The sequence below is a fragment of the Streptomyces pallidus (ex Mingjun et al. 2026) genome, assembly GCF_051550185.1.
GTDB lineage: Bacteria > Actinomycetota > Actinomycetes > Streptomycetales > Streptomycetaceae > Streptomyces.
The window spans coordinates 461,374-517,567 of record NZ_CP196182.1; the positions used below are offsets into that span (position 1 = coordinate 461,374).

Sequence of the window (56,194 nt, forward strand, 5' to 3'; positions counted from 1 at the left end):
CGGGCCTTCGACCTCGCGGGCAAGCCGCGGTGGGAACCGGTGCCCAACGTGTCCGACCCGTCAGGGGCGTACTTGGCCGGCGACCCCGCCGCCGTCGCCGACGGCCTCCTGTTCGTCATGTCCCGCGCGGGCGCCGCCCACCAGGGCCGGGTCCTGCACGCCCTGGACCTCGCCACCGGCAAGGAGGCGTGGCGCATCGCAGCCAGGCAGGACCTGTGGATCCGGTGGGCCTGGATCCCCGGCGTCCTCGACGGCGTGGTCTACGTCAGCGGCTCCACCATGCCGTACGGGGACCTCGACGCAGCGCTCAAGGGCGGCTCGGCGGGCGCCCCCGGGTCGAAGGCCTTCGTCTGGGCCGTCGACCCGGCCGCACGCGCGATCCGCTGGCAGGTCGAAGTCGACGACCGCTCCGCCGGGCAGAGCAGGCTCAAGGTGCCCTCGTCCGGCAACCGCCTGCTGTGGGTGACGGCCAATGCCGACGGGAGCGCCCCGCGGATGACCGCCCTGGCCACCGCGGAGGGCGGGAAGACCCTGTGGGAGCAGCCCACCCCGGGCGGCACCGGCAACTCCCTGTCCACTTACTTCGCCGGTCTGGTCCCGTCCTGGAACGACGGGCCGCACTCCTCCGCCGGCGACCGCTTCCTCCTCCTGTCCGACCACCTGTACGCCGTCGACGCCGCCAACGGGCAGGTGGCGTGGGCCTCGCAGGGGAAGACCCTCTTCTACACCGCGGCGGCGAGCCCCGACGGCCGCACCGTCTACGGCGTGGCCGCCGGCGGCGTGGGCACCTCCGTCGTCCATGCCTTCGGTGCCCGCGACGGCACGGTCCGCTGGGCGGGGACGCTGCCCATGGCGAGCGTGGGACCCGTCGCGGTCCAAGCCACGTCCGACACCGTGTACGTATGGCTCCGGGGCAGGCTGTGGGCCCTGGCCGCGGACACCGGCCTGGCCCGCTGGAGCCACGAGCTGGGCGGCGCCGGAACCACGCCCGGTGCCGCCCAGATCGCCCTGTGGGCCCACGGCGACCGCGTCTACGGCGCCGGCCACCAGGGCGTGACGGCCCTTTCCACCGCGGGCCGCTGACGACCCGTCCGCTCACCTCGCCGCCCGGCCGGAGGGCGCGGGCGGTGACGGTGCGGACGGGGGCGCTACTTGATGCGGTACAGGCAGCCCTTGGGGTTCTTCCCACCGTCGTTGTCGGCGACCTGCTTACCGTCGACCTTGATCACGCAAGGGGCCTGCTGCAGCGCCCCGTCGGCCCCCTGGACCGAGCCGGGGACGACCGTCAACAGGCGGCCCGACTTCTGTTCCGCTCCGATGAGCTTGATGGTCTCCGTCTTCGTCCACGGCAGGGTCTGCTGCTCGAAGCCGCTCGTCTCGGCGTTGTACATGACCGCGGTCCTGCCCTGGCCGGACACTTCCAACGTCACCTCGTGCGTGGCGCTGTCGCCGCCCGTCCTGGCGTCCGGCGTCTTGGCCGCCGGTGCGACCTCCTGGGACGTCGCCGCCCCCTTGGCGCCGGCGTCGCCCGCCTTCGCGCCGCTCTCCTTTCCGCTGTCGCTTCCGCAGCCGGTCAGCAGCGCTGCCGCAGCGAGCAGTGCCAGCCCCGTAACCGTCTTGCGCATGTTCCCCGTTCTCCGTTTCTTGGCATGCCTGTTCGCGCGTCCCCTTGACGAAGGGGACGACGTCCCATGATCCAATCACGCCCTGTGTTGGTGACTCGCCACCGGGGGGTGCCGAAGCGGGGGCAAGCGGACATCTTGTCTCGCTGGGAGTAAGGTTCACCTACTCTCGGTAACGGATGGGGATGGCGCGTGCCTTGCGGGAGCGGTCAGGCCCCGACGGCAGCGACCAGAGGACCGGTTCCGGATCGGGGGACGGCGCCTGCGCGGCGGACGGACCGTCAGCGGCGTTCGGTGCCGGGGACGTCGAAGCTGCGCCGCTCCCGCGAGGGCGGCTTCGGCCGGGTGGACGGCTGGGGACGCGGCGGTTCGACCGGCCTCTTCTGCGGCGGAGGCGTCCTCGGCGGGTACGACGGCGGCAGCTTCGGGCCCCTGCCCTCCACGACGACGCTCATGCGGCCACGCTACGCCCGGACCGGGGACGCCGGTGGGGAGAACGGCGGACTCGACACTCCCGGGCTACGTCCTCGCGCCCCTGCGCCCCGGGGTCCCCTGCCCTGCGGCCGACGGACCGGCCGACCGGTGGACCCGGGTTCCGTGCGGGGGGCGGGGGTGAGCGGGGCCCCGTTCAGCTCGGTCCTGCCGGGTACGGTCCACCACAGCTCGCCCTTCGCTGTGAGGTAGGGCACGTCCCCGTCCACCACACCGCCGTGGTCGAGCGCGTCGGCCACCGCGGTCAGGTACACGGCCAGCGACGGCCAGCCGTCGTCGAAGCAACCGACGTCGTCGTGCGCCGCATTGCCCAGGCGGCCGCGGCCGGGGCCCTCGCGCATGTCGATGATCTGGGAGTCGCCGTCGCTCTGCGCCCAGGGGATCCACTGCGGGTGCCACCACGGCTCCCGTTCCCCGGCGGGTTCGGTCGGGTCGGCGTCTTCGGCCTCTTCGGCGTCTTCTTCGGCGATCTCGACGCACATCCGCCAGTGGTCGACGATCCCCGCGACGGACGAGGGCGGCTGGTCGGGCACCAGGTTGGCCCAGGCGGTGATCCCGTCGTGGCAGGCCAGCGATTCCAGCAGGTCGGCGGGGAAGCGGACCCCCATCGCCTCCTGCGCCGCCTCGACCTCGGCGGGGTCCGCCGGCGGCGCGAGGAGCGCGTACGAAGCGGGGGCGTGCCGCTGCATCCACGCGTCGATCCTGGCCCAGGAGCGGGCCACCGGCTGTGGTGCCGGGAAGGTGAGCACCTTGCGCAGGCCCTGCAGGCTCCACAGCCAGTGGGGGTACCGGTCGGTCTCCACCCACAGTTCCCGCAACCCGGACCGCTCGGCCACGACCTGGTCCAGCGCGCGGACGGCCAGGTCCCGCAGGTCCGCCGGGAGTAGGGGGACGGGTAGCTCCGGCCCGTACCCGCTGGTCGCGGGTCGGCCGCCGGGGCACCGGGCGGCGACGAGGGCTGCCGCCGCCACCGCTTCGACCGCCAGGTGCTGGTCGAGGGGGCCGTCGTCGGCGTCGAGGACACGGGCCAGCGCGTCCCGTACGAGGCGGGGCCGGTCGTGCGCGGCGGCCTCGTCGAGGGAGGCGCAGAAGCCCGCGGCGGTGTCGTTGTCGAAGGGTCCGACGTCCCAGGTGCCCATGGGTATCCTTCCGGGTTCTGTTGCGCGGATCGTCGCATCCACCACCGACAGTGGCTCGTGCCGAGCACCGTGCGCCCGTTTCGGGACGGCCGTCCGCAAACCCCGTCCGCAAACCCCGGTTCGCACCCCGGTCCGTCACCTGCCGTGCAGGAAGAAGCGGGCCGGGACGAAGAGTTCGTGGCCGGTCAGGAAGCGGACGCGCACCCCGGACTCCGTCCACGTGGTGGATTCGACGCCCTTCGAGCCGAGAGCGGTGTCCACGTCCACCCAGTGGCCGTACGAGAGGCCGGAATCCCTGCCGATCATCATCTTGTAGGAGTCCCGACCGGACAGGCTGTGGCGGTGCACCAGCCCGAGGAAGTGTGGCGACCCGTCCTCGTAGACCAGGGACGAGGGAGCACTGCTGCGGTACGTCACGTCCGTCCGCGGCCACCACAGAACGGTCATGAGCGCCGCGGTCAGCAGGACACCCGCCACGCCGCCCAGCAGGAACCTGCCGGTTCCGGTCGTCCGGCGGGGGTGTTCGGTCCGGGCGGGTCGGTCCGGGGGTGACGTCTCGATGATGCCCTCCAGGGTCGGCGTCGCTCCGTGCCGTCGGCCGGAGTCGGGTCTGCTGCGAAGGACGTGGAACCGGGCCGATCGGTTGTCATGCCCAGCGCCCGTGGAGCAGGGCTCCGCGCGGCCCGGTGGCTCACCGGGGCAGGACGATCTCGGCGGTGACCATGCCGGACTCGGCCGGGCGCAGCGCCTCGGCGGTGCGCGCGAGGGGGAGTCGGGCGGTGACGCGCGGGGTGACTTCGCTGCGACCGGCGGCGAAGACCTCGGTGAGGTCGGCCCGCAGGCGGGCGCCGAAGGCGTCCTTGTTCAGGGCGCGGCCGGCCCGGACGGTGCGGAGGAGGCCCGGCGGCCGTGGGTCAGGTGGGGGACCAGGGTGCCGCCGCCCGCGCCCAGCAGCTTCCAGGAGTCGGTCACGCTGCGGCCGCCGAGGTGGTCGAAGACCGCGTCCAGGCCGCCCGGCGCGAGCTGACGGACCCGTTCCGCGACGTTTTCCGCCGCGGTAGTCGACCGGGAGGACGCCCAGCTCCCGCAGGGCGCCGTGATGCCGGCCGGAGGCGTCGTGCCGATCACCGTCGCGCCCGCTGCGACGGCCGGCTGGGCCAGACCCGAGCCCACGCCGCCGCTCGCGCCGTGCACCAGGACGGTCTGACCGGCGCGCACCCGGGCGCTGCGGTGGGGCATCTGCCGGGCGGCGATGCCGTTGACGACCAGGGTCTCCGCCTCGGCCGCGGTGCGGTGGTCCGGCACGGGTACGACGTCCTCGGCGTCGACGCCACGTGGCTGGCCCAGCCGCCGACCTTCACCGGCGCGGCGACCCGCTGCCCGACCAGGCCGGGTCGGTGCCCTCCCCGGCCGTCACGACCGTGCCCATCAGGTCGTACCCCGGCACGAACGGGAACGGCGGCTGGTCGTAGTACCGTGCGCGGCGCATCTGCTGCCCGGCGAACGCCGCCGGACCTCGACCTCCCCGGCCCCGCCCTACACCGCCGAGACGGAAGGCCTCCTCCGAGCCGACGACGCCTGACGGGAGCGGACGGTGTCGTAGCGTGCGACGAGCGCGGTCGCGTCATCGGCGTCGATGCCGATCCCGAACTCCTCGGTCAGCAGCGTCGGCAGCTCCTCGGCCGGCACCCGGCGGGTCTCCGCCGTGAAGTCCGGCAGGAGCGTGGTGAGTTCCGTGTCGTGCAGGACGAGCCGCCGGTCCGCCGCGGGCCTCTGCACCAGCAGCGTGTCCTGGAAGGGCGAGCGCGGATGCGTGTAGGTGAAATGGCTGGTCATGAGGTAGTCGATCGGGAAGCGCGGCTCCGTCCCGATGGCGTACAGGTCGTACCAGCCGTGCTGCCGCAGCCGCCGCAGCACCAGGGGCCCGGGCATGCCCGCCGTCGGGCCCTCCTCGCGGACCAGCCCGTACGTCCATCCGCCCTGCCGCACCACCTCGCCGTCCCGCAGCCGTAGCGGGGCGAGGAGGCCTTCGGCGCCGAAGCCCACGTCCGTGAACCACTCCTCGCCGTCCAGCTCCACCCGCAACGACGCGTGCGTGGCCGGGAGCGTGGGCCCCTCGTGCACGCGCACGCGCGACGCCGTCGCGGTGAAGGCGAAGCCGATCGCCTCCAGGGCCGCCGCGTAGAGGAGCGTGTGCTCGCTACAGGTGCCCCCGCGCTGCCGCCGGACCATCTTCGCCTGGAGGGACTCCAGATCGAGCCGGACGGCCCGACCCAGGACGGCCTCCAGGTTCTCGAAGCCGATCGACGCGACGTGGGCGGCGTGCAGCGCACGCAGCACCTCCAGCGTCGGCTCGCGCGCGCCCTCGTACCCGATGCGCGCCAGATAGGCGTCGAGGTCCAGCCGCTCCGCGCCCCAAGCGCAACCGCCCGGCCCGCCCATGTGATCCTCCGTCACGTCGTTCGTCGTCCGTCGTCCGTGGTTCCGACCCGCGCCGGTTCGCCGCGGCGGCTCGGCATGCGACCACCACGCTGCCAGGCCGCCGCACGGGTCCGGGACGCCGGCGCCGACCCGGAGGGGCGGCCACCCGCCCCCGCACCGCTGCCCAGCTCGGAGCACGGCCTCCGACCCCCGTGACGCACTGTCACCCGTACGGGGGCACGCCGAGGCGGGTGCGCGCCGGTCGGCCGCTCGCCGGACTGCCGCCGGCCGGTGAGCCGGAGGTGAGCCCGCGGTGAGCGCTCCCCCCGAAGGTGATGACGTCACCGGGTCCCACCGGTGGCAGGCAGGGCGGGGCGGGGCAGCGCCGGGTATGGCACGGCGCCGGCCGAACACGCGACCCGCACCACACGGCAGAGGCAGAGGAGCACTGACATGGGCGAGCAGCAGCTGACCGGCAGGACCGCACTGGTGACCGGAGGGTCGCGCGGCATCGGGCGGGCCGTCGCCCTGCGCCTGGCCGCCGAGGGGGCGCTGGTCGCGGTGCACTACGCCGGGAACGAGGCCGCCGCCGACGAGACCGTGGCACGGATCACGGGGGCGGGCGGGCGCGCGTTCGCCGTCCGGGCCCGGTTCGGCGAGGCCGGCGCGGTGGACCGGCTGTTCGAGGGGCTGGCCCGCGGGCTGGCGGAGCACGGGGCGAAGGGCCTGGACGTCCTGGTCAACAACGCCGGCATCATCTCGGGCCACTCCATCGGGCAGGTCACGGAGGAGGAGTTCGCCACGCTGATGGCCGTCAACGTGAGCACCCCGTTCTTCGTGATCCAGCGGGCGCTGCCGCTGCTGAACGACGGCGGCCGCATCATCAACATGGGATCGACGGCCAGCCGGTTCGCGGTCTCCACCCAGATCGGCTACACGGTCAGCAAGGCGGCGCTGGAGGCCATGGGTCCCTCCCTCGCCAACGAGCTGGGCCCGCGCGGCATCACGGTGAACACGGTCGCGCCGGGAGCCGTCCGCACCGACCTGACCGCCGGCTACACCGCGATCCCGGAGGTCGTCGCCGGCCTGGAGGCGATCTCCGCGCTGGGGCGGATCGGCGAGCCGGAGGACGTAGCCGACGTGGTGGGCTTCCTGGCGGGCCCGCAGGGGCGCTGGGTGACCGGCCAGACCGTCGACGTCTCCGGCGGGACCTGGCTCGGACCGATCGCGGCCGCGCCCCGCTGAACTGCCCTGATTCCCCTGGGGGATAATCGCCGGCATGTGGTTCGGCATCCTCGGTGAGACCCGGGCGCGGCACGACGACGGGACCGAGGTGCCGCTCGGCGGACCCGCACGGCGGGCCCTGCTCGCGCTGCTGCTGATCCGCCCGGGCGCGGTCGTGTCGGCCGAGCGGCTGGCCGAGGAGATCGAACCGGGCGGGACCGTCTCCGCGCACGCGCTCCAGTCGCAGGTCTCCCGGCTGCGCACGGTCCTGGGACGGGCGGCCCCCATCGAGCGGGTCGGCGCCGGCTACCGGATCGCCGTCGGACACGAGGCCGTGGACGCCGCCCGCTTCGAACGACTGGCCGCCGAAGGGCGCACCGCACTGGCCGACGGCGACCCCGTACGGGCGGCCGCGGTGCTGCGCTCGGCGCTGGAACTGTGGCGCGGCCCCGCCCTGGACGGGCTCGACGGCAGCGAGACGGCCCGGGCCGCGGCGGGACGGCTGGAAGAGGCGCGCCTCGCGGCCCTGGAGGACCGGATCGAGGCCGAGCTCCGACTCGGCGAACACCGCGGCGCCGTACCGGAGCTGCGCGAGCTGGTCGGCCGCCACCCGCTGCGGGAGCGGCTGGCCGGTCTGCTGATCCGCGCGCTGTTCGCCCGGGGCGGCCAGGCCGAGGCGCTGGTGGTGTTCGAGGAGACCCGGCGTCACCTGGCCGACGAGCTGGGGACCGACCCGTCCGCCGAACTCCTCGCACTGCACCGCGAGTTGCTGGACGCCGCGCCTTCGCCCGCGCCCGCCGCGCCGCCCGCCCAGCTGACCTCGTTCGTGGGCCGGGAGGAGGCCGTGGCCGAGGCTGTCGGGCTGCTGCGGGTGTCCCGGCTGGTCACGCTGATCGGACCCGGCGGTGTCGGCAAGACCCGGCTGGCCGTCGAGGTCGCGGGCACCGCCGACCCGGCCCGTGCCGTGCATACAGCCCGTGCACCTCGTGCCGCCGCCGTCGACGCCGTCTGTTTCGTCGAGCTGGCGGCACTCCACGACAGCGGATCACCGGCACAGGCCGTACTGACCGCGCTCGGACTGCGCGAGAACGGCCTCCAGATGGGGGACGCCACCCCGCGGACCGCGATCGACCGGCTGATCGCGGCCCTCTCCGACCGCGTCCTCCTGCTCGTCCTGGACAACTGCGAACACGTCGTCGACGAGGCCGCGGCCCTGGCGGCGCGCCTCCTCGCGGCCTGCCCCCGGTTGCGCGTGCTGGCCACGAGCCGCGAACCGCTCGGGGTCATCGGCGAGCACGTCCAACAGGTCCGACCGCTGGACGACGCCGCCGCGGTACGCCTCTTCGCCGACCGGGCCCGGGCCGTGCGCCGCGGCCCGACCGGCGACCCCGAGGTCGTACGCCGGATCTGCACGGCCCTCGACGGCCTGCCGCTCGCCATCGAACTCGCCGCCGCACGCCTGCGCACCCTCGAACCCGGCGACCTCGCCGGACGCCTGGACGACCTCCTCGGCATCACCGCCCGCGGCAGCCGCACCTCCGCCGAACGGCACCGCACGATGCGCTCCGTGGTCGCGTGGAGCTGGGACCTGTTGTCGGAGGCCGAGCAGCGCGCCGCCCGGCGCTTCACGGTCTTCGCCGGCGGCGCGACGGCGCACGCCGCGCTGGAGGTGTGCGGCACGGACGCCGACACCCTGGAGTCCCTGGTCGACAAGTCCCTGGTGGAGGCCGTGGGCTCCGGGCGCTACCGGATGCTGGGGACGATCCGCGCGTACGGCACCGAACGGCTGGAGGCGGCGGGCGAGGGCGAGGCCACCCGGCGCGCCCACGCCCGACACGTGCTGGAGCTGCTGCGCCGCGCCGACCCCCACCTGCTACGGGCCGAACAGCTGGAATGGCTGCCGCGCGTGACGGCCGAGCACGACGACCTGCTGACCGCACTGCGCTGGGCGGTCGGCGCCCGCGAGGTGCCCACCGCCCTGGAACTGCTCGCCTCGGCCGCGACGTCCCTGTGGATCCGCGGCGCGTCCGCCGCTGCCGCCCCGCACGCGATCGCCCTGCTCACGGCTGGAGCCGACACGTTGGAGGCCGGCACGGGGGAGGCCGGCACGGGGGAGTCCGCCACCGTGGAGGCCGTCGCCTCCGCCGAGGGGCTCGGCGAGGAGTACGCCGCCTGCGTGCTGCTCGCCGCGTCCACCGCGGCCGGCCGCCCGCTCTGGCAGCGCCACCGCGCGACGGCACACGAGGCGCTGGCCGCGGCGTGGCCGGGCGACCGCGCGGGCCGGTACCCGGTGGTCCTGCTGCTCTGGATGATGCGGCACGCAGGAGAGACCTACGCGCCGGAGGCCCCGAACACCGCGCACGCCGAGGACGTCCAGCAGGCACAGGACGTCCACGAGGCCCGAAGGGCGTTCGGGCTCGTCTCCTCCCAACGCGACTGCCCCGACCCGTGGGCGCGCGCAGCAGCCCGGTACGTGTCCGGCTACGCGACCCTCGGCGAGGGCGACCCCGAAGCCGCCGAGCGGGCCTTCGACGCGGCCGCCGGGCAGTTCCGTACGCTCGGCGACCGCTGGGGCACCGCGCTGGCCCTGGACGCCCTCGCCTGCCTCGCGGGCGCGTACGGCGACGCCTCCCGGGCCGTCGCGCTGACCGACCGGGCGCTCACCCTCACCGGGGAACTCGGCGCCGTGGAGGACTCCGCGGACCTCCTGGTCAACCGGGGTGACCACCGCCTGCCCCGGGACCCGGCCGCGGCCCGCGACGACTACGCCGCGGCTGCCTCCCTCGCCCGCGGCAGCGGCAGCCCGGCGGCCCTCGCCGCAGCCCTGCGCGGCCTCGGCGACATCGCCCTGCGGGAGGGGCGTCCGGACGAGGCGGAACGGCTCTACACCGATGCGCTGGACCGGATCGACCCCCACTGGGTCAAGAGCCTCGGCAACCGGGTGCGTTGCCTCGGCGGGCTCGGCCGGATCGCCGAGGCCCGCGGCGACCGAGCGGCGGCGCGGGCGTACTACGGACGCGCCGCCGGATCCGTGGCCGCCGTGGGCCCGTCCGTGCGGGACGCCCTGCGCATGATGGGTCTGCCCGAGGAGCTCGTCACGGCGGTGAGCGCGCGGTGAGCGCCCCGTAAGCGGGCCCCGGCAGGCTCACCGGCGTGACGAACGCGAACGCGCACCCGAACCCGGCGGGCCGGAATCCGAGCCTCCACGTCCTGATCTCCGGCGCCTCCGTCGCCGGGCCGGCATTCGCCCACCGGCTCCACCGGTAAGGCTTCACCGCCACGATCGTGGAGCGCGCCCCCGCCCTGCGCGACGGCGGCTACGCCGTCGACTTCCGACCGCCGCCCAGCTCCTCGTCGCCGCCGCGTTCCTGAGCATCCCGCTCCTGCGCCAGCGCTTCGGTGCGGTCGCAAGGGCCGCGGCGGTGGCCGAGCTGCGCCGCCAGGGCATCCGGCCCGAGGTGTTGGAGGAGAACGGGCTCCGCTTCGACGCGAGCGGCCACGAGTGGTGGGCGCCGGGCGCCTTCGCCGTCGTCAACATCGCCGCCGCCGCGCTCAACCTGGCCGGTAGCCCCTGGGGCGCCACCCTGACCTGGATGTACTCCTCGATCGCGTTCCTCGCCAACATCGCGATCCTGCAGAGCCAGCTGGGCGCGGTGAAGTCCGCCCGGGCCGCGTTCCGTCGCAAGGGCGACGCCGAACTGCTGCGCGTCGGCGTCCCCGCCTTCCTCGCCGCCGCCGAGGGCGCCTTCCCGGCCCGGACCCGCGTCCTGCAGAACGTCCGCCACGCCGTCGTCTTCGCCGGCTCGGCCCTCGCCCTCACCGCAGCCGCCCTCGTCTGACCCGCAGTCGGAACCCGTCCCGCACCCGTGTGAAGCGCGCAGGCCACCATCCCCCGCCGGGGACGGAGGCCTCTGCGGTTGTGCAGTGCGGGGTCAGCCGATCAGCTTCTCGTAGGCCGCGGCGTCGAGCAGGCCGTTACCCGGGGCACCCGCCTTCAGCTCGATCTTGAACAGCCAGGCCTCGTAGGCGTCTTCGTTCACGTCCTCGGGCACGTCGGCGACGTCGGTGTTCACGGCGACGACCTTGCCGCTGACCGGGGAGAAGATGTCGGACGCGGCCTTGACCGACTCCACGACGCCCACGGCCTCCCCGGCCTCGACGGCCCTGCCCACCTCGGGCAGTTCCAGGAAGACGATGTCCCCGAGCGTGCTCTGGGCGTGGTCGGTGAGGCCGATCGTCACCGACCCGTCGGCTTCGGTGCGCACCCACTCGTGCTCGTCGGTGTACTTGAGATCGGCAGGGACGTTCGACACGGCAGGGCTCCCCAGACTAGAAGACGACGTGTAGTGATCGATCGGTTACACGGTGCCATGCCGGGCGGGCTCACGTGATGACCTCCGGAGTGGGCGCGCCCCGAGCCCGGCCGGCCGTGGTGCTCGGGGCGGCGCCGGCGGGCAGGTGCGGAGCCGGCGGGCAGGGCGGGGCGGCGGGCAGGGCGGAGCCGGGCGCGCGGGTCAGGGTGCGGCGGGCGGCTGCCGCTCCGCCAGCTGCTCCTGTGCCCATTCGGCCCACTCGCGCTGGGTGGCGCTCAGTCGCAGGCCCCACTCCATGGCGATCCGGCCGTAGACCGACAGTGAGTCCTCCCCCCGGGCCACGTTCCTGCCGAGCTCGGCGAGCCGGTCGTTGCGTTCCGCGGCGCGTTCGGCCTGCCGGCGCAGGTAGCTGAGGGCCTCGTCGGGTTCGAGCTGGTCGAGGAAGAAGACGCGCAGCAGCATGTCGCTGCGGCGGACCTGGCTGGGCTCGACCTCGGTCAGCCAGTGGTGCAGCTCGCTGCGCCCCTCGGGCGTGATCGCGTACTCCTTGCGGCCGCGAGGCCCTTCGGCGGCGACGGTGACCAGCCCGGACTTCTCCAACTTGCCCAGTTCCCCGTAGAGCTGGCTCTGGGTGGCGGGCCACACGTTGGCGAGCGAGACGTCGAAGGTGCGCAGCAGGTCGTAGCCGCTGGCCGGTCCACCGGCGAGCAGGCCGAGTACGGCGTGGCGAAGGCTCATGGCCCCACATTACACCTTTGACATGTCGGCATAGAACCCTCTACCTTCGACATGTCAGTTCTGGAATGTCGCCCCCGAGAGGTTGGGTCTCGTGTTCGGTTACCTCCGTTCGTTCCTGCCGTGGATCTCCTTCGCCGTCCTCAGCACCAACGGCCAGTACCGGTACGGAGCCCTGGCCGGCTTCCTCCTGGCGGCCGTCCTGCTGGTGGTGGACCGCCGGGCCGGCCGCCCCTGGGACGCGCAGATCATCGAGATCAGCTCCGCCGTCTTCTTCGGGGGGCTCGCGGTGGCGGCGTTCGCGGTGACGCCGGCGCCGCTCGGTGCGTACGGGCCGGCCGCCTCGGTGGGCTGGCTCGCCCTCACCGCCTGGGGATCCCTCGCGATACGGCGGCCCTTCACCCTCGGCATCGCCAAGACCATGGCACCGCCGGAAGCCCACGGGACCAGGCTCTTCCAGCGCGTCAACGCGGTCGTGACCACCGTCTGGGCGGCGGCCTTCACGCTGAACGCGGCCGGACTGGCACTCCTCCTCCACTACGCCCCGCACGCCACGGCCGCACTGCTCGCCGTGAAGGTCTGCGGCTTCGCGGTCCCGGCGGTCTTCACGGCCCGCTACACGCAGGCCGCCACCCGGCGGGCCGGGGCGGTGGCGGGCTGAGGGGGTCCCTCACAGGTGGCGGCGTGCGATCACGACGAAGGCGTCGATCAGCTCGCGCGCGGCGTCGCGCCGGGGCAGCAGGGTGTCGAGGTCGGCGGGCTGGTTCAGCCCGCCGACCTCCACGAACGCCGCCTCCGCCGCGGCCAGTACCTCGGGTTCCTCCGCGATCAGGCGAAGCCGGAACAGTGCGTTCTGGGCGGCCGAGCGCAGCTCGAAGGAGCGCGCCCGCAAGGCCACCTCGTCCTCCGCGTCGCGTCCCTCGTGGACGCAGAACCAGTGGTGCAGCAAGGCCTGCCGGAACTCCACGAGCAGCCCGGCGTACGAGCCGTACACCTCCAGGCGCTCCTGCCGCAGTCGTTCCGCCCGGGAATCCTCCTGCGTCCGCCGTTCAGAACGCTGCTGGAACAGGTGCGTCATGACCGAGCCGAGCAGCGTGCCGGCGACGGCGATCAGGCTGGTGAACATGGCGTCCATGCGGCCATACAACCAGACAGGCACCGCGATGAGTTGAGCCGGAGGCGCGGTCCGTCGACCCCGGCGGGGTCACCCGCCGAGCACGTCCTTGAGCACCTGGGCCGTCGCGCGGGGGAACGCGGTGTTGCCGTTGTGCCCGCCCGGGAAGCGGACCGGCTCCGTGCCCAGTCGCCCGGCCAGCGCCAGCGCGCAGCGGTAGGTGTGCACGGACGGCCGCGTGGTCCGGCCCGTCGCCGCGACGATCCGCGTTCCCGAGTGCGCCGCGGCCCGCACCAGCTGCGCCGGGCCGAGATCGTCCGCGGTGACGGCCGTGAACTCCGTCCCGATGAAGAACGCGAAGTTGGCCGCCCGGCGGGGCGTCAGCGGCTGCGGGGTGAGGCCCCCCTCGGTCTCGTCGTGCGCCGGGTCGATGCCGAGGTGCCGGGCGATCGCCGGGAACGCCGCCGCCAGCCCCCCGCCCGCGTACGCGCCCTGGATGGCCGTCAGCTCCGCCACGTGCTCCGCACGCCCCGCCGCGGACAGCAGGTTCGGCATCACCGGCTCGTGCGCGATCAGCGTGTGCAGCACGCCCGGGTGGCGGACCACCGTGTGCAAGCCGATCGCGGCACCCATGCTGAACCCGGCCATCAGCGCAGGCCGGTCGGTGAGCTCGGCGAGCAGCCGGGCGACGTCGTCCGCGTGGTCGGCCATCGTGACGGGGCGGGCGGGGTCGTCGAGCGTGCTGCGCGACAGGCCGCGGCGGTCGTAGGTGACCACCGTGAAGGTGTCGGTCAGGTGCGGGACGAGGTCGACCGTGCGGTCGGCGTCGCCCTCGCCGCTCTGGGAGAGCAGCAGGACGGGGCCGGCGCCCTCGGTCCGGACGTGCAGGGTGGCGCCCGGAACGGACAGCGTGTGCACGGTGGCGGCAGTGGTGGCGTTGGTCGTGGCCATGGCTGGTCCCCCTTGGTGATGTCTGTGTTCGCTGCTGCTCTCGGCGGCTGGCACTGCGACAGTAATCCATCGAAACAGATGCATCAAGATAGATGTATCAATCTCGATGTACCCTTCGCCGTATGAACGGAGTCGAACTGTTCCTCCTCGGCCGCACCCTCATGAAGATCGGCGAGCAGGCGATGCCCCGGCCGAAGTCCGGCTCACCGGCGTCGACCCGCTCGGTGCTGGTCGTCCTCGGCGACCTCGTAGCGCACCCCGGGACCACGGTCGGCGAGATCGCCGCCCGGACGGGCCTGCCGCAGAGTCAGGTGTCCACCGCCGTCGCCCGGTTGGAGGAAGCCGGCTCCGCCGAGACGGAGCCCGACCCGGCCGACCGACGCCGCCGACTCATCCGCCCCACCGCGAAACCGTCCGCCCGCGTCACCGAGGTCCGCGCCACGACCATCGACGACGCCCTCACCGCGGCCATGGCCGACCCCGACGGCACCACCCCGGATCCGGACGCCGTCCGCGAGGTGGCCCGCGCCCTCGACCTGCTGGCCCGCCGACTGACCCCGCAGCTCGCGGCCCGCGCCCGCGACCTCGACGCCACGTGAGCCTCCCGCGCCGGGAGCGTCCGTACGGGCGCTGCGTCGAGGTGGACGCAACCCACTCCGCGCCGCACACGGCCGATCTGGTCGGCCGCCTGCGTTGCCGCCGACACCGGATCCGCCGAGGTCGGCTGCCGCAACGGCCACGTGCACGTACGGGACCACAGCCGGTAGGACGACCCCGCCGAACGGCCGTGGCGGCCCCGTCCGGGGCCGCCCGCACCGCCTCAGCTCAGTCCCACTGTTCGTCGGCCAGCGAGGTGACCGGCTGCGGCTTGCCGATGACCGCCAGCGCGACGAAGAAGCTGATCTGCCCGATCGCGATGGTGAGGGTGGCGATGCCCTTCTCGTCGTAGTGCTTCGCCACCTCCGCGTACAGCTCGTCGGTGACCCGCTCCCGGCCGTGCGGGGCGGGCTGCAGCGTGGCCTCCACCAGGGCGAGGGCCACACGCTCGGCCCCGGTGAAGCAGAGGGCGTCCTGCCAGGACGAGACGGCCGTGATGCGCTCCTCCGACTCTCCGGCCTTGCGCAGGAAGGCGGTGTTCAGGACGGTCAGGTACGTGTTGCCGACGATCTGCCCGGCCCGCAGGTGCACGAGGTTCACCGTGGTGCGCGGCACCGAGCGGTTGCCGGTCGCCCGGAAGAGGGCGGCACTGATGTCGTTCAGCTCGGGAACGAACTCGGCCGGGTTCGGCATCCGCGAGATCGAGGTGTTCGTCATGGCTGCTCTCCTTCGTCGTTGGCGTCTCACAGCACTGACGGACGGGCCCGCGCGAATGTGACAGGACTGGAAGAAGTTCTTTCGGCACTCCAGTCAGCCGGTAGCCGGTAGCCGGTAGCCGGACCCGGGCCGACGCGAGGTGACTCATTCGCACCGCACCCCTCTGACCGGTCTGGAGAATCACAGATCGCAACCCCCAGCAAGGTGAGAGGTACCACCACGATGACGATGAACCGCCTCAAGCGCCGCGCGGCCCACGCACTGTCCATGGCAGTCGCGGCCTGCGCAGTGGCGGCGGCGACCAGCCTGCCGGCCTACGCCGCCGACCAGCCGACGCGGCAGCAGCTCCTGGCGGACTGCGGCTCGGGCGAAGGCAAGTGCAGCTTCAACTCGCCCAAGCTCGGTAAGGCGTACCTGGGGGAGTTCCGGCAGGTGTCGAACTCGCTCTTCAACTGCACCACGTCCGACGCCACCCAGACGATGACCTGGGACGACACGGTGGGCTCCACCGACGAGCTGGGCGTCTCCGTCACCGCCGGCGGCCAGATCGCCGGGATCGTCGACCTCAGCATAACGGCGAGTTACAGCCACAGTTGGTCGAGCAGCCACTCGGAGAGCAGCTCGCTCAACATGACGGTGAAGCCCGGCGAGGTGGGCTGGATCTCGCGCGCCCAGGTGATGCAGAAGGTCTCCGGCACCTGGCAGACCCACTACGACAGCCCCAAGTGGGGCCACTACTACTGGTTCTTCCAGGACACCATCACCGGCCCTGCGAAGAACGGCACCGACGGCAAGAGCAGTGCGGTGGTGGTCAAGACCCGGAAGATGACCGCCGCGGAGAAGCGTTCCTGCTCCGATGGATCCCGCAAGGGCCGTACGCTCGTCAAGGCACGCTGACCCGACCCGCGTACGGCTCACGCGCGTCATCGGCCCCCGGCCCGCCCGCCCCGCTGCCGGGGACGGGGGGCCGGCTCGACGGGCGACAGCTGCACCCGGACCGACCGGGCGGGGGCGAGGACGTCAGCTGTCGAGGTGCCACCACTGGTCCTCGTTCTGCTCGCCGCAGGACGTGTGCGCCGCGGCCCGCCCCGGCACCCGGCCCTGCACCAGCAGGCACTTCGCGGGGCCGATGCTGCGCAGCATGAAGCGCCCGGTCCGGTCTCCGGTACCCCACAGCAGTTCCCAGCGCTGCCCTTCGGGTTGGGCGGCGCAGGCGACCTGGCGGACGGGGGCGAAGTTCTCCGGGATCGTCGCGGCCAGGCACCGGCCGGTGTGCCCGTCGCGCAGCGTGCGGGCGGCGCCGCCGCCACTTTGCAGGGCCAGGGTCCAGGTCCGGTCGGCGGCGCCGGAGCAGGTGTCCTGCACCGGTACGGGGTCATCCCCGGTACCGGCCGCGCGCAGGCACAGACCGCTGCCGTCGTTGACGAGCCGCCCCGTGAGCACCGACGCATCCGCCCCGGCGGTGCCCGGCGGCAGCCGACCCGGCGCCGGTGTCGTGACGGTGCCCGTCGGCGGGTCGGTGGTGGCCGCGGTGTCCGAACCACCGCCCGTCCGGACGACGATCACGGTGGCCACGCACACCAGGGCGATTGCACAGGCGGAAAGGATGCCCATCCGGTGCTCGTGCAGATTGACCTGGAGGTTCCCGCTGCCGCGCTGCACCCCGGCCCCACCGTGGAAGGCGTCCCCGCTCCGGCCGCCGTCGTCGCGCCGTCCGTCGCCCCCACCGGACCCGCCCCCGGTCACGGGCGGGAGCCGAAGCGGTTCACCTGGACGTTGCCGTCCCCGGACTGGACCGCAGCCGGCCCGAGGAACACGTTCCGTACGACACCCCCACCCCCACCCCCACCCCCACCCCCACCCGGGTGCACCGCTCCCGACGCGACCTCGTCCAGCAGCACGCGCAGCCCCGCCGCGACCGCGGCCCGCTCGTCCGGTTCCAACTCCTCCAGCAGATCCTCGATCCGGGTCCGCCAGGCCGCACCGTGCCGCCCCCGCTCCCCGCCGTCCTGCGGGGCGGGGGCCGCCAGTTCGGCGGCGGTCCGGTCGAGGCGCTCCGACACGGCGTCCTCCCGCCGCCGGTCCCCTCGACCGAGCAAGCGGGCCAGCCGACTTCGGAACGCCGCCCAGGCATCCGTCCCGGCGGCCTGCACGACCGCCGAACCCACCGACGCCGCCAGCGCGACCGTGGCCTCGTCCAGCATGACGCTCCCCCTTCGCCGTCCCCGCGCAGTGCCGCAACGGTAGCCCCGCCCACCGGGGCCGCGACACCCGAACGGCCGAACGGCCGGACCGGCGGCACGCGACGCCCGGTGCACGAAGATGTAAGTCCCAAGCAGTCAGGCCGTGTCGCAGGACACGAGGAGGAACCACCCGTGGAAACGACCACCCCCCGCCCCGTCTCCCGCACACGGCGGGAGCAACTGCGCAACGCTGGCAGGGGAGCTCTGATCGGGACGGCCTTCGGCCTGATGTGGTTCTCCCTCGGCCAGTCCGCCGTCACGGGCGTCGCGCGCCCCGCCGTGCTGGCCGCGACCCTGGTGCTGTTCGGCGCGAGCGCCGCCGCCGTCGTACGCCTGTTCCTGCTGGCACGGCGCACCCCCGAGGGCGAGGAGGGCGTGCCGGTGGCCCCGGGCGGCGGCGGGCCGAAGTTCCTCACGGTGGTGCTCGTCGAGGCCGCGGTCCTCGGGGCGGGCAACGGCTACATAGGCAACACCCTGGACCGCCCGGAGCTGACGCTCGCCTGGTCGGCACTGGTCGTCGGCGGGCACTTCTTCCCGCTGGCCAAGAGCCTGCGGGCCCCGGTGCTCCGCGTGATCGGCGCCCTGATGCTCGCGACCGTCGGCGTCGCCGCGCTGGCGACCCAACTGCCCGGGGCGACCGAGAAGCTCTGGCAGTCCGTACCGGGCATCGGCTGCGCCGCCATCCTCTGGGCCGGTGCCGCGCTCACCGGCCTCCGTGCGCCCGCCCGCCCGGCGGAACGCAGAGCGGCGTAGCGGCGTAACGGCGTGGACGCCGGCCCACCACCCGCGGGCCTCCCCGCCGAGCACGCACACGCTCGGCGGGGAGGCCAACCGGTGTGCGCGCCGCCCTCGTCAGCGCCGGGTCGTCGGGCCGCTGGACCAGCACCGGCCTGACCGACCCGGTTGTCGGAGGGGCCGTTCAGAATGACGGCCATGACCGACGGAATCGTATGGCTCGCCGCCCCCCAGTCCATCGCCTTCGGGGGCTACCACGTGGTGCTCGCCCGAGGGCTCTCCCCGGACGAGCTCGCCGACCGCCTCGCGCCAGCGGTGTCGGGTTACGTGAAGCACCACGCGGTGGCGGCCGGAGACCACACCGCAGACTCCCTGATGCAGCTCATGGACGACACCTACGGCGATCCGTACGGCGGCATCGGCCTGCGCCTCGGCCGCGCCGGGCACTGGACGTACTCGGTCGCCTACGGCGACTGGCCGGGTGGGTTCGACGGGCTGGCCCCGGTGTCGCGCGACGGCGCGGACGTCTGCCTGCTCGAGTACGAGGAGGAGAACGGCAAGCCGGTCCCGCCGCAGTTCGCGTACTTCCGCGACGGCCGCCTGCTGAGCGCCTGCAACCTGCACCTGGACGCATCGTGGGGCTACCAGGGCGTCGAAGGCGAACCGGCGACGGCTGCCCGCCTACAGGAACTGCTGACTGCCGCCGGCCTGCCGGACCCCGAACGGGACGAAAGGGAGGTCCACCGCACGGCGCTGAGCGTCATCGAGAAGACGTTCGGGCTCTCGCTACCGAAGGCGGCGATCGTGGACGGCTCCCTGCCGACCGTCCTGCTGGAACCGGCGTAGACCGCGCATCAGTAAGCGCCGAAAGACCAGAAGACGCCGACCTCTTCGTCGGTGACCGCGATCAGGCCCAGGTCCTCTAGCAGGTCGAGACCCTTGACGTAGGCGGACGTGACGAAGGTGCGGGAGCGGGTCCCCTGGAGGCCGGCCCTGACGAAGTCGGGGGCGCGGTCGGTGGCGGCAGCCATCGCGTTGGTCCAGTAGCGCGCGGTGGGGCCGTACCGGTCGAGCACGATCCGGGCGTGGGCCAGCACCGCGTCCCGGTCCGGACGGGAACGGACGGGGCGGGGTTCCGACTGCCACTCCTCGCTCATGACGGCGAGCGCGCCGACGGCCGCATCCGCCTCCAGGGGGTACAGGCGGGCGGGGAACTCCGCTGCGGACGGCGGCTCGAAGGGGTACGCCGGCAACCCCCGGCGGGCGTCGTTGACACGGTCCGCGTCCAGGCGGATCCAGCCGCGGGGATCGCGGACCCGCCGGTGCATCACGGCGAGGACGTCGTACGCCCAGTCCCGGTGCCGGCGCGGGCCGGTGGCGACGAAGGTGTAGGGGTCGTCCAGCAACCGCAGCACGGCCGCGTTCCACGGGCAGCGCAGACTGCGGAACTCCGTCAGGAGGCCGCGCACCTGCATGCCGAAGACCTCCGCCGGCTCGCGGGACATGCCGTGCAGCCGGTCCAGGACCCAGCGCACGAGCTCGCCCGCCCCGTCCGGAGCGAGACGCGCCGAAGGCGCGGGGAGCGGCAGCAGGTCCGCCCCGTCCACGAGCGCCTCCAGACGGGCGTCGAGCAGGTTCAGGGCAAGCCGGTCGGCATCGGCGACGCGTATCACCGGATCACCCTAGCCAGTGAACTGCCCCGACCCGGCCCCGACCTGGCGCCGACCCGGCCCCGACCTGGATTCCGGCCCCGGCCCGCCGGCGCGGCGCCGCCAGGACCGGCCTCGGCCCCTGCGCGCTGACCGTCCACGTCTCCTCATGGGGGGAGACGCTCCAGAACCACTGGTTCGGGCACGTGGAGCCGGCGTCCTAGGAGAGGCGGTTCGGTAGGCCGAAGCGGGGGAAGAGGCGAGCGGTGTCGCGGAAGGCCGTGATGCCCGTGATGCGGTCGTCGGCGAACTCGACGACCTGGAGGGCCCACGGCTCGTAGCCGGCGCCGTCCGGGCGGGGGCGGTACTGGCCGAACGCCGGGGAGCCGTTCGCCACGGTCGGGACCAGGCGGGAACCGCGGCAGCCGACGGCAGGACCGGTCAGCCACGCCCGGATGTCGCCGACCCCGCGCATCCACTTGGCGTACGGGGGCAGGCACAGCGTGGCGTCGACGTGGAGGAGCATGCCCAGCTCGTCCATGTCGTAGCGGGAGAACGCCGAGGCGTAGCGCGCGGCCAGCGCCCTCTGTACGGCATCGGGCGGCGGGGTGGCGGAGGGCCCGTCGGCTGCGCCCTGGCGGCGCGCGGACAGTGTGGCGCGGGCTCGTTGCAGCGCGCTGTTGGCGGACGCCACGGTGGAACCGTGCAGGTCGGCCACCTCCCGGGCGGAGAAGTCCAGTACGTCCCGCAGGACCAGGGTCGCCCGCTGCCTCGGCGGCAGGTACTGCAGCGCGGCGACGAACGCCAGCCGCACCGACTCGCCCGTCGTCGCCGCCGTCTCGGGGTCACCACCGCCGCCCGGGCAGGGCTCGATCCACAGCGTGCCGTCCGACGGCGCACCCGGCGGTGTGGCGCCCTCGGCCGGACCCGAGAGGTCCATCGGCAGTGCCCTGCGCCGGCCGGAAGCCAGGGCGTCCAGGCACACGTTGGTGGCGATGCGGTAGATCCATGACCGCAGCGACGACCGCCCTTCGAAGCGGCCGATGCTGCGCCACGCCCTCACCAGCGTCTCCTGAACGGCGTCCTCGGCCTCGGAGTACGCCCCCAGCATCCGGTAGCAGTAGCCGGTCAGCTCACCGCGGTACGCGTCGAGCACGGCCGCCGCCGCATCCCCTGCGGAGTCCCCCATGCCACCCTCTCTCTCTTTCCCCGACGGGCGGTCTCCGGCGCCGACACGGGCGACCGCGAGGCCGCCGCGCGTGCGTACGCCGCACGGGCGATGGTCAGGACGCTCGGCGGCGACGGGCGTCACGGCGCGGTCCGCGCCGGCCCGTGGGTGATTCGGGAGCCGCCTGCGGTGAGGAGAAGCCGCCCGGGACCGGCGCCGGAGCCGGTCTGGCGTTGGGCGGGGTCGACACCGGGCTCGTGCTCGCGGCCGCGCCGACCGGGACGGGCCGCTGCGCCCGGCCGAGGACGGACATGTGGGGGATGAGGGGGGCACAGGCCTGGCAGACCTCGGCCACCGTCCAGACCTGCCCCACGGCCGCGTTGTGCACCAGGACGAGCAGCGTGGCACCGGTGCACTGGACGCGCTCCTCGTGGAGCGCGCACTGCCTGGCCCGGCAGGCACAGGCCGCATCGGGGCGGACGGTGGCCAGCCGGGCGTGCGCTCTGGCGTGGTCAGCGGCGAAGCGCTTCAGGAAGGCGGTGTCCTTCGAGCGGGGCGGCATACGACAGGCTTCGGTGCTGCAGCTGACGGACGCGCTGTGATCGGTGTGGCCGGTGAGTCGGACCGTCCAGGTCCGTCCGGGCACACGCGAACCGGGGATGAGTGACAAGTTCAGGTCCGATCGTCGTGATGGAGAGGGGTGAGTCGCACCGCCGCGGAGCCGGTCGCAGCGAGGGCGGACTACGCGGCGCTGCCGACCCGGGCGGGCCGGGCTCCGGCGCAGCGGTCATCGGACGGCCTGAAGGCGTAGCGTCTTTGTCGCATGTGCCTGCGGGCCATGTCAATGGCGCGTCCAGCCACCCGGGTGGGGCTGTCGGGGTGATGGTCCAGTCGCCCCATGAGACCGCTGGCGTTGGGAGACCAACCGTTCCTAAACAGTGTCCAGGAGTGAGCTTTGTACCCACGTCCCGGAACTGCGCGCATCCCGAACGGTGTTGGATGCGCTGGTTGCCCGCGTTCTCGTTGTCCCCGTTCGGGTGCGTGCATCGTGTGCACGTTCCGTGACGGGTGGGCGGGTTCCCTTACGTCCTTGGGTACCTGGTTCGGCCTGGACGGTCCGATGCCCACGGCGATCGCTCTGGTCGTCGTGGGGCGGTGCCGTCCGTCGCCGGATCGGGTGCCCGAGGGCGCGTCGCCCGATCGCGATACCTGCGGCATCGTGTCGGGACATCTTGCGGCGGGGGTTGGTGAGCGGCTTGCGCCAGTGCTCATCGCCCCAGATCGAGGTGTAGGCCGGGTCGACCGCGACGATCGCCATGTCCTGCTCGGCGGCCATCGAGACCAGGCGGGCCTTGAGCTTGCCGGTGGGGATGCCGGAGATCAGCTGACGGAACCGTTTCCTGCGGCCGTGCTTCTCGCGGGTCTTCTCCGCGGCGAAGTCCAGGTTCTCGATGCCGATCGCCGCGACGCCGCACCGCTTGGTCCAGTGCAGCAGGCGGGTGATGGCGTGGCGGACCTGGGCGTCACGGTGGCCGGCGGAGCCGGTCAGGTCGTAGGAGAACCGCTTGGGGTCGCCGACGGGGTTGCCGTGACGGTCGAGGCGGTAGGCGGCGAAGTGGTCGGCGTTGGTGTCCACGCCGACCATGCCCGCGGCGCGGGCCGCCTCCAGCGGGACCGTCTTGACGATCGGCTTGTGCCAGGAGGCGGTGAGGTACCAGCGGCCCCGCTCGACGTCCAGGTGGATGCGATAGGCCACCGCCCGGTTCCCCGAGATGCGGTCGGCCCACTCCTCGCCCCGGTGCGCGAACGCGACCTGGGTGGCCAGCACGTACCGGCCGCGCGGCGCGTTGGCCAGATGGGCGAGCGGGGCGGGCAGCTTGAGGGAGACCTCGCCGTCCGGTGTCACGCGGATCGTCTCGTTCCCGAACCTTTTGCCGGACTCGCCGTCAGCGGCGAGGAACCACCGCTCGGCCTCCCAGCGTTCCCGCCACTGGGCCTCGGCCAGCTCGGCCGCGTTCAGGTTGTGGCGGGTGTTCAGCAGACGCCGGCCACCACGCACCACGTGCACGACACCGGCCTCATGCTCCGCACGGGCGACATCGAGGCGGTGTTCCAGCACGGCCAGGCGCCGGGACTTGACGAACCATTCGTGCTTGGACCGGTATCCGCCGGGGGCCCGCTTGCTGCCCTTCTCCCCGACCGGCAGTGACAGGCGGTGCAGCAGCGTCCGCACCCCGGCCTCCAGGCCCTGGACGTGCGCGAGCTGACAGCGCCGCGACAGCGCCCACTGATCGTGCGACGCCTTCGTGATGCTGCCTGCCCAACGGGAAGACGACTCAGCCGTCAGGCCCTGCTTACGGGCAGCCCACGACTCGGCGCTGTGATCCAGGCCCTGCACTGCGCGCAGGGCCAGATCCCGGGACGCAAGCCGCCCCAGATGCTCACCGACCTGGCAAAGAACTTTCCCGTCGGCCGGGGTGAGCTGCTTGAGACGGGTCCGTATCGCCACCCCGGACGGCCCGAGGGCGACGAACGGCGTGTCGATGGGGCGGAGCTGCTTCTTACTCATCGGCGGCTGCCGCCTCAAGAGCCTTGCGGGCACGGTTCTTCGCTGACCGGCGCCCGTACAGGCGGGCGCAGAACGACGTCAGGACTTCCACCATGTCCCGCACCAGGTCGTCCTCGACCTCGCCGTCATCGAGCACGACCAGGCGGCGGCCCGTCGCGGAAAGGGCGGCCTCGACCAGCTCGACGTCCATCCGGCCCAGCCGGTCCTTGTGTTCGACCACGACGGTCGTCACCTGCGGGTCGGCCAGCAGTCGCCGGGCCTTGACCCGGGCACCGTTCATGCCCGAGGCGATCTCGGACTCGACACGGACCACCTTGTGCCCGGCCTTCGCCGCCCACGCCGACAGACGGGCCGTCTGCCGTTCCAGGTCCGGCCTCTGATCGTGAGAGGAGACCCGGGCATACAGGCCGACCCCGCCAGTCACGGTGGGTGAGGTGTTCGCGTCGATGTTCACCAGGATCGTGCGCGGCCCCACTCGCTCCGCGGGGACCGGCAACGTGCCCTCACGGAACCAGCGGTACGCAGTGCGAGGGGCGATTCCCTGTGCGCGCGCCCATTCCGTCAGGTTCATACGCAAGACCATACGCCGCTCATGGCACTTAAACGACACTCATGGACACTTATTCGACAGCAGTTCCCTCATCGGCGAGGTCGCCGCTGCCGCGAGGGATGGGTTGGCCGAGCAAGACGAGCCGGCAAGCCGTGGTAGCGGACGATGCGGCGGGCCAGTGCGGCCCGTGCCGGGGCGAGTTCCGGCAGCGACGGCCGCCGCCGCCCGTAACCCGGGCGACGACCGGCACCACGGTCACACCGTGCACCCGCGCGATCCCGCCGGGCGCCGGACGGCGCCTAACAGGCGGGGGAGGAACCCTTCTGGCCGGTGAGATCGCGGTTGTACAGCCAGCCGGTGGTGTTCGTGCCCTCCACCCGCACATACGTCCACTGGTTGCCGTACCGGTTGACGACGTAGCAGTGGTACCAGAGCTTCGTGCCGTCCTTGACGAGGGCACCTGCGGTGCAGTTCTGGTACGGCGCGGCCAGGAGGTGGTGGTCACCCGAGATGTAGCCGTACGTGCCCGGCTTCGGGTCCTTGTGGGTCCAGCCGGCGCAGCCCGTCGGTACGGCGCTGGGCTGGGCAGGGGCGGCCGAGGCCGACGCCTTCGGGGAGGGCGACGCCGTGCCCGGCTTCTTCGAGGCAGTGGCGGACGGCTTGGCCCGGGTACCGGAGGGGGAAGGCTCCGGGCCGGCCGCGCCCGACGCGCCGCCGGACGCCTGCTGTTCGGGGCCGGTCGCCGGCGGCGTCGCCGAGGCCTGGCGGCGGGCTCCGCCGCCCCCGTTGGTCATGGCGTAGGTGACGCCTCCCGTGGCCAGTACGGCGACCACCGCCACGGCGATCGCGACCCGGCCGCGGCGCCGCGCCCGGTCCGTGGCCGTCGCCCCGGTGGCGTGTACGGCGGCGCTGGGAGGCTGCTCCGACGGCCCGCCCTGCGGAGGGAACCCGGGGTGCGGAGCGGGGGTGTGGTGCGGCTGCTGAAACGATTCGGCGGGGGGCGGTGGACCGAAGCCGGCAGGCGGCACCGCGACGGGCACGGCAGGCGGTACGGCGGCGGCCGGCGCGGCGGCCGGCGCGGCGGCGGCAACGGGCGCCGTAGGGGTCGGCGCGACGGCGACCGGAGCCGACGTCGGCACGACGGGAGCCCGGGGCGCGGCCGGAGCCGGCTGCGCCGGGTCCTCGCCGGCGGCACCCGACGCCACCCGCTCCAACATCGCCCGGGCCTGGTCGGCGGTGGGCCGGCCCTCCGGTTCCTTCGCCATCAGCGCCGACAGCACCGGCCCCAGCGGCCCCGCCCGCCGTGGCACGGGCAGCGGTTCGGCGACGATGGCGGACAGCGTCGACCACACGGAGGTCCGGCGGAACGGCGAGACGCCCTCCACCGCCGCGTACAGGGTCATCCCCAGCGACCAGATGTCCGAGGCGGGTCCCGGCTCCCGGCCCTGGGCGCGCTCCGGCGGCAGGTAGTCGAGCGAGCCGACGATTTCGCCGCTGCGGGTCAGCTTCGCCAACTCCTCGTCGTCGGACGCCTGCATGCTGGCGATGCCGAAGTCGGTGAGCACGACCCGGCCGCCGCGCTCCAGCAGCACGTTGCCCGGCTTCACGTCCCGGTGCAGGACGCCCGCCCGGTGCGCGGCGTCGAGCGCGTCCATCAGCTTGGCGCCGATGGCGGCGGCCTCGTACGGGTCCAGCGCGCCGCGCTCGGCCACGACCCGGTCGAGCGAGGGCCCGTCGACGAGCTCCATCACGATGACCGGAAGGCCCTGCTCCTCGGTCACGTCGTGCACGGTGACCACGCCGGTGTGCCGGATGCGCGCGGCGGCCTGTGCCTCGCGCCGCATCCGGGTCCGCAGGTCGGCCCGTTCGGCGGGGCTGGTGTCGGTGTAGGCGCGCAGCAGCTTGACGGCGACCTCACGGTTCAGCACCTCGTCGACCGCCCGCGCGACGACGCCCATGCCGCCCCGGCCGAGCACCTCGGTCACCCGGTAGCGCCCCCCGAGTGCACTGCCGACCAGGCCTCCGTCGTTCGCCTGCTCCGATGGCACCGGCACCGTCTCAGCTCCGTTCCCTCAACGGCCGTCCGGCGACGGCCTGCCGGAGCCCAAGCGTAGAGGCATGGTCACGCCTGGGGATTCACCGCCCGTTGACGACGCCTCAGCCAGCCGGCGCAGCACCGCTCCCGGGGCCGCTCCCGGCGCCGATCGGCGCCACCCCGCCACCCGCCCCAGGCCCACTCCCCGGCAGCCGCCTCGCAGAACGGTCCGGTGATGGTCGGTCTGCCATGGTTCAACGCCCGGTCCAACCCGGCCGGCCACCACCTCGACTCCGTCCCCTACTGGCGTACCTCCGGCCCGGCCGGAGCCCCCGAAGTCGTCGCCCCGGTCGTCGCCCTCGCACGGGGCGAGGCCGCTGCGGATGCGCAGCCCCCGGGGCCCTGGCCCCGGGCGTCGGCGGTGACCGCGCCTTCCGTCCGCCCGCCTACTCGCCGCGCCGCACCGCCCGGTCGACGCGATCCGACTCCACGCCCGAGGAGCGTGCCCATGACGTCCTTCCACGCCGCGATCGTCCACCCCGACCGATCCACCACCTACTGCGGAGAGGTCGACGAGGCACACGTCGCCACCGCCCGGGCGATCGCCCTGCTCGACCACACCCCCCGCTTCGTCCGCGAACACCGCAACCGACCCGGCAGCCTCTTCGTCCTCCGCGACGACGGCGACCTGGACGTCTACGAGCCGGTCGGAGTCGAAGCCGCCCCCCACACCCCCCACACCCCGACCGGCACCGGTACCGGCACCGGCGAGGCGGTGCTGCCCGCGACGGCCGAGCTGCTCAGCGGGGCCTCGGGCACCGTATGGATCCCCGGTGCCATCCGCATCGGTGACGGCAGCATCGGGGGCGCCATGGACACCCCGGGCAACCCGCCCCGCGTGACCCTGCACACCACCGAGTCCCCGGCCGGCGGCCGCTACCTGGAGTCCCTCAGCTCCTACCTGATCGAGGTGTCCTCCGAGCCCCAGCTCGTGTACTGCCCCGTCACCGACCGGGTCGCCCAGCTCGGCCCCCTCGACGAGTCCGCGCGGGCCCTGCGCAACGACGGACAGCGCCGAACCAACCGCGAAGGCAAGGTCAACATCCAGATCGAGGTCCTCGCCTACGCCAAGGACCCGTGGACGACCGGTTGGGACCCCGCCCAGAAGCCCGGATGGGGCTCCGTCCTGGCCGCCGCCCGCTCCTGGGGCGTCCCCGACGAGTTCCCGGCCGGCCCGCCCGCCCCCTACCCCGGTCCCGACAAGCCGCGTTCGCGGTCGGTGTGGCAGAACTCGGGCGGGTACTTCGGGCACTGCGACGTCCCCGGGAACGATCACGGCGACCCCGGTGCCCTCGACACCTCCAAGGTGCTGGGCGGCGCCGGCGGCGGAGGAGCACCGCCCGCCGCCGGGGACGCGTTCCCCGGCGCGGACCGGTTCGGGCCGGGCGCGGTCAACGAGTACGTCACCCGGCTCGGCCGGATGCTCGTCTCCCGCGGTGGCGGGCGCTTCTACCGCGTCGGTCCGGGCCCCGAGTGGGGCACGGCCGACCGCCGGGCCACCGAAGCGTTCCAGTACGCCCAGGGCTGGACGGGCTCCGACGCCGACGGCATCCCCGGCCCCACCACCTGGGAGTTGCTCGTCACCGGCCGCGGCAACGACATCCCCGACGCCGCGGACACCGGAACGCCCCGGATCAGCGTCGCGCACCTCGTGGCCGCGGCCGAGGCCGACATCCCCGCGCCCGACGGCCACACCACCCACGCCGACGAGGTCCGGGTCGTGGAGGACGCCCTCGTCGCCGAAGGCCTCCTCGACGCCCGCTACGCCGACGGCAGCTACGGAACCCGGACCCGCGACGCGTACGCCGCCTGGCAGCGCAGCGCGGCCGGCGGCTCCTACACCGGTCGGGCCGCCGACGGCATACCCGGCCTCAGCTCCCTGCAACGACTGGCCGCCCGCCACGGCTTCACCGCCACCCCCTGACCCGAGGAGAGCCCCGTGTCCCTGTCCCAGACCGCCCCCGCGCCCCGCATAGTCGCCGACATCGCCGAGCGCACCGTCCTCACGTACCTGGAGGCCTTCCTCGGCTTCCTGCTGGCCGGCGCCACCACCGACATCGTCGACCTGTCCGTCCTGCAGGCCGCCGCCGTCGCCGCGCTCCCCGCCGGCCTCGCCGTCATCAAGGGGGCCATCGGCTCCCGCCTCGGCCAGGTCGGCACCGCCGCCTGGCTGCCCAAGCCGCCCGTCGACACCATCCGCCCCTGACCCCTGCACTCCGGGATGCCCGACGGAGAGGTCGCCCGCGAGCCGTCCGGGCTCCGCTGCGCCCTCGACGTCGGGCTCGCGCCCGCCGCAGCGGCCGCGGAGGAGAGCTGCCGCGGGCCGGCCCATTCGCGGGCGGCGCGGGGTACTCGCGGACCCGTAGGCGCTGCCTGGAAGCAGCCGGAGTGCGTACAGGTGCTCCTGCACGGTGAGGACGACGACTGCTTCGGGCTGTGGATGTCTTCGGCGATCCCCCGCGCGACCGCCCCCACCCCGGTCACCTGGAGCGGACCGACACCCCGCACTATGGTCCGCACGGCGGACGCACATACCCTCTGGCCCATGATCCAGTGGGGGAACGACGAGTTGCGCAGCTATCAGGTGGGGTCGATTCGTGCGGAGCTGCGCTCGCTCTCGGTATCGGACGACCGTGAGGGCATGCTCGAGGGGACGCCGCATCTCCATCGTCGCTTTCGTCTGATCGGCATCGACAAACAGCTGGCGGCGACGCCGCATTTGTACGTGCACGATCTCGACGCGCTCCGAGCCGACGAGAAGGCGCGGGTCCAGGAGTGGCTGCCTCGCATGAGGGTCCGTGCTCGGTTGACGTCGCAGTGGACGCCCGAGGGCGTCCCGGAATTCGGGGAGACGGTGCTCTCGGTGATGTGGTTCCAGGCGGCGGCGCTGGATCCCTTCGCCCACCTGGCCACGATCGTGCGTCCTCTCGACTGGACTGCGCTCGCCGGGTTCGAACCCTTCGACGACTGATGTTGCCGCATTCCACCGTGTGTCGCCGTTGCGGCCCGTCCGGCCGCCGCATGTGATCGGATCAGCGCTTTTGTGTAAATAATGATGAATAATGCGGTCATTTGCATACCGGCGCGGTGTACCTCAAGCTCGGCATTTCGGACATTATGCTTCCGCCGTCGACCAGCGACGACGGAAGGAAAGCCGTGCCCCTCACACCCCATCATGGCCTTCGGCCGGCCGCGAAGTCCGTGCCCCCGCACTCGAAGTCCCGCGCCGGCGGGCGCCTGGGACGGCTACGGGCCGTCGTCGTGGCCAGCGCCCTGCTCGCCGGGCTGAGTCCGGTGGCGGCCGGTGCGCCGCAGGCCGCCGCCGTGACGGGGCACAAGGGCGATCCGACGCAGTACTGGAACAAGGTCCTGCTGCAGACGTTCCGCAACGCGCGGGGCTCGGACGCCTCGCCCGGCCAACTCTCCAGGTCCGCTGCGATGGTCTTCGCGGCGATCTACAACGCCGAGAGCGCCTACCAGAACACGTACGGAACCCTGAAGTACGAGCCGTACCTCAGCCGGCCGCTGAAGTACGCCAGCGATTCCTCGAAGCCCAGTCCGGACGAGGAGGAGCGGCTGATCGACCGCACCGCCTACCGGATGATCTCCGAGCTGTACCCGGGCGACCAGGGCTTCATCGACGCCCGGTACAAGGCCCGGACCGGCCGCTCCCCGCACGCCTACGACCCCCTCGACCGGCTGGTGGTCGACCGCGTCGTGCGGCAGATGAACAAGGCCCGGGCGGGCGACGGTTCGGACAACCCGGAGGTCTACGACGGCGACACCACCACGCCCGGAGCCTGGCGGCCGACGGGTGAGGCGGCGACGGCCGACGAAGGGGCCTGCCAGCAGCCGAGCGACGCGGTGACCCCGAACTGGGGCAAGGTGAAGCCGTTCGTGATCCGCTCCGGCTCGCAGTTCCGGCCCCCCACCCTGCGGGGCTTCACCTCCTACGACGAGATGGTGAACAGCCCGGAATACGCGGCCCAGGTCGACGAGGTGCGACGGGTCGGCGCCGTCGACTCCACCGAGCGCACCCACGAACAGACCGTCGTCGGCTGGTTCTGGGACCACGACCTGAACGGCACCTACCACCCCCCGGGCCAACTGCTCCAGCTGACCGGAACCGTCGCGAAGACGTTCAAGCTCAACACGTACGACACCACGCGCCTGTTCGCGCTGTCGGCCCTGTCGTTGGCGGACGCCGGGATCACGGCCTGGGACAGCAAGTTCGACTCCCCGATGAACGAGTGGCGTCCGGTGTCCGCGATCCAGGCGACGGGCGGCGAGAACGCGGACTGGCAGCCCCTCAGCGCGGACCGGGCGGGGAGGCCGTGGACCCCGTGCTTCCCCGCCTGGACCTCCGGGCACGCCAACTTCACGGGTGCGTGGGCGGCCGCGATGCAGAACTACTTCGGCCGTGACGAGGCCTCGTTCGTCGCACAGTCCGAGGACCCGCACACCCTCGTGCGGTACCGCCGCATGAACAGCTTCAGCCAGGTCGCCGAGGAGGGCGAGTTCAGCCGACTCTGGCTGGGCGTGCACTTCCGCTGGGACGCCGAGGACGGCAGGAAGATCGGTACCGACGTCGGCGACTACGTGTTCGCCCACGCGCTCCGGCCCACGCAGCAGAAGGACCGTCCGGACAAGCCGTGAGTCCGGAACCAAGGCCACGCCCGCCGTGCCTCACACCTTCAGACGGCTCAGCGCGTGCATGGCCTCGCGCTCCACGCGTGAAAGCTCGCTGAGGACCGTACCGGCTCGTGTGAGGAACTGCGCCTCGCCCGATTCACCGGCCTTCTCGATCAGAGCTGCCACTTCCGTCCACAGGGTGGCTGCCTCGGCGTACAGCGCACGGCCGGTGCGCAGGTGGCTGCTGTCGAGAAGGCCGGTGCACTCGGTGAGGAAGTCCCGGTAGAGGTTGCGGAACAGGGCGCCCCCGGTGCCGGCCTCCTCCATCAGGCGGGCGGCCTGCGGCAGGTCCCGCTGCGGGGCCCGGGTGCGCTGGAGCCACGTGCGGACCAGCTTGCCGGCCTTCTCGACGCCCCGGTGACCCAGGTTGCCGATGGGCGGGTTGAGGAAGGCGTCGGCGCAGGCGGTGATGGCGGGGACGATCTGCTGCCGTGGGGAGGGCACATCCTTCGGAGCGGTGACCGTGAAGGAGCGGTGCCTGGCGGTCATCGGGCCGCGCGCGGCCCTGGCCCGGGCGAGGCCGGTCAGGCTGGTGGACACCGCTCCGCCTTGCTGCGCGGTGTCGACCAGGTACGCGGAGCGTTCGTCGTAGCCGTACAGGGCGACGATATGGCCGCCGAAATGGATCTTCGACCGGAAGTAGTCCAGGTGGTAGCTGTCGAGCTGTAGTCCGACGGGGCGGCCGGCGTCGACGCAGGCCGTCACGTTCTCCCATGCCCTGCCGGGGGAGGCGGTCTCCTGGACCAGGAGCTCCAGCCCGAGTCGGGCGGCCAGGTTCCTGGTGAGTTCGAAGGGTTTGACGCGTCCCCCGAGGAAGGGGAAGTCCATGTTCTTGCCGTCCCAGTAGACGAAGGACAGACCGGAGCCGAGACCGAACAGCATGGGCTCGGACAGGTCGATCCCCTCGTGCCGCAGGAGCACTCCCAGCGCCGTCGTCTCGCAGTGCTGCATGCCTCGGGCATCGGTGCCCGCTACCGTGGTCACGCCGTGTCCTCCTCGACGGGGATGACCAACCGGGTCATCAGTTCTTCTCGTGGTGCCTCTGCCGGTCCGACGAGGTACCCCTCGCGTACGGGTCCTCGCGGACGCAGCCCGCGCTCGTGGACGGCGGCGAACAGGGCGTTGTAGGCCAGGGGCAGTTGGGCATAGGGCCCGACGTGCACGGTCTCCGCGACCGGACCGCCCGGCAGCACCACGAGGTCCGGACCGCCGGGCACGTCTTCCCCGTGGCCGCCCGCGGGGACCTGCGCCCCGACGGCGATCTCCATCCGCTCTTCCAGGTCCAGCGGGTACAGCCCCCACAGCGGCGGCTCCCACACGATGTCCGCGCCGCCGAGCGCGGTCAGCAGCCGGCCCACGCCTTCCCCGACCCCCGCTCCGATTCCCGCAGGGGTGCAGACCGCTCGTACCACTGCCAGCCGTCGCTCCGGCTCCCTGCACATCGTCACCTCGTAGCCGGGCAGACCGCCCTCCGCCAGCCGCTCCAGCATCGTCAGCCGGGTCTGGTCCCTGCTGATCCGCTCGGCCAGCCGGTCCCGCTCCGCGCGCAGGATCCGAGCCCTTCGCCCGGGACCGGCGGCCAGCGTCCGGGCGATCACGGCCAGGGGAAGGTCCATCTCGCGCAGCAGCGCGATGGTCAGGGCGTCACGCGCCTGCTCGGGCGCGTAATAGCGATAGCCGGAACCGGCGTCCACATGGACCGGAACCAGCAGACCCGTCTCGTCGTAGTGCCGGAGCTGCTTGACGCTGAGCCGGCACAGACGGGCGAAGCGCCCGATGGTGAGGAGTTCGTCTCGCACGCCTTCATGGTGGACCCTCCCACGGTGGGAGAGTCCAACGCCGTGTCGACGCACCCCGGCCGACCTGCCCAGAGCGCTGTGGCCGCAGCCCGGGTTGCGGCGTTCACCTGCGGTGCCATCGTGGGAGTGAGGACATTGCTCGGTGACCGATACCGAGGGCTGAGCCATGGAAGACGAGCAAGCACACGTCGTGTACGGCGACGACCAGTTCGACCTGGACATCCGCGTCAAGATGACCACGCGGGAAGTCGACAAGTTCGTCATCGAGGACACCCACAGCTGTGCCAGCACCTGCGGCGACGAATGCACGAACAGCTGTGCCAGCACCTGCGCGGGCAGTTGCCCCGCGCTCGACACCCCCAACGAGACGGAAACCTGTGGGACCTGCGGCTCCTGCACCTCGGAGTGCGACCGCAGTTTCTACGAGGACCACTACGTCCTGGAAGTCAGCCAGGTCAGGGCCGACGGGGTCACCCGCAGGGTCGCCGGTGAGCACGTCATCCGCCGCATCGTCGAGCACCCCCCGCAGGTAGGCTGATGGCCCCGCCCACCTGGCAGCCGGCCGTCGGCGATCCGCAGACCGCCGCTGCGGTGCGCGCCGTATGCGTGGACGTGCTCTCGCGGCTGCGCGACCCCGACACCGTCGAGGCCGCGGCCCGGACGGTGCCGCTGCGCGGACGCCCGCGGTGGACGACCCACAGCACCGCCCAGGGCGCGTGCGGCCTCGCCCTCGCCTTCGGACACCTCGACCGGTGCCTGCCCGGCGAGGGCTGGGACCTCGTCGCCCACCACCACCTCAGCCGCGCCGTCGACGGCACCGCTTCCGACCCCGTGGGCACCCTGGGGCTCTTCGCCGGCCTCACCGGAGTGGCCTTCACCACCTCGTACCTGGCCCGCGGCGGACAGCGGTACCGCACCCTGCTCGGCGGCATCGACGACAGCCTGTACACCCGGATCCCCCGACGCCTTCCCGCCGTCACCGGGGAGGGCCTCGCCGTCGGCGCGTTCGACCTCGTATCGGGGTGGACCGGCGTGGCCGCGTACCTCCACTCCCGTCCGGCCGGCCCGGCCCGGGACCGCGCCCTCCACACGGTGCTCGCCTGGCTCGTGGACCTGTCCCGTGCCGTCGACGGGGTCCCCGCCTGGCACACCCCTCACGCCCTCATCACGGACGAGGGCATGCGCGACCGGTACGGGACCGCCGTCGCCAACTGCGGTCTCGCCCACGGCATCACCGGCCCCCTCGCCCTGCTCGCCCTCGCCCACGCCGACGGCCCGATCGGCGAGGGGCACACCGAGGCGATCCGCCGCACGGCGTCCTGGCTCGCCTCCCACCAGGTCGACGACGCCCGGGGAGGAGGAGGGGCGTACCCGGCGGTGGTCCCGCTCGGTGAGGACCCCGCCGCGCCGTCGGCGGCCCGCGACGCCTGGTGCTACGGCAGCCCCGGTGTCGCGCGCGCCCTCTGGCTCGCCGGCACCGCCCTCGGCGACCCCGACCTGACCCGTACGGCCGTCTCGGCCATGCGGGCCGTCCTGCGCCGCCCCGTCGCCCGGCGGCGCATCGACTCGCCGGGGTTCTGCCACGGCATCGCCGGGCTCCTTCAGGTCACGCTGCGGTTCGCCGCCGACACCCGGGACGAGGAGATCAACGACGGCGCCCGCCGCCTGGTCGACCAACTGCTCGGCGAGTACCAGCCGCAGGCGCCCTACGGCTATCGCAGTGTCGAGCCTGACGGCGCCCGCGAGGACCGGTCCGGCCTCCTCGAAGGCGCCGCAGGGGTCGCCCTCGCCCTCCTTGCCGCCGTCACCCTCGAACCACCCTCCTGGGACCGGTTCTTCCTGCTGTCATGAGCGCCGACGCCTCCCGCGACCCCGGCATGCGGCGGCGGGCCGCCCCGAGCCGGGCAGCGGGGCTCTACCGCTGCCTCGACCACTTCGTGATCCGCACCCCGATCCTGCCCGTCACGGACTACCCCGCGGCCGAGGGCCTCGGGCGGGCGTCCGCAACCGCCCGCGTCCGGGACGACGAGCAGGCGCGGCGTGCCGTGGTCGTGTCCTCGCTGCCCCTCGCCACCGCACTGCTGGGGCCCGAACCCACCGAACGCACCGAGGGCACCGAAAGCACCGCACCCACCGAACGCGACCGGCGGCGCCTGGAGTCGAGCATCCTGCGCTACCTCATCCGCCTCAGCACCCGGCCCACTCCCTTCGGGCTGAACGCCGGCGTCGCCCTGGGCCGGTGGGGGCCGGTCACCGACGTCCGCCTCGCCGACCAGCCCCCCGACGTCCACGCCCGGGTCGACATGCACGCCCTCGTGCACTTCGTCACCACCCTCGAATCGCGGGCCGAAGTCCGGGAGGCGACCACGGTCATCGCCAATCCGGCCGTGCTGCACCGCGCCGGTCGGATCACGTTGAGCGGTGTCGAAGCGGCCCTCGGGGCGAACGGCGGCGAGAACGTCACCCTCCGCGCCACCGGCGCGGTCACCCGCGCCCTCGCCCTGGCCCGCACACCCGTCCCCTACGCCGACCTCGCCGCCGACCTCCTGCACACCGTCGCCGGAGCCACGCCCGACAAGGTCCACGATCTGCTGTACCGGCTGTGGCGGCACGCGTTCCTCCTGACGGACCTCCGCCCACCCCTGACCCATCTCGACCCCGCGGCGCACGTCCTCGACCACCTCGGCCGGATACCGGCAGCCGCCGCGGTCGCCGCCGCCGCGGAACTCGCCGAACTGCTGGCCGCGATCCGGGACTGGGAGACGCAGCCGGCCGGCAGCGGCGCCGCCGCCTTCCCCGCGCTCGCCGACCACGCCCGCCGCGTCACCGGCTTCGAGACGCCGACACCGCTCCAGGTCGACACGGTGCTGCCGCTGGCGGCCCGCGACGTGTCCCGCAAGGTGGCCGACGAAGCGGTCCGGGCGGCAGAGCTGCTGCTGCGGCTCACCCCGTTCCCCTTCGGCCTGCCGCAGATCAGCGCGTACAGGCACGCGTTCGAGGCCCGCTACGGCACCGACCGCGACGTGCCCGTCCTCGAACTCCTCGATCCCGTCATGGGCCTCGGCTCACCGTCGCTCCTCCCTCCGGTGATTCCCGCGAAAGCCGCCCGGACCGACACCCTGCTCCGCCTCGCCACCGGCGCCCTCCACGACCACCTCCCCAGCATCGACCTCGACCAGGACACCATCGAACGACTCGCCCTCTGGGAGGCGGGCCCCGAGCGGCTCCCCGCCTCGCTCGACCTCTACGCCATGGTCTCCGCCCCGTCACCCGCCGCCGTCGACGCCGGCGACTTCCACCTGGTCGTGGGCCCCAACGTCGGCGCCGGAGCAGCAGGACGCAACCTCGGCCGCTTCGCAGGCATGCTCACCGGCGCCGTCTCCGCCCTCCGCGACATCGCCGACGCCGAACGAGCCGTCGAAACCGGCCGCGTTCTCGCCGAACTGGTGTACCTCCCCGAGAAGACCCGCTCGGCGAACGTCGTCGTCCGGCCCGCCGTCCGCGACCACGAGGTCGGCATCCGCACCAGCGCCGAGGACGGGCCGGCCCGCTCCATCCCCCTCGACCAGCTCGCGGTCCGCATCACGAACGGCAGGTTCGCACTGCTCTGGGACGACGGCACCGGGCAACCCCGAGAAGTCGGCGTCTGCTCGGGACACATGCTCAACAGCATCCGGGCCCCCGCCGTCTGCCGTTTCCTCGCCGACGTGAGCCGCGACGGCACCGCCCAGATCGTCGGCTTCGACTGGGGCCCGGCCCGCGACTTCCCCTACCTGCCCCGCGTCACCTCCGGCCGGATCGTCCTGCGCCCGGCCCAGTGGCGCATCGACCGCACCACGGCGCACGAGATGGCCTCCGGACAGCCGGACCGGTTCCCGGCCGGGTTCGACGCCTGGCGCCGCCAGTGGCGGGTGCCCCGCTACGCGTACCTCACGAGCAGCGACACGGCCGCGGACCACCGGCTCCTCGTCGACACCACCGCGCACGCGCACACCAACGAGATACGGCGAGCCCTGAACCTGCTGCGGCCCGGCGGCAGCGTCGTCCTCCAGGAGGCCCTCCCCGGCCTCGACGACGCCTGGGTCAGCGGGCCGAACGGCCCCCACACCGTCGAACTCGTGGTCTCCATGACCCGCAACGCCCCCGTCCCGTGCTCCGTTCCACCGGGCAGAGCCGGCGGCGCCGCCCGGGTGGCGCGGACGGACCGGCTGCGCCCTCCGGGCAGCGACTGGACCTTCGTCAAGCTGTACGGCGACCGGCAGGAGGAGGAATCCCTGCTCGTCGGCGGCGTCCGCGAGCTCGTCCGCTCGCTCGACGGCCAGTGCGACCGACGCGTCTTCCTGCGCTACGCGGACCCCGAACCCCACCTGCGGCTCCGCCTGCGCGGCAACCCCTCCGTACTCGTTCCCGCGCTCAGCGACTGGGCCGGCACCCTCCTCGCCGACGGCCACGTCTCGCGGTTCACCTTCGACGTGTACGACCGCGAGGTCGAACGCTACGGCGGCCTCACCGGGATGGACGTCACCGAACGGCTCTACTCCGCCGACAGCGCGGCCGTCCTCGACCTGCTCTCCCTCCACCACGCCGGTGAGTCCCGGCTCGACAGGACGGGCCTGGCGCTGCTCACCATCGACGACCTGTTGGCCGGGCTCGGCCTGAGCGAAGCCGAGAGGCTCCGCTTCTACCACCGGGCGACTGACCGGCGACGTCTCGCGGGAGCGGAGTACCGCTCCCGCAAGGCGGAGTTCTGCGACCTGCTGCGCGGACCACCCCCTCGTCCCGTCGGCGACGTCCTCGCCCGGCGCCGTCCTCACCTGGCACACGTCGCCGACCGGCTCGCAGATCTGCAGCGCCGCGGGCAACTCGGCAAGACGCTGCCCGAGCTGTGCCACAGCTACGTACACCTGCACTGCAACCGACTCCTGGGCACGGACCGCGCTGCCGAGGACACGGCGCTGGAACTCCTCTGCCGCACCCGCCGCAGCCTGACCTCAGGAGCCTGAAGCCGGGCTCCGGCCGACGATGCGATCTTCGCCGATCGGGGCTTCGATGGGGTTATGCGCCATTCGGTCGTCGGACGGGCGGGCCTCGGCGGGGGTGCGGTAGGCGTGCTGCTCGCCGCGGGACTCGCTCTCGCACCCGTGGCTTCGGCGGGGCCGCCCGGGGTCACTCCGGTGTCGGAACGCTGCTCGCCCGGCTGGGTGTGCGGGTGGACGGGGCCCTCGTACACCGGGGTGGTGAGCCCGGTGGCGGTGGACATGCCGTGGTACCCGGAGACGACCGCCTACGTCGGGCTCAACGGCGGGGCCTCGGTGTGGAACGGCCCCGGCACGTGGCGGGCCCGTGACGGGGTGTGGGGGCGCTGCGTCACCGTGTACAGCAAGACCCATTACAAGGGCGATGCGCTGACCCTCCGGCCCGGCCAGGGCATCGACCGGCTTCCGGCCGCTTTCGGGAACATCCGGTCGAACAGGTTCCACACCTGTCGCGTCGGCTGATCACCGGCTGGCGCCCGACGCGCGCCTCAGCCGGGTGCGGAGCTCCTCGCTCCTCACGCCCCGGCCTTGCGCCGGCGGCGCGGCGTACGGGTGCAGCACCGCCGTGTCGGGCGCCATGCGCCCGGGGCGCGGGTACGGGTGGCAGGGTGCGCGCTCTCCGCAGGCTCGTGCGGTCGTCGACCGGCCTTGCCGCAGTCTTCGCCACCGGCGGCTGCGGCTCGGTGCAGCCCACTGCCGTCCCCCGTGCCGATCCCACCCCGTCCCCGCCTCCTCCGGCTTCGCGCCGGCGGCAAGCCCGGCCCGGGCCGCCTGCGGGGTGGCGCGGCCGAGTGTCGGGACGGCGGCGGCACGGCGGACGCCGGGGGGCGGCGAACGCCCGCGCGGCCGGGCGCGTGAAGCCACCCCCCACCTCGTCGCCGGTGTACCCGGTGGGCGCTGTAGTGACGATCACGAATACCTCGCGGTCCGTAGCGGGTCGGTACGCCCCTTCAGGGGATCCGGGGGTCACGAGCGGGTCTTCAGGCCGTCCAGGGTGAGGTCGAGCAGGCGTTCCGCCTGCTGTCGCTGTTCGGGTCTCGCCGAGGTCAGCGCGATGCCTTCGAGCGCGGCGCCCAGGTCGGTGGGGCTGATGTCGGTGCGGATGGCGCCGGCGGCCGCGCACGCGTCCATGAGGGTGCTCAGGGCGCCCCGGATCATTTCCCGGCTGTGGCCGTACGGGTCGTTCCCCGTCGCGGCGATGGCGCGCAGGGCGTCGATCATGCCGTACTTGGTGGTCACGTAGTCCAGGAAGAGGCGGGTCCAGGTGCGCAGGGCCTCCAGGGGCGGCTCCGTCGCCACCAGGGAGGGGGCCGCCTCGCACAGCTGGGCCACCTCGTTGCGGTAGACGGCCTCGACCAGCGCCTCGCGGGTGGGGAAGTTGCGGTACAGCGTGGCACTGCCGACCCCCGCCTCCCTGGCGATGCGTTCGAGGTGGGCGTCGAGCCCCTCCGTCGCGAAGACGCGCACCGCAGCCTGGAGGACCTTCTCCCGGTTCCGCCGCGCGTCGGCCCGCAACGGCCGTTGTGCTCCCTCGGTCATGAGTGCTCGCCGTCCCCTCTCGTCCCGGGCTCTCGACCTTGCTAAGTGGAGGCGCGCCCACTTAGCCTTCCGTGAACTGGGGGCTCCCCCACTTCCACTGTAGGTCAGTGCCCGCACGAGAGGACCCGGTCATGTCAGGCATCGAGGGCAAGGTCATCGCGGTCACGGGTGCCAGCAGCGGCATCGGAGAGGCCACGGCGGTCCATCTCGCCGAACGAGGGGCCCACCTGGTGCTCGGAGCCCGACGGGAGGACCGCCTGAACGCGGTCGTGGACCGCATCACGGCGCGAGGCGGCTCGGCCGTCGGGCTCGTCGTCGACGTCACGCGCCGCGAGGACCTGCGGCGCCTCACCGACGCGGCGGTCGACCGCTTCGGCCGGCTCGACGTCCTGGTGTCCAACGCCGGGACCATGGCGGTCTCGCCGTTCGACGAGTTGCGCCAGGACGACTGGGACGCCATGGTCGCCACCCACATCACGGGCCTGCTCAACGGCATCGGCGCGGCGCTGCCCCTCTTCCGGCGGCAGCGCTCCGGACAGTTCGTCAACGTCGCGTCCACCGCGGCGTACGTCGTGAAGTCCCCCCAGGCCGTCTACGCGGCCACCAAGACGGCGGTGAAGGTGCTGACCGAAGGGCTGCGGCAGGAGTCCGGACCCGACCTGCGCGTCACCCTGGTCTCGCCGGGCTTCACGCACACGGAGGGCGTGGGCAAGGGGGCGAGCCCCGAGGCGGCGGCGGCCTTGGCCCGGCAGCGCGACGAGATCGCCATGCCGCCCTCCGCTGTCGCCTCCGCCATCGCATACGCGATCGGGCAGCCCGACGGTGTCGACGTCAGCGAGATCGTCGTGCGCCCCGCGGTGCAGGCCTGACGGCAGCCCCGACACCGCTCTCCGCGGTACCGAGGACTGCCATCGGCCTTGCCGGACGCCCGTCACAGCAGTCGCTCGGCGAGGTAGCGCTGGAACTGCCACAACGGGCGTTCCAGATGGGAGAACCGGCCGTTGGACGGAGCCGGGTGGGAGGCCAGGCCGCGCTGGACGCCGCGGACGGCCACGAGGTCCTCTTCCTGGATCCGCGCGATCCGGGCACGTATGCCGTCCAGTTGTTCCGAGAAGCCGGGCGTGTCGCGCGTCCCGGGCGGGACCAGGGCCGTGATCCGGGTGTCGTGGGTGGTGGGGCCGGTGGGCAGCCAGTGGATGCTGACCGCGCTGTCGGGCAGGACCGCCAGGACGAACTGCGGGAAGACACCGGCGACGAGCATGCCCGGCCGCCCCTCCCGATCGGACGGGGAAGCGTGCCTCCCGCGGTCGGCGCCGCCCTGCGCGGGGTCGGACAGCGGCGTGAACATCGTGAACCAGCGGCCGTCGCATGCGTCGACTTCGGTGTCCCGGCCCGGCAGTACGGGATCCAGGGTCGCCGCGTGCGTGCCCATGTGGTGGTAGTTCTCCGAACCGTTCTCCACCGCCACTTTCCAGTTGGCGGGTACGCATTCCCAGGTCCGGGTGTGGACGCCCACCCAGTCCGCGATGCCGCGACCGCTCAGCTGCCGGTCCAGCCCGTGCAGTGCGGGGGCTGCCGGTGCCGCGTCGGGGTCGAGGTTGAGCATGACGAAGCCGTTCCAGACCTCGACGCGGTGCCCCGGGAGCCGGCAGACGGAGCGGTCGAAGTCGACGCGCTGCATCAACGGGGCACCGGCGAGCTGCCCCGCGTAGCGGCCGTTCAGCCGGTAGGTCCAGGTGTGGTACGGGCACGTCAGCCGTTTCAGGCAGCCGCGCTCGGGTGTGGTCTCCGGCGGCAGGAGGTCCATGAAGCGGTGGCGGCACACCCGGGACAGGGCGTGGAGTTCGCCCTCCTCGTCCCGGGTGATCACCAATGGTGTGCCGAGGACGTCCAACCGCAGGTAGCTGCCCGGCCGTGGAACGTCCTCGGCCCGTGCCACGCAGAGCCACTCCCGCCGGAAGATCCGCTCGACCTCCCGTGCGTAGAACTCGGGGGAGGTGTAGGCGCGGGGTGGCAGCGTCTGGCCGCGTTCCAGCGGGAGCGTGGCCAGACGCTGCAGCTCGGCGAGCGTCTCGCGCAGGCCCGCGGGGGCGGATGCGGGGGCGGAGGCGGGGGTGAGGGCCCCCTCGGTCGTGGTGGGGTGGACGGTCATGGTGATCGGCCTCCTTTCCTTCCGGTCCTTGTGGTGGTCAGGGGGGTCGAACCGAAGAGGGACAGGGCGTGCCGCCGCCCGTACCGGCGGCTGTAGGCGAGGGTGGCGAGGAGGACGGCGCCCTGCAGCGTCAGCCCCTTGGCCCGGTTGACTACCGGAACCGCCTCCACCGGCAGCAGCAGGGCGAGGAGCATTCCGGCGGCACCGTCCAGCAGTTGGGCGCAGCCCCACAGCACCGTCAGCCGGTTCAGTCCGCTGCGCAGCGCCGGCGAGGCGTGCCAGGCCGCTTCCCGGGCGGCCGCGCTGGTCGGCGCCTGCCAGGACTGGCCGGCCTGGAAGGCGAAGGGCTTCGCCCCGAGGAGCGAGCCCAGGATCCACAGCCCGGCAGCCGCCCCGAGTCCGGCGTCCTTGACGAGCACGACCCGCGCACTGCCGGTGAGCAGCGACGTCACGACGCGCACGACCAGCATGCCGATCACGAACGCCTCGAAGCCGTTCACGTGGCGCCGCCTGGCGACCTCGAAGATCATGCGCACCGCGGGGACCGCCCCGCTGAGTGTCAGTGCCAGCCACTGGCTGTACCCCTGTGACCGCAGAACGTAGAACACGGCCAGCGGGAGAACCACGGCGACCAGGGTCGTGGTCGCCGCTGCCCGCCAGGTCGGCGTGGCCCGTGTTCCGGTTCGACCGTTCGGTGTTGCCATACCGAAAACCGTAGGGACCGGCGTGGGACCGCGAATCGACATGGAGGGCGATATGCGCAGTACGTCCTTTGGCGTACTGGTTCGCCTGGCCCCCGAGCGCCCTCCGGCGCCCGCCCAGGGGCGGGACGCGACGAAGCCGGGATGCCCGAACGGCATCCCGGCTTCTTAGTCGACGGCGAGGAAAGCGGGGGGACTAGTCGTGGAGTGTTGAGAAGGAAGTCCGCCCATGGCCTCGCCGGAGCCAACGCTACCAGTCAGGCCGGGATCAGTGCGCGCAGGTTTTCCGGCGTGATGACCAGCGAGTCCGGGTGCAGCCCTTCGGGGCGTTCCAGGCCGATGTACGTGACCGGGCCGTCCGGGACCCCGGCCTGCGTGCCGTCCCACCACGTGGTGGTCGTGGCGCGGTCGGCCATCAGGTCGACGAGGTGCCGGACCGTCAGCTGGTCGCGTTCGACGATGCCGCGCACCAGCGCGGCGACCGACACCCGGTTCCCCTCGACCCGGTTGGCGTCCGGGTTGCCCTTCAGGTACAGGTGCAGCCACTTCGCCCGCCACCCGCCGTCGTCCCCGCGCAGGAACACCAGCGGCAGAGCGACCCTGCCCGTCCCCCGCAGCTCCGACTTCATGCGCACCGTACGCGGCTCGAAGGGGCGGCCCTGCTGCTCGGCGTCGCGCAGCATGAAGCCGAAGAACGACTCCGCGACCTCCTCGAAGCCCTCCCCGGAGTAGATGTTGACCTGCGGGACGATGAAGTCGCCGCGTACGGCGTCCAGGCGCAGGTTGATGAACTCCGACGCGCCGTCGGGTGCGGGGGCGTTGGTGATGTCGCCGGAGTGTTCGCCCTCCAGGTCCTGAAGGGCCGTGTACGACAGCCAGGTGACGGTTTCGTACGACTCGTCCAGCATGAGCGCCGACAGGTCGAAGTCGGTGCTGCGCTGCGCCTGCCGCCAGTGGACGAAGAACCGCAGCAGCTTCCCGTCGACGGGGGAGAGGGACCCGCGGGGGAGCACGCCGAGCCCGGCGGCCGTCGCCTTGCCGCTGAGCGGCAGCGCGACGTCGAGGACCGCGGGGTCGACCAGCAGGTGCCCCGCCTCCGGGAGTCGGCGCCGCGTCTCCGCGTCCAGGGCCGCGACCAGCCGCTTGACGTCCGGTTCCGGCACGGTCGGGCGGGTGTCCGCGCCGACCCAGGCGCGGCCCCCGCGGTTGACGAAGACGCGGCGCCGCGCCGCCTCCCGCGTCCGGTTGTGGAAGTGCTCGCGTACGGACAGCAGGACCCGGCCGGAGACCTGCGGGGCGGCCGCGTCGGCGGCGGCCGCGACCGCGTCGCGCTCCTCCTGCCCGGGGCAGGCGCGCAACAGCCGGTCCAGGGAGCGCAACAGCCGGCCCGGGGCGGCGACCGCCAGCAGCCGCGCCGCGCCCGTGACGTCGTCGGCGGCGAGCAGTTCCTCGACGCGGCTGTCGAGGGTCCGGGCCTCCCGCTCGCCGCGGGCGACGGCGAACACGTCGGCGGCGTGCGGCCAGCGCGGGTACTCGTGCGGATGGAGCCGTTCGCCGAGGCGCTTGAACGCCTCGCGGTGCGCGGCGACGTCGGCGAGCTTGGCGGGGGACGCGGCGACGACCGCGTCCAGGCCGGCGAGGAGGGCGCGGCGGACCGGCCGGGACAGCGAACGGAACAGGGTCGGCTCGGCGAGGGTCACGTCGCCGTCCGACAGGGCGCAGGCCAGGCGCAGGACGTCGGTGACGGTGTCCACCAGCAGGTCCGCGCCTCGGTCGAGGCGGGCGCGGTTGACGGCGGCGCGGTTCTCCCGGACCGGGATCTCCTCGGGCTGCGGGCCGTCGGCGCAGTGCCCGGCGAGCAGGGCGAGGTCGCGCAGGCCTTCCTCGCCCAGCGGCGTGGCACTGCCCGCCAGCGCCAGGTACAGGGCGGTGACCTCGTCGTCGGGGCTGCCGCCGGCGTGCAGGACGGTCATGCGGTCGCCGCCGGCGGCGATCAGCTCGTCGTGTGCGGCGAGCATCTCCTCGTACGTGTGCTGGTAGGCGCCGTACGTCGGGAGGGTCAGCAGGTCGAGCACACCGGACCGGAGCTGGTCCAGGGTGCCCGCCCGGGAGGCGTCGTCGTCGAGCGCCTCGCGGATGCACTGCATCCAGAAGTCGAGCGTGTCCGGCACGTTGGCCGGGAAGTCGACGAAGTACACGTTGTGCGCGACGTGGTCGCCGACCATCGCACGCACCGTGTCCAGCGTGCGCGCCGAGGTCTCCAGGACGGCCTCCTCGGCCAGGCCCGACAGGCGCTCCAGCAGCTCCGCCGAGAGCTTGAAGCCCACGGACATCAGCGCGGCGTCGAACTGCCGCGCCGCGGCACCGCCCTGGCCGGCGGGACCGGAGGGGGCGGGGAGGCGGTGGGTGTGCCGGATGACCAGGGATTCAAGGGGATGGGGCATCCGCGAATGATCCCAGACCACGCCGAACGGTCGCACCCGCGTTTTCGAACGCCGAGGCGGGCCGGCGCGGCCGCCGCCCGCCCGCCCGCGTCAGGGGCCCGGCCGCGCCGCCGCCGTACCGGCTCAGGGGATGTGCTCGATCCGCTTCCCGTCGAGGAGGTACACCGGCAGGTGCGGATGGTCCGTCGCGACCGGGAACCCGTTCTCGTGGGCCAGTGCCGCGATCGCCAGGGGGCCCAGCGCCACGCGGGCGCGCGGGGCCTGTGACGGGCCCCAGAAGCCCGCGTGCTCCGTGACCGCCTCGGCCAGCGCCTGCGCGAAGGCGTCCCGGTCGCCCGTGACCAGGCGGTGGAAGAGCGCGACCGGCTGGTAGTCGATCCCGTTCACGAAGTCCTTCGGGGCACGGGCGATCCGCTCCGGCACCGACGTCCGGATCGTGGCGACCAGCTTGTCCACGACCTCGTCCATGTTCCGCCGCGCGAAGTACGTCTGCAGGGTGTCGATCCAGTGCAGCACGTACTCGTCGACGGAGTCGTCCTCCCGCAGCCGCTCCATCGGCACCCCGCACAGCCGGTCGATCCGCTCCTCCTGGCGGCACACCACCGCCAGGTAGAACGCGTCGAGCCAGGCCCGCGCGTCCGCCGGGGGAGAGGCCGGGAGGGCGGGCAGCCGGGTCACCAGGTCCTCGCCCAGGTGGCACTCCATCGGCTCCGCGACGCCGGTGAACAGCGCGCAGCCGAGCTGTACGGCGGTGGCCCATGCGTCCCAGGTGGTGACGTGCGACGCCTTCGGGTCGTCCGCGCAGCGCGCGTGGGCCAGGGCGAGGGCCGCGGCGAAGGCGTCGCCCAGCCCCGACGGGTCCCGTACGACCTCCTCGAGCGCCCCGGCCGCGGCCCGTTCGAGTCCGGCCGCGTCGGAAGGGGTCCGCGCCGCAGGACCGGTGGTCGTCCGCCCGGCACGGTCCAGACGGACCAGGCCCTTCATCAGGCCGAGCAGCTGCGGCTCCGGCCGCAGGGAGAAGGTGCGGGTGCTCTCGTCGATGACCGTGAGGGAGGTCAGGCCGCCCTGGTGCCACCAGTAGACCCGGGGGGAGAGGGCGCCCGGCCCCTCCTGGTGGGCCCGGAGGGCGTACGCGGCCAGGTCGTTGAGGGCGTCGATGACGGTGCCGTCGACGATCGGGTGGTACGCCAGCAGGTGCCGGGTCGGTACGACGACCAGCGCGCCGGCCTCCGGCAGCGTCTCACCGGTCAGCCGCCGGACCGTCTCGGCCAGGAACAGGGCCCGGCTCGCGACGAACGGGGAGTCGCCGTAGAGGGAGTGCAGCGTCGCCCGCCCCTCCAGCGGCACCTCCTCGTGGGTGACCGGCACGTCCATCAGGTTCTCGTAGGCCGCCCCTCCGAGGGCCTCCAGCCCGGCGCGCTCGACATCGGCGTCGGTCAGGATCCGCACGCCGTCCGGCCCGTCGAGGGCGTACGCGAACACCAGTCCCTCCGCCACCACCCGCGCGTAGCGCATGCGGCCGACCAGCTCCGGCGTGAGGGAGTCGACCGGCAGCAGCCGGGCGTGCGCGCCCCGCAACAGCTCCTCGGCGCTCTCAGTTGCGTCTCGTTCCATCTTCACGACCCTACGGCGCACCACCGACAGGAGGCCCGGCCGCTCGGGCATCCGACCACGGGGGAGCCGCCGCCGTTGACGCGTGCTCACCGAGCCGCTGGGGCCGTCCGGCGTCTAGCGGGCGGTCGGCTGCGCTTCGACGATGGGGGTCAGGCCGTCGAGGAGCGCCTTCAGGCCGAAGGCGAAGAGCGCGTCGAGGTTCAGGTCGTAGCCGTCCTCGAAGGCGCCGACCACCCTGCTGAAGTTTGGGAAGCGGCCGGATTCCGTCAACTCCCGGAGGACCGGGGCGCGGCTGTCCATCCACTGCTCCTCCGACTGGCCCGTGGCGGCTTCGGCGTGCGCCTCCCTCTCCAGGTGCGCAGCAAGGCCCTGGACATGGCTGTAGAGCAGGACGTGGATGTCGAACAAGGCGGTCGGGGCGAGGCCACGGCCGTCGAGGGCGCCCAGGCCCCATTCGCCGTGGACCATCAGATTGGGAACGAGCAACGGGCGCGTGAGGGAGCCGACCTGGGCCAGCCAAGGGTGCTTTCGGTACAGGCTCCACAGGGTCCGGGCACCCAGCTCGATGCGGGCGCGCCAGTCCTCGGGCGCGTCCGCGGGGTAGGACCCCTCGCCGAACGCGGCGTCGGCCATGTGCAGGACGAGGTCGTCCTTGCTCGCCACGTACCGGTAGGTCGACATCACCGGGACGCCGAGCCGGGCCGCGACGCCGCGCATGGAGAGCGCCGAGAGCCCTTCGGCATCGGCGATCCCGATGGCGGTACGGACGATCCGGTCGCGGCTCAGCTCCTGCTCGGGACCGGGACGGGGAACGGAAGCCTGCCGGCCGGCGCCGGCGCCGGCCACGACCGTGCCGACTCGGGGCCGGGACTCCACGAGCCCCTCCAGGCGCAGGGTCGTCAGGGCCTTGGTGGCGGTGGCGAGCGCGACGCCCCACTCCCGCGCGATCTGCCGGGTCGAGGGAACCCGCTCCCCGGGGGTTAGTTCACCGTCCGCGATGCGCCGACGGATCGCGGCGACGATCCGCAGGTAGGGCGGATCGCCAGCTGTGTGCGTGGTCTTCGTCACGTCCCGCCGTCCCCCGGTCCTGTACTAGTGCAGAGGGTACTAGCGGCGCCGTCGTCCGGAAGGGCTTCTGCTCTAGTACGGCGTTGGCTCGGGTCATTTGATGGGGCTGCGGGTGCGGCGTACGTTCAGGACGCGTACACCGTACAGAGCACTGGAGGAGCCTCTCATGAAGACCGTGCTCGTGTCCGGCGGCGGAATCGCGGGATCCGTCCTCGCCTACTGGCTGCGCCACCACGGCTTCGCGCCCACGGTCGTCGAACGCGCCCCGGGCCGACGACCCGGCGGGCAGGCCGTGGACATCCGCGGTGTCGCGCTCGAAGTCGTCCAGCAGATGGGCCTGCTGGAGGAGGCACAGCGCATGCGGACCCGGATGCGCGGCATGTCGATCCTGGACCCCGACGGCCACGAGGTCGAGCGTTCCACCGAGGCGACCTTCAGCAGCGGCCGGCTCGACGGCGAGGACATCGAAGTCCTGCGCGAGGACCTGGTGGAGATGGTGTACGAGCACACGCGCGCAGGCGTCGAGCACCTCTTCGGCGACAGCATCACCGCACTCGACGAGGGCGGGACCGGTGTGCGCGTCGACTTCGCGCACGGGCCGTCCCGCACCTTCGACCTCGTGGTGGGGGCCGACGGCCTCCACTCCACCGTACGACGCCTGGCCTTCGGTCCCGAGGAGCGTTTCGCCCACCACCTGGGCAGCTACCTCTCGGTGTTCAGCGCGGACAACTTCCTCGCCCTGGAGGACTGGCAGCTGTGGCTGCGGGACGGTGACGCGGGCTTCGGCATCATGCCCGTACGCGACAACACCGAACTGCGGATCGCCTTCGGCTTCGGATCCGCCCCTCTCCCGGACGGCCTCCGCGACCGCGACGCCCTCCGGCAGCTCGTCGTGGACAAGCTCGCGTCGCTGCGGTGGGAAGGGGCCCGCCTGGCCGAGGCCGCCCGGAAGGCCCCCGACTTCTCCTGCGACGCCATGGCCCAGATCCGCATGGACCACTGGTCGCGGGGACGGGTGACGCTGCTCGCAGACGCCGGCTACTGCCCGTCCCCGCTCTCGGGGCAGGGCACCAGTCTGGCCCTCGTCGGCGCCCACGTGCTGGCCGACTGCCTGGCCCGGGCAGCCGGCGACCACCACGTCGCCTATGCCCGCTACGAGCGTCGGATGCGCCCGTTCGTGACCCTCAACCAGGCCCTGGCCACCGAGAACCCCGGGGAACCGGCCTCGGAGGAATCCGTCGCGCACGCCAAGAACGCACTCTCCCTGCACGGCTGATCCCATGGCCGACGGAGCGCAGCGGGAGGCCGGCACCGTCACCGGGGAACCCGGTACGGCGTTGGACCCCGGCCCCCTCTTCCTCCTCGAGCCGCCAGGGCTGTGGCCAGGGCATTGCGGTGCGTGAGCTGTACAGTGCCACGCTATGAGTGCGTGGAGACCCCGATCCCGATCCCCCGAACCGTCCGCGCGGAGCCACTGCCCCCCTCGCAGCGCCGAGACGGGCAGCGGCGTTCGCCTGGCAGCCCTGGACGGCGTCCGGATCGTCGCCGCACTCTCCGTCCTCTGCTACCACTACCTCGCCCTGGAGAGCGCCTGGGGGCAGCCGGCCGCCACCGTCTTCCCCGTGGCGAGCAAGTGCGCCGCGTACGGCTGGCTCGGCGTCGAGCTGTTCTTCACCGTCAGCGGGTTCGTGATCTGCATGAGCGCCTGGGGCCGCACGGTCGGAGAGTTCGCCGTCTCCCGCATCTCCCGCCTCTGCCCCGCCTACTGGGTGGCCGTGGCCTTCACGGCCACGGTGCTGTTCGCCTGGCCGGAGGTGCGCGGCGTCAAGGCGTTCAGCGACGTCGTGGTCAACCTGTCGATGCTCCAGGGCGGCATGAAGGTGCCGAACATCGACGACGCGTACTGGACCCTCTTCGTCGAGCTGAAGTTCTACGTGCTGTTCGCGCTCGTCATCCTGCGCGGCGTGACCTACCGCAACTGCGTCGTCTTCTGCGGCGTCTGGACCCTCGCCGGCATCGTGGCGCCGACGGCCGACAACGGCCTGCTGTCCTTCTTCGCGATACCGTCGTTCTCGCCGTACTTCATCGCCGGCATAGCCTTCTACCTGATGCGCCGGTTCCGGCCCAACCCCGTCCTGTGGACCATCGCCGGGCTCCAGTTCCTCCTCGCGCAGAGCTACGTCCAGAGCCGCACGATCAGCAACCTGGGGCGCACCGCCGCCTTCGAGCTGCCCGCCTGGCCGGCGCACACGATCATCACGTGTGGGTTCCTCGTCATGGCCGGCATCGCCCTCGGCGCCTTCGACCGCGTCCAGTGGCGGTGGCTGCCGCACGTCGGAGCGGTGACCTACCCGCTCTACCTGATCCACATGATGGCCGGGCTGACGCTCATCCACCACTTCCGTCACGCCCTCGCACCCGTACCGCTCGTGCTGGGCGTGACCGGGGTCATGACCCTGCTCGCCTGGCTCATCCACCGCCTGGTCGAACGCCCCCTGGGCCGACTGCTGCGCACCGGCCTGCGCCGCGGCGTGGAGGACATCCGCAGGGGCACCCCGCGCCGGGCGGCGCTCCCCGCGATCCCGGCGCAGCCGCCCGCCCCCGAAACGGAACGCATCCCCGCAGCCCGCTGACCGCCCCGCGCTACCGGCTCGTCGACGCCCCAACCGCTTCCTCGGACTGCCGCATCCGGTGCGGCCGGGCCGCCGAACCGGAAGCCCCGGACCACGGCGAACAGTACGCCGAGCAGGGCCGCGACGAAGCCGGCCCGGTGCAGGCCGCCGTCGGGTGCGGCCAGTCCGATCAGCACCAGCAGGCCGAGGCCGCTCACGGCCAGCCCCGCGAACCCGTGGACCACGCAGACGCGGACCGAGCGGGGGACCCCGTCTTTGGGGCGGGGGCGGCGGTCCCGATGGAGGCACTGCTCGGCCGCCTGCCCGGAGCGGAGGACGCCGTCGCGGGCGGTGCCCCGTGGTGGTTCGGCTTCCACGCCGTCCCCGACCTCGCCGAGACCGTCCTGGCCGGCAACGAGGCCCCGTACGTCGACTGGTTCCTCGACTCGGGGACGCTCGGGCGAGGAGTACCCGACGATATCCGTGCGGCCTTCGAGGACGCCGTCGCGACGGCTCGGCTGACCATGCCCACCATGGCCGTCGGCTCTCACCCCGTCGGCACCGGGCTAGAACGCCAACTCCGCCCCATCGCCGATGACCTGGACGGACACCATCTCCAGGACTGCGGCCACATCATCCCCCTGGACCGCCCCGACGCGTTGTTCGCGCTCCTCGCTCCCTCACGGTCGGCGGTTCGGGCGTTCGTCCCGTACACCGCCTGAGCGGACGTACGGGAGGCGCTCCACGACGCGCCTCCGGTCCCGTGTTTCACCTGCACCGACCACGGACGCCGAGCGGGTGGTGATCCGTCCGCCGCTGCCGGTTCCGGCGTGGCTGGAGAGCCGGGGCGGGCGTCCTGGGGCTACGGTCACTGCGCGAGGCCCCGTACGCCGCGGTGGCTGCCGCACGCCGACGAACGGGGGCAGCGGACGAGGGCTGAAGTGCGCCCGCAGGCCCCGGAAGTGTCCCCGAAGCGCCCCCGAAGCGCCCGCGAAGTGCCGCCGGAGGGCGAATGCGCAGGCGAGAGCCCGTTCGCCCGGACCGTACCCGCCCCGTCCCCCTCCGGTCCCCGCGACGTGGGGCGGCTCCGGTTCCGGCCCCGCGTGCCGAGTCGCCCGAACGGTCCCGGGCGGGACAGCATGGAGTGAGGGCGGCCGGCGGGACGTCCTCGCGAGGAGGAGGCGACACAGACAGTGACCAGTCATCGCTTTGCGTTCTGCGGGGCTGAGCTTGCCGCCGTCTACGTGGTCGCCGAGCAGGACAGGGAACTGCACCTGGCCGAGCTGACCGGAAACTACCGCGTCCTCTACGGGCTGCCCGCGGTCCTCGCCGTGGCCGGCCACTCGCCCGCCGCCAACGCCTTCCGCTCGGGCCGCCCGCTGTGGCTGAACCCCAAGGAACTCGCGATGTTCATCGAGGAGGACCCCCACTTCGTCCCCACCCGGAACCGGGAGGGCGAGCCCCAGTCGCCGGCCAGGATCTCCCTGGGCGCGCTGCCCCTGGGGCACGGCGACCAGGAGCTCGGGTGCCTGGTCGTGGCCGGTGCGGTCGGGGACGGCTTCAGCCCTGACGACCGCAGCCTCCTGGAGCTGTACGCCGACCAGGTGGCGGCCGGCCTGGAGGCGGTCGCCGCACGCCATACCGGCCGCAAAGCCCCTCAGGCGCACGTGGGCCAGTCGCTGGTGCCCCACCACGGCGGCGCGTTCATCCTCGAACTGGGCACCGGCCGCATGGAGGCCCACGCGCACGTGCTGGAGCTGCTCGGTCTGCCCGCCGACCAGTTCGACGGGCGGGTGGAGACCCTGCTCGCCTGCGCCGTCCCCGATGACATGCCCGCGCTGATGGCGATCGTGGAGCCGGACCGGCTGGCCGCCTCCGGACAGCAGCTCGCGTTCCGCATCCGCCGCCCCAACGGCGAGCTGCGCTGGCTGGGGCTGCGCTGCCGCGTGGAGGTGGACGCCGACGGCAAACCGCAGCGCGTCCTGGGCGTGGTGGCCGATGCCACCTACCTGCGTCCCAGCGCCGACGAGGTCTCCCTCGTGCAGCGGCTGTCGGCCACGTTGGCGGGAGCGGCCACCATCCGAGAGGTCAGCCGACTCGTGGTCGCCGCCCTCCGTGAGCCGCTCGGCGCATCCCGGGTCGCGGTCGGTGAAATGGAACCCGAGCGTCTCATCGTCACCGCCCTCGACCCGCCGGAACCCGACGCCTGGCCCGAGGTCTGGCGCTCGCAATGGCGGTCCGAGTGGCCCGACGTGTCGCTCGGCGACCTCTCCACCCTGCAGGGCGCGGTGCGCGCGGGGCACATGAGCCTGTGGCCGCCGGGTGCGGACCTGGAGCCCGGACTGCAGGGTGTCGGGCCCGGTGGTCTTGCGGTGCTGCCCCTGCCCGCCGAAGGCCGGATGGTCGGGGTGTGCCTGGTGGGGTGGGACGCGGAGCACCGGTTCGGACCGGAGGAGCGGTCGCTGCTGACCGTGATCGCGGGGCTGGCGGGCCAGGCGCTGGTACGCGCCCACGCACTGGACGCGGGCCACGAACTCGCCACCATGCTCCAGCGCAGTCTGCTGCCCCGCACGCTCCCGGACCTGCCGGGCGGGGTCGCCGTCGCCCGCTACCTGCCCGCGACGGCGGGACTGGAGGTCGGCGGCGACTGGTACGACGTCATCCCGCTCCGTGACGGCCACGTGGCGTTCGTCATCGGCGACGTCCAGGGGCACAGCGCGGCAGCCGCCACGATCATGGGCCAGATGCGTACGGCCGTCAGGGCCTACGCGGTGGAGGGCCACCCGCCGGACGTGGTGGTCGCGCGGGCCAACCGTCTGCTCGTCGGCATGGAGACCGACCTCTTCGCCACCTGCGCGTACGTGGACCTCGACATGGAGGAGGGCATCGCCAGGGTCGTACGGGCCGGCCACCTGCCACCGCTGGTGCGCCATCCCGACGGCGTCGCCGAGGAGATGGCGGTCGAGGGCGGGCCACCGCTGGGCGTGCTCGCGGACGCCGAGTTCCCCATGACCGAGACGGGGCTGGCCCCCGGAACCCTGCTCGTCCTCCTGACGGACGGTCTCGTCGAGTCCGCCAGGCTGCCCCTGGAGGAGGGCATGCGGAGGGTGTGCGACGTGCTCGCCGGCGCCGACCCGGTGGGTGCGGGAGCCGTGGCCGACGAACTGGTCGTCGGTATGGGGCGGCGCGACGACGACGTGGCGCTGCTCCTGCTGCGCTACGACGGCACCGCGGGTCGGCCGAAGCGGAGCCACTGGACGGTGTGGCGACTGCCCAAGGCGGTCATGCACGCGCGCCGCTTCACCACGCGCACCCTGCGGTCCTGGGGCGTGGTGGAGGAACTCGACGCGGTACTTCTGGTCGTGTCCGAGCTCGTCACCAACGCCATCGCGCACACCCAGGGCGAGGTGGGGATGGACCTGACCCTGTCGGCGGACCGGCTGCGGGTCGCCGTGAACGACGCGTCGCCGCGCAGCCCCGTCAAACCGGTGTCGGTGAGCTGGGAGTCGACCGGCGGCCGCGGGCTGCTCATCGTCGAGGCGACGGCGATGGCCTGGGGCTCGGTACCGCTGAGCGGCGGCAAGCAGGTGTGGGCCGAGATCCCCCTGCACCCCGCGGAAACCTGACGCCCGGGCCCGGCTTGGCGAAGCCGAACGCCACTCCCTTGGGCAGAGCTTGAAGGCAGTTGCGCAGTTCGGTCCCTTCGGTACCTGGTCGGAGCGCAAGAACCACACTGACCTGCGCATCTCGCAAGGGACGAGACAGGTCGAGCCGGCACCGGCTCGACACTCAGTCCCTGTTGCGCCGCCCGGTACCGGAAGCGATGCCGTCGGGCGTCGGCTGCCAGCGCAGCCCCCGGTCGTCCTGCTGCCACGAGACCCGGCCTGCCTGCACGCCGCGTAGGGGCCGTTCACTTGACGGGGACGGCGTCCTTCGGGGAGGTGTGCCAGTTGGTGACGATCGGGCGGTCGACCGTGATGGTGCCGACCGGCAGGGAGACCGGGTTGGGGTCGTTGTTGCCGATGGCGACGATGATGCTGTCCAGTTCCTTGCCGCCGTTCTCCTTGGTGGTCTTCGGGTTCACCCCGGCGTAGGCGGCGGTGCTCCCGCTCAGCTTGATCTGCTGGCCGGCGGACTGCTCCGCGGGGCCCGCAGCGGTGCCGTCGGAACCGAACGCCACGGTCGGCAGCGCGGCGGGCAGATAGCAGGTGATCCCGGGCTTCGCCTTCGCGGTGATGAGGATGTATCCGCCGGCCTGGCTCTCGGACTTGGTGCTCCAGGCGATGTCGTTGGCGCCGCAGGTCTGCCCGACCGCCTTGCCGTTGCCGTTGCCGGAGCCGGCCCCTTCCGCCGTTCCCTTGCCCGGTGCGGCGGAGCCCTTGCCGTTGCCGCCCTGGCCGGCGTCCGCCGTCGACGAGCCGGCCGGGCTGCCCGTCTTGCCGGCCGGAGCGGCGGAGGAAGAGCCGGGCGCGGCGCCGGTGTCCGTGGCGCCGTCCGAGTTCTGGCACGCCGTCATCAGCATGGCGCCGCCGATGAGGGCTGCGGAGACGAGAAAAGCCTTGCGGCGGTTGCCGGACATGGAAGGGCCCCTTGGTGGTCGGTGGACGAGGCCGAAGCGGTTTCGGCTCTCGGCGCTTACTCGATCACTATGAGGGGGACGTGGGCCGAGGGGCTCCCGACGTCTTCGTCCCAGGACACCCCTGTCGCAGACCGGTGACATGATCACGAAACGGCCCGAGGTACCCCGTCAGGGTGTGTTCAGCCCGAAGGTCTGGTTGTTGGTGTTGCTGGCGTGCGGACTGTTGATGTTGTTGTTGGTGTTGATGTTGTTGAACACGGTGAAGATGCCGTTGAGGTTGATCGGCAGGAGAGATCCGCCGCTGTTGCAGTCGCCACCGGTGATCGTCGTTGGGTCGCTGTCCGAGGCGGGGTCACCGTTCGTGGCCGTGGCCGTGACGGTGTTGACCACGGAGCACGGCGTGTCGTTGGCGATGTTGACGGTCACGTCGAGTGTGAGAGTGATGGCCGCGAAGCTGAAGTCGCCACACAGGACCGTTCTACCGCTGTTGGTGACCTGGCAGCGGGACGCGAGGTTGCCTGCGAGGTTCGCGACGGTGAGACCGGGCGGAAGGTTGTCCGTGACCTGCACCGCGCTGGCGCCGCCCTCCCCGATGGCGTTCAGCGTGATGTGGTAGAGGCCTTGCCCTCCTCGCGCGAAGTTCCCTCCGTGGCTCTTGTCGATGCTCAGGACCTGTTGGGCATGAGCGGGCGAGGCGAGGGCGAACGGCACTGTGATGCCGAGCCCCAGTACGGTTGCGAGGACGGACATGCGCCGCTTCAACCCGTGCGTGGTCATCGCCGGTCACTCCTGTTTTCCCGAGGGGTCCTTGCCGTCAGGCGCCTGGCGAACGCAGGTGCCGATCGTGGGGAATGTACAGACCGGAAACACCTGGTCGATCAGCACATGGTGGAAACATGCCGACTTCACCCGATCGCCCCGTTCCCGGGCGGTCGTCCAGCGCCGGACCCAACCCTCCAATCAGCTCGCTGGCCTTCGGTCACCACACCGGGCGGAAGGAGCAGCGTCGCCGGCCCTCGGGGCGGGACTGCCGTGCGGTCGTCGCTGCGGTAAAGCCACCGCGGGTGCGGGGTCGTCCCGTGTTCCAGCGCATGCTCCCGGCCGAGATCGGTCCGGGCCTCAGCGAGCGCGAACTCGACGCGATCGAGGCACGGTTCTGCTTCAGTTTTTCGGCGGACCACAGGGTCTTCCTCGCCGCCGGGCTCCCGCACGGGTCACGATGCTGGCCCGACTGGCGCAACGGCGACCCCGAGGACCTGGCCGGGCGGCTCTCCCAACCGGTCGAGGGTGTGCTCTTCGACGTCGAGCACCAGGGCTTCCGGCACCCTCCTGGAGTCCGAGGCCCGGACGGAGAACCGACGCGCTGCGGATCGCACGGTCCGAGCTGGCGACCGTACCGCAGCTGGTCCCCGTATACGGCCACCGTTACCTGCCCGGCACCGCAGGCGAATACGGCCACCCCGTGCTGTCCGTCCATCAGACCGACGTCATCATCTACGGGCACGACCTCGCTGGCTACGTACGGCACGAGTTCACGGGCAGCGCCAGCAGCCTCCCGGCCCGCGCGACCGTCGACTTCTGGTCGTACTGCGTCCACGGTGGTCCCGGCACCGACGTCACCCCT

General features: G+C 73.0%; 49 protein-coding genes and 4 pseudogenes (2 of these 53 running past the window's edge). 24 read left to right on the forward strand and 29 right to left on the reverse strand.

The annotated features are described in order from the left end of the window. Positions 1 to 1,083: the 3' portion of a protein kinase domain-containing protein gene (locus ACSHWO_RS36830; protein WP_438319632.1), read on the forward strand. Its footprint begins 1,296 nt before the window's first position; only the last 1,083 of its 2,379 coding nucleotides appear in the window; the start codon falls outside the window, past its left edge; its stop codon occupies positions 1,081 to 1,083. A gap of 65 nt (positions 1,084 to 1,148) precedes the next feature. Here the strand turns inward: ACSHWO_RS36830 and ACSHWO_RS36835 are convergent, their stop codons facing one another. The 6 genes and pseudogenes from ACSHWO_RS36835 to ACSHWO_RS36860 form a co-directional block, all read right to left on the reverse strand. Continuing rightward, the gene (locus tag ACSHWO_RS36835; protein ID WP_361100311.1) at positions 1,149 to 1,625 is read right to left on the reverse strand and encodes a hypothetical protein; all 477 of its coding nucleotides are present in this window, start codon (positions 1,623 to 1,625) and stop codon (positions 1,149 to 1,151) included. Positions 1,626 to 1,903: 278 nt separating this feature from the next. Next, positions 1,904 to 2,077 carry a hypothetical protein gene (locus ACSHWO_RS36840; protein WP_438319633.1) on the reverse strand — a complete coding sequence of 58 codons (174 nt, stop codon included), beginning with the start codon at positions 2,075 to 2,077 and terminating at the stop codon, positions 1,904 to 1,906. A 9-nt stretch (positions 2,078 to 2,086) separates the two neighbouring features. Then, positions 2,087 to 3,253: a DUF4259 domain-containing protein gene (locus ACSHWO_RS36845; protein ID WP_438319634.1), complete on the reverse strand. Its 1,167-nt coding sequence runs from the start codon at positions 3,251 to 3,253 to the stop codon at positions 2,087 to 2,089. Positions 3,254 to 3,388: 135 nt separating this feature from the next. Next, positions 3,389 to 3,730, reverse strand: a complete 342-nt coding sequence (locus tag ACSHWO_RS36850) for a hypothetical protein (RefSeq protein WP_361100303.1) — start codon at positions 3,728 to 3,730, stop codon at positions 3,389 to 3,391. A 214-nt stretch (positions 3,731 to 3,944) separates the two neighbouring features. Next, positions 3,945 to 4,760, reverse strand: a pseudogene (locus ACSHWO_RS36855) (zinc-binding dehydrogenase); the annotation flags it as partial. A gap of 29 nt (positions 4,761 to 4,789) precedes the next feature. Next, on the reverse strand, positions 4,790 to 5,710 hold the full coding sequence (locus ACSHWO_RS36860; protein WP_385845000.1) for an arylamine N-acetyltransferase family protein: 921 nt from the start codon (positions 5,708 to 5,710) through the stop codon (positions 4,790 to 4,792). Between the two features lie 417 nt (positions 5,711 to 6,127). Here ACSHWO_RS36860 and ACSHWO_RS36865 point away from each other — a divergent pair, with 417 nt between their 5' ends. The 4 genes and pseudogenes from ACSHWO_RS36865 to ACSHWO_RS36880 all read left to right on the forward strand — a co-directional run bounded on the left by ACSHWO_RS36865 (position 6,128) and on the right by ACSHWO_RS36880 (position 10,737). After that, on the forward strand, positions 6,128 to 6,919 hold the full coding sequence (locus ACSHWO_RS36865; RefSeq protein WP_438319635.1) for an SDR family oxidoreductase: 792 nt from the start codon (positions 6,128 to 6,130) through the stop codon (positions 6,917 to 6,919). Positions 6,920 to 6,953: 34 nt separating this feature from the next. Next, positions 6,954 to 10,016: a BTAD domain-containing putative transcriptional regulator gene (locus ACSHWO_RS36870; RefSeq protein ID WP_438319636.1), complete on the forward strand. Its 3,063-nt coding sequence runs from the start codon at positions 6,954 to 6,956 to the stop codon at positions 10,014 to 10,016. Between the two features lie 35 nt (positions 10,017 to 10,051). After that, a pseudogene (locus tag ACSHWO_RS36875) lies at positions 10,052 to 10,234 on the forward strand (FAD-dependent oxidoreductase); the annotation flags it as partial. Positions 10,235 to 10,320: 86 nt separating this feature from the next. Further along, positions 10,321 to 10,737, forward strand: coding sequence for a hypothetical protein (locus ACSHWO_RS36880; protein WP_438319637.1), 417 nt, complete (start codon positions 10,321 to 10,323; stop codon positions 10,735 to 10,737). Positions 10,738 to 10,830: 93 nt separating this feature from the next. Here the strand turns inward: ACSHWO_RS36880 and gcvH are convergent, their stop codons facing one another. Together gcvH and ACSHWO_RS36890 are read right to left on the reverse strand one after the other, a co-directional pair. Continuing rightward, entirely contained in the window at positions 10,831 to 11,211 is a 381-nt protein-coding gene (gcvH, locus tag ACSHWO_RS36885) for a glycine cleavage system protein GcvH (protein ID WP_438319638.1), read from the reverse strand. Between the two features lie 201 nt (positions 11,212 to 11,412). Then, positions 11,413 to 11,949 (reverse strand): PadR family transcriptional regulator, encoded by a 537-nt coding sequence (locus ACSHWO_RS36890; protein ID WP_438319639.1) that lies wholly within the window; start codon positions 11,947 to 11,949, stop codon positions 11,413 to 11,415. Positions 11,950 to 12,040: 91 nt separating this feature from the next. On the opposite strand from ACSHWO_RS36890, the gene ACSHWO_RS36895 reads away from it, so the two are divergent. Next, positions 12,041 to 12,607, forward strand: a complete 567-nt coding sequence (locus ACSHWO_RS36895; protein ID WP_438319640.1) for a hypothetical protein — start codon at positions 12,041 to 12,043, stop codon at positions 12,605 to 12,607. Between the two features lie 9 nt (positions 12,608 to 12,616). Here the strand turns inward: ACSHWO_RS36895 and ACSHWO_RS36900 are convergent, their stop codons facing one another. Both ACSHWO_RS36900 and ACSHWO_RS36905 read right to left on the reverse strand, forming a co-directional pair. Continuing rightward, positions 12,617 to 13,081, reverse strand: a complete 465-nt coding sequence (locus ACSHWO_RS36900) for a hypothetical protein (RefSeq protein WP_438319641.1) — start codon at positions 13,079 to 13,081, stop codon at positions 12,617 to 12,619. A gap of 69 nt (positions 13,082 to 13,150) precedes the next feature. Continuing rightward, a complete protein-coding gene (locus ACSHWO_RS36905) occupies positions 13,151 to 14,011 on the reverse strand; it encodes an alpha/beta fold hydrolase (RefSeq protein WP_438319642.1) in 861 nt (286 codons plus the stop codon). Positions 14,012 to 14,133: 122 nt separating this feature from the next. On the opposite strand from ACSHWO_RS36905, the gene ACSHWO_RS36910 reads away from it, so the two are divergent. Beyond that, complete coding sequence (locus ACSHWO_RS36910) at positions 14,134 to 14,610, forward strand: MarR family winged helix-turn-helix transcriptional regulator (RefSeq protein ID WP_438319643.1); 477 nt, start codon at positions 14,134 to 14,136, stop codon at positions 14,608 to 14,610. 226 nt (positions 14,611 to 14,836) lie between these two features. Here the strand turns inward: ACSHWO_RS36910 and ACSHWO_RS36915 are convergent, their stop codons facing one another. Next, positions 14,837 to 15,325 carry a carboxymuconolactone decarboxylase family protein gene (locus ACSHWO_RS36915; protein WP_385844973.1) on the reverse strand — a complete coding sequence of 163 codons (489 nt, stop codon included), beginning with the start codon at positions 15,323 to 15,325 and terminating at the stop codon, positions 14,837 to 14,839. Positions 15,326 to 15,547: 222 nt separating this feature from the next. On the opposite strand from ACSHWO_RS36915, the gene ACSHWO_RS36920 reads away from it, so the two are divergent. Further along, positions 15,548 to 16,222 (forward strand): hypothetical protein, encoded by a 675-nt coding sequence (locus ACSHWO_RS36920; RefSeq protein WP_438319644.1) that lies wholly within the window; start codon positions 15,548 to 15,550, stop codon positions 16,220 to 16,222. A 123-nt stretch (positions 16,223 to 16,345) separates the two neighbouring features. Here the strand turns inward: ACSHWO_RS36920 and ACSHWO_RS36925 are convergent, their stop codons facing one another. Both ACSHWO_RS36925 and ACSHWO_RS36930 read right to left on the reverse strand, forming a co-directional pair. Further along, a complete protein-coding gene (locus tag ACSHWO_RS36925) occupies positions 16,346 to 17,071 on the reverse strand; it encodes a ricin-type beta-trefoil lectin domain protein (RefSeq protein WP_438319645.1) in 726 nt (241 codons plus the stop codon). Further along, positions 17,068 to 17,529: a hypothetical protein gene (locus tag ACSHWO_RS36930; RefSeq protein WP_438319646.1), complete on the reverse strand. Its 462-nt coding sequence runs from the start codon at positions 17,527 to 17,529 to the stop codon at positions 17,068 to 17,070. Before ACSHWO_RS36930 ends, ACSHWO_RS36925 begins: the two co-directional genes overlap by 4 nt. Positions 17,530 to 17,700: 171 nt before the next feature. Between ACSHWO_RS36930 and ACSHWO_RS36935 the strand changes: the two genes are divergently transcribed. Together ACSHWO_RS36935 and ACSHWO_RS36940 are read left to right on the forward strand one after the other, a co-directional pair. Beyond that, positions 17,701 to 18,321 (forward strand): hypothetical protein, encoded by a 621-nt coding sequence (locus tag ACSHWO_RS36935; protein WP_438319647.1) that lies wholly within the window; start codon positions 17,701 to 17,703, stop codon positions 18,319 to 18,321. Positions 18,322 to 18,501: 180 nt separating this feature from the next. Further along, positions 18,502 to 19,149: a hypothetical protein gene (locus ACSHWO_RS36940; RefSeq protein ID WP_438319648.1), complete on the forward strand. Its 648-nt coding sequence runs from the start codon at positions 18,502 to 18,504 to the stop codon at positions 19,147 to 19,149. 8 nt (positions 19,150 to 19,157) lie between these two features. Here the strand turns inward: ACSHWO_RS36940 and ACSHWO_RS36945 are convergent, their stop codons facing one another. From ACSHWO_RS36945 to ACSHWO_RS36970, 6 genes are all read right to left on the reverse strand, one after another. Continuing rightward, a complete protein-coding gene (locus ACSHWO_RS36945) occupies positions 19,158 to 19,976 on the reverse strand; it encodes a hypothetical protein (RefSeq protein WP_438319649.1) in 819 nt (272 codons plus the stop codon). Between the two features lie 196 nt (positions 19,977 to 20,172). Next, positions 20,173 to 21,141 carry a sigma-70 family RNA polymerase sigma factor gene (locus ACSHWO_RS36950; protein WP_438319650.1) on the reverse strand — a complete coding sequence of 323 codons (969 nt, stop codon included), beginning with the start codon at positions 21,139 to 21,141 and terminating at the stop codon, positions 20,173 to 20,175. A gap of 94 nt (positions 21,142 to 21,235) precedes the next feature. Then, a complete protein-coding gene (locus ACSHWO_RS36955; protein ID WP_385844949.1) occupies positions 21,236 to 21,682 on the reverse strand; it encodes a hypothetical protein in 447 nt (148 codons plus the stop codon). A 369-nt stretch (positions 21,683 to 22,051) separates the two neighbouring features. After that, on the reverse strand, positions 22,052 to 23,689 hold the full coding sequence (locus tag ACSHWO_RS36960) for an IS200/IS605 family accessory protein TnpB-related protein (RefSeq protein WP_438319835.1): 1,638 nt from the start codon (positions 23,687 to 23,689) through the stop codon (positions 22,052 to 22,054). Next, on the reverse strand, positions 23,682 to 24,260 hold the full coding sequence (locus ACSHWO_RS36965) for an IS607 family transposase (RefSeq protein ID WP_438319651.1): 579 nt from the start codon (positions 24,258 to 24,260) through the stop codon (positions 23,682 to 23,684). The genes ACSHWO_RS36960 and ACSHWO_RS36965 overlap by 8 nt, the downstream gene beginning before the upstream one ends. A 278-nt stretch (positions 24,261 to 24,538) precedes the next feature. Further along, complete coding sequence (locus ACSHWO_RS36970; protein WP_438319836.1) at positions 24,539 to 26,287, reverse strand: serine/threonine-protein kinase; 1,749 nt, start codon at positions 26,285 to 26,287, stop codon at positions 24,539 to 24,541. Between the two features lie 495 nt (positions 26,288 to 26,782). Between ACSHWO_RS36970 and ACSHWO_RS36975 the strand changes: the two genes are divergently transcribed. The 4 genes from ACSHWO_RS36975 (at position 26,783) to ACSHWO_RS36990 (ending at position 30,990) form a co-directional block, all read left to right on the forward strand. Further along, entirely contained in the window at positions 26,783 to 28,258 is a 1,476-nt protein-coding gene (locus ACSHWO_RS36975) for a peptidoglycan-binding protein (RefSeq protein WP_438319652.1), read from the forward strand. A 15-nt stretch (positions 28,259 to 28,273) separates the two neighbouring features. Then, positions 28,274 to 28,540 (forward strand): hypothetical protein, encoded by a 267-nt coding sequence (locus tag ACSHWO_RS36980; protein ID WP_361096390.1) that lies wholly within the window; start codon positions 28,274 to 28,276, stop codon positions 28,538 to 28,540. 339 nt (positions 28,541 to 28,879) lie between these two features. Then, on the forward strand, positions 28,880 to 29,305 hold the full coding sequence (locus tag ACSHWO_RS36985; RefSeq protein ID WP_438319653.1) for a hypothetical protein: 426 nt from the start codon (positions 28,880 to 28,882) through the stop codon (positions 29,303 to 29,305). 230 nt (positions 29,306 to 29,535) lie between these two features. Further along, the gene (locus tag ACSHWO_RS36990; protein ID WP_438319654.1) at positions 29,536 to 30,990 is read left to right on the forward strand and encodes a vanadium-dependent haloperoxidase; all 1,455 of its coding nucleotides are present in this window, start codon (positions 29,536 to 29,538) and stop codon (positions 30,988 to 30,990) included. 30 nt (positions 30,991 to 31,020) lie between these two features. On the opposite strand, the gene ACSHWO_RS36995 is transcribed toward ACSHWO_RS36990, so the two are convergent. Both ACSHWO_RS36995 and ACSHWO_RS37000 read right to left on the reverse strand, forming a co-directional pair. Beyond that, positions 31,021 to 32,010: a BtrH N-terminal domain-containing protein gene (locus tag ACSHWO_RS36995; protein WP_438319655.1), complete on the reverse strand. Its 990-nt coding sequence runs from the start codon at positions 32,008 to 32,010 to the stop codon at positions 31,021 to 31,023. Beyond that, complete coding sequence (locus tag ACSHWO_RS37000; protein WP_385844929.1) at positions 32,007 to 32,825, reverse strand: MerR family transcriptional regulator; 819 nt, start codon at positions 32,823 to 32,825, stop codon at positions 32,007 to 32,009. The genes ACSHWO_RS36995 and ACSHWO_RS37000 overlap by 4 nt, the downstream gene beginning before the upstream one ends. A gap of 166 nt (positions 32,826 to 32,991) precedes the next feature. Here ACSHWO_RS37000 and ACSHWO_RS37005 point away from each other — a divergent pair, with 166 nt between their 5' ends. From ACSHWO_RS37005 to ACSHWO_RS37020, 4 genes are read left to right on the forward strand one after another with little or no spacing between them, the layout of a single operon-like run. After that, a complete protein-coding gene (locus ACSHWO_RS37005; RefSeq protein ID WP_438319656.1) occupies positions 32,992 to 33,363 on the forward strand; it encodes a hypothetical protein in 372 nt (123 codons plus the stop codon). Next, positions 33,363 to 34,676: a lanthionine synthetase C family protein gene (locus ACSHWO_RS37010; protein WP_438319657.1), complete on the forward strand. Its 1,314-nt coding sequence runs from the start codon at positions 33,363 to 33,365 to the stop codon at positions 34,674 to 34,676. Before ACSHWO_RS37005 ends, ACSHWO_RS37010 begins: the two co-directional genes overlap by 1 nt. Then, positions 34,673 to 37,828: a lantibiotic dehydratase gene (locus ACSHWO_RS37015; RefSeq protein WP_438319658.1), complete on the forward strand. Its 3,156-nt coding sequence runs from the start codon at positions 34,673 to 34,675 to the stop codon at positions 37,826 to 37,828. The genes ACSHWO_RS37010 and ACSHWO_RS37015 overlap by 4 nt, the downstream gene beginning before the upstream one ends. A gap of 54 nt (positions 37,829 to 37,882) precedes the next feature. Beyond that, positions 37,883 to 38,323, forward strand: a complete 441-nt coding sequence (locus ACSHWO_RS37020) for a hypothetical protein (RefSeq protein WP_438319659.1) — start codon at positions 37,883 to 37,885, stop codon at positions 38,321 to 38,323. A gap of 504 nt (positions 38,324 to 38,827) precedes the next feature. Here ACSHWO_RS37020 and ACSHWO_RS37025 read toward each other — a convergent pair. Continuing rightward, complete coding sequence (locus ACSHWO_RS37025) at positions 38,828 to 39,400, reverse strand: TetR/AcrR family transcriptional regulator (RefSeq protein ID WP_438319660.1); 573 nt, start codon at positions 39,398 to 39,400, stop codon at positions 38,828 to 38,830. A 131-nt stretch (positions 39,401 to 39,531) separates the two neighbouring features. Between ACSHWO_RS37025 and ACSHWO_RS37030 the strand changes: the two genes are divergently transcribed. Then, complete coding sequence (locus ACSHWO_RS37030; protein WP_438319661.1) at positions 39,532 to 40,269, forward strand: SDR family oxidoreductase; 738 nt, start codon at positions 39,532 to 39,534, stop codon at positions 40,267 to 40,269. Positions 40,270 to 40,331: 62 nt separating this feature from the next. Here ACSHWO_RS37030 and ACSHWO_RS37035 read toward each other — a convergent pair whose 3' ends face one another. The 5 genes from ACSHWO_RS37035 to ACSHWO_RS37055 all read right to left on the reverse strand — a co-directional run bounded on the left by ACSHWO_RS37035 (position 40,332) and on the right by ACSHWO_RS37055 (position 47,379). Continuing rightward, on the reverse strand, positions 40,332 to 41,552 hold the full coding sequence (locus tag ACSHWO_RS37035; RefSeq protein WP_438319662.1) for an aromatic ring-hydroxylating oxygenase subunit alpha: 1,221 nt from the start codon (positions 41,550 to 41,552) through the stop codon (positions 40,332 to 40,334). Then, positions 41,549 to 42,256 carry a VC0807 family protein gene (locus ACSHWO_RS37040; protein ID WP_438319663.1) on the reverse strand — a complete coding sequence of 236 codons (708 nt, stop codon included), beginning with the start codon at positions 42,254 to 42,256 and terminating at the stop codon, positions 41,549 to 41,551. Before ACSHWO_RS37040 ends, ACSHWO_RS37035 begins: the two co-directional genes overlap by 4 nt. A 254-nt stretch (positions 42,257 to 42,510) precedes the next feature. Continuing rightward, a complete protein-coding gene (locus ACSHWO_RS37045) occupies positions 42,511 to 44,697 on the reverse strand; it encodes a hypothetical protein (RefSeq protein WP_438319664.1) in 2,187 nt (728 codons plus the stop codon). Positions 44,698 to 44,820: 123 nt separating this feature from the next. Next, positions 44,821 to 46,311, reverse strand: coding sequence for an immunity 49 family protein (locus tag ACSHWO_RS37050; protein WP_438319665.1), 1,491 nt, complete (start codon positions 46,309 to 46,311; stop codon positions 44,821 to 44,823). Between the two features lie 114 nt (positions 46,312 to 46,425). After that, a complete protein-coding gene (locus ACSHWO_RS37055; protein ID WP_438319666.1) occupies positions 46,426 to 47,379 on the reverse strand; it encodes a TetR/AcrR family transcriptional regulator C-terminal domain-containing protein in 954 nt (317 codons plus the stop codon). Between the two features lie 166 nt (positions 47,380 to 47,545). On the opposite strand from ACSHWO_RS37055, the gene ACSHWO_RS37060 reads away from it, so the two are divergent. The 4 genes and pseudogenes from ACSHWO_RS37060 to ACSHWO_RS37075 form a co-directional block, all read left to right on the forward strand. Further along, positions 47,546 to 48,655, forward strand: a complete 1,110-nt coding sequence (locus ACSHWO_RS37060) for an FAD-dependent monooxygenase (protein ID WP_438319667.1) — start codon at positions 47,546 to 47,548, stop codon at positions 48,653 to 48,655. Positions 48,656 to 48,800: 145 nt separating this feature from the next. Beyond that, positions 48,801 to 50,012, forward strand: coding sequence for an acyltransferase family protein (locus ACSHWO_RS37065; RefSeq protein WP_438319668.1), 1,212 nt, complete (start codon positions 48,801 to 48,803; stop codon positions 50,010 to 50,012). Between the two features lie 272 nt (positions 50,013 to 50,284). Continuing rightward, positions 50,285 to 50,713 (forward strand): annotated as a pseudogene (locus ACSHWO_RS37070) (alpha/beta hydrolase); the annotation flags it as partial. 447 nt (positions 50,714 to 51,160) lie between these two features. After that, positions 51,161 to 53,617: pseudogene (locus ACSHWO_RS37075) on the forward strand (SpoIIE family protein phosphatase); the annotation flags it as partial. Between the two features lie 284 nt (positions 53,618 to 53,901). Here the strand turns inward: ACSHWO_RS37075 and ACSHWO_RS37080 are convergent. After that, complete coding sequence (locus ACSHWO_RS37080) at positions 53,902 to 54,570, reverse strand: DUF4232 domain-containing protein (protein ID WP_438319669.1); 669 nt, start codon at positions 54,568 to 54,570, stop codon at positions 53,902 to 53,904. 168 nt (positions 54,571 to 54,738) lie between these two features. Continuing rightward, the gene (locus ACSHWO_RS37085) at positions 54,739 to 55,347 is read right to left on the reverse strand and encodes a hypothetical protein (RefSeq protein WP_438319670.1); all 609 of its coding nucleotides are present in this window, start codon (positions 55,345 to 55,347) and stop codon (positions 54,739 to 54,741) included. Between the two features lie 685 nt (positions 55,348 to 56,032). Here ACSHWO_RS37085 and ACSHWO_RS37090 point away from each other — a divergent pair. Further along, positions 56,033 to 56,194, forward strand: the 5' portion of a protein-coding gene (locus tag ACSHWO_RS37090; RefSeq protein WP_438319671.1) for a hypothetical protein. It continues 78 nt past the right edge of the window; the window shows 162 of its 240 coding nt (coding positions 1–162); it begins with the start codon at positions 56,033 to 56,035; its stop codon lies off the right edge, out of view.

Bases quoted from the DNA above. Each gene is read 5' to 3' on its own strand.
- ACSHWO_RS36835 (WP_361100311.1), bottom strand. From the start codon at position 1,625: ATGCGCAAGACGGTTACGGGGCTGGCACTGCTCGCTGCGGCAGCGCTG.
- ACSHWO_RS36840 (WP_438319633.1), bottom strand. From the start codon at position 2,077: ATGAGCGTCGTCGTGGAGGGCAGGGGCCCGAAGCTGCCGCCGTCGTAC.
- ACSHWO_RS36845 (WP_438319634.1), bottom strand. From the start codon at position 3,253: ATGGGCACCTGGGACGTCGGACCCTTCGACAACGACACCGCCGCGGGC.
- ACSHWO_RS36865 (WP_438319635.1), top strand. From the start codon at position 6,128: ATGGGCGAGCAGCAGCTGACCGGCAGGACCGCACTGGTGACCGGAGGG.
- ACSHWO_RS36870 (WP_438319636.1), top strand. From the start codon at position 6,954: ATGTGGTTCGGCATCCTCGGTGAGACCCGGGCGCGGCACGACGACGGG.
- ACSHWO_RS36890 (WP_438319639.1), bottom strand. From the start codon at position 11,949: ATGAGCCTTCGCCACGCCGTACTCGGCCTGCTCGCCGGTGGACCGGCC.
- ACSHWO_RS36900 (WP_438319641.1), bottom strand. From the start codon at position 13,081: ATGGACGCCATGTTCACCAGCCTGATCGCCGTCGCCGGCACGCTGCTC.
- ACSHWO_RS36905 (WP_438319642.1), bottom strand. From the start codon at position 14,011: ATGGCCACGACCAACGCCACCACTGCCGCCACCGTGCACACGCTGTCC.
- ACSHWO_RS36910 (WP_438319643.1), top strand. From the start codon at position 14,134: ATGAACGGAGTCGAACTGTTCCTCCTCGGCCGCACCCTCATGAAGATC.
- ACSHWO_RS36915 (WP_385844973.1), bottom strand. From the start codon at position 15,325: ATGACGAACACCTCGATCTCGCGGATGCCGAACCCGGCCGAGTTCGTT.
- ACSHWO_RS36920 (WP_438319644.1), top strand. From the start codon at position 15,548: ATGACGATGAACCGCCTCAAGCGCCGCGCGGCCCACGCACTGTCCATG.
- ACSHWO_RS36930 (WP_438319646.1), bottom strand. From the start codon at position 17,529: ATGCTGGACGAGGCCACGGTCGCGCTGGCGGCGTCGGTGGGTTCGGCG.
- ACSHWO_RS36940 (WP_438319648.1), top strand. From the start codon at position 18,502: ATGACCGACGGAATCGTATGGCTCGCCGCCCCCCAGTCCATCGCCTTC.
- ACSHWO_RS36950 (WP_438319650.1), bottom strand. From the start codon at position 21,141: ATGGGGGACTCCGCAGGGGATGCGGCGGCGGCCGTGCTCGACGCGTAC.
- ACSHWO_RS36955 (WP_385844949.1), bottom strand. From the start codon at position 21,682: ATGCCGCCCCGCTCGAAGGACACCGCCTTCCTGAAGCGCTTCGCCGCT.
- ACSHWO_RS36960 (WP_438319835.1), bottom strand. From the start codon at position 23,689: ATGAGTAAGAAGCAGCTCCGCCCCATCGACACGCCGTTCGTCGCCCTC.
- ACSHWO_RS36965 (WP_438319651.1), bottom strand. From the start codon at position 24,260: ATGAACCTGACGGAATGGGCGCGCGCACAGGGAATCGCCCCTCGCACT.
- ACSHWO_RS36975 (WP_438319652.1), top strand. From the start codon at position 26,783: ATGACGTCCTTCCACGCCGCGATCGTCCACCCCGACCGATCCACCACC.
- ACSHWO_RS36985 (WP_438319653.1), top strand. From the start codon at position 28,880: ATGATCCAGTGGGGGAACGACGAGTTGCGCAGCTATCAGGTGGGGTCG.
- ACSHWO_RS37005 (WP_438319656.1), top strand. From the start codon at position 32,992: ATGGAAGACGAGCAAGCACACGTCGTGTACGGCGACGACCAGTTCGAC.
- ACSHWO_RS37010 (WP_438319657.1), top strand. From the start codon at position 33,363: ATGGCCCCGCCCACCTGGCAGCCGGCCGTCGGCGATCCGCAGACCGCC.
- ACSHWO_RS37015 (WP_438319658.1), top strand. From the start codon at position 34,673: ATGAGCGCCGACGCCTCCCGCGACCCCGGCATGCGGCGGCGGGCCGCC.
- ACSHWO_RS37020 (WP_438319659.1), top strand. From the start codon at position 37,883: ATGCGCCATTCGGTCGTCGGACGGGCGGGCCTCGGCGGGGGTGCGGTA.
- ACSHWO_RS37025 (WP_438319660.1), bottom strand. From the start codon at position 39,400: ATGACCGAGGGAGCACAACGGCCGTTGCGGGCCGACGCGCGGCGGAAC.
- ACSHWO_RS37030 (WP_438319661.1), top strand. From the start codon at position 39,532: ATGTCAGGCATCGAGGGCAAGGTCATCGCGGTCACGGGTGCCAGCAGC.
- ACSHWO_RS37035 (WP_438319662.1), bottom strand. From the start codon at position 41,552: ATGACCGTCCACCCCACCACGACCGAGGGGGCCCTCACCCCCGCCTCC.
- ACSHWO_RS37040 (WP_438319663.1), bottom strand. From the start codon at position 42,256: ATGGCAACACCGAACGGTCGAACCGGAACACGGGCCACGCCGACCTGG.
- ACSHWO_RS37045 (WP_438319664.1), bottom strand. From the start codon at position 44,697: ATGCCCCATCCCCTTGAATCCCTGGTCATCCGGCACACCCACCGCCTC.
- ACSHWO_RS37050 (WP_438319665.1), bottom strand. From the start codon at position 46,311: ATGGAACGAGACGCAACTGAGAGCGCCGAGGAGCTGTTGCGGGGCGCG.
- ACSHWO_RS37060 (WP_438319667.1), top strand. From the start codon at position 47,546: ATGAAGACCGTGCTCGTGTCCGGCGGCGGAATCGCGGGATCCGTCCTC.
- ACSHWO_RS37065 (WP_438319668.1), top strand. From the start codon at position 48,801: ATGAGTGCGTGGAGACCCCGATCCCGATCCCCCGAACCGTCCGCGCGG.
- ACSHWO_RS37080 (WP_438319669.1), bottom strand. From the start codon at position 54,570: ATGTCCGGCAACCGCCGCAAGGCTTTTCTCGTCTCCGCAGCCCTCATC.
- ACSHWO_RS37085 (WP_438319670.1), bottom strand. From the start codon at position 55,347: ATGACCACGCACGGGTTGAAGCGGCGCATGTCCGTCCTCGCAACCGTA.